Origin of the sequence: Methylobacterium sp. Leaf123, assembly GCF_001423405.1 — a bacterium.
In the GTDB taxonomy this organism is placed as follows: Bacteria; Pseudomonadota; Alphaproteobacteria; order Rhizobiales; family Beijerinckiaceae; genus Methylobacterium.
The window spans coordinates 1-57,529 of the sequence record NZ_LMNS01000007.1 but is presented as its reverse complement, the minus strand read 5'-3'; the positions used below and the strand labels follow the sequence as shown (position 1 = coordinate 57,529).

Genomic DNA, 57,529 nt, shown 5'->3' with positions numbered 1-57,529 from the left:
GGCGCTGATTACGGACGTGATTACGCCGGGCTGCGTCGATGGATACGAGCTCACGCGGATCGCCAGCATAGAGTTCCCGCACCTCGCCCTCCTCATCACCTCGGCGCAGAGCCAGCCCCGGCATGGGGATATCGCTCTGGGGGCTTGGTTTCTCGCAAAACCCGTCGATTTGAATATTTTGGGGGGTGTCGTCCGTGAATGCTTGGAGGCGGCTCATCGAAAGGCGTAGCGTTTTATACGGTATATCTTCAATGTTGCGCGACTGTCGAGAATTGCTTCTGCCGGGGCGGCGCATGTCGTGTCTAGAAGGTTGCCATCTTTTATTGCGCGGCATGCGCGGTTTCAATATTGGAATTATGCATGTCCAGTTGAGGTGAAATTACTCCAATGTGGATATTTATTGCAGTAAGTGTTTTCAGAGCGAGACCGGCCGGCGAAGCGGCCCAATCGAAGGGAACGTGATCACGTGCGCGAGTCTTCTTCTCTCATCCGCCCTGTGATCCTGTGCGGCGGATCGGGTACGCGGCTGTGGCCGGCATCGCGCGAGAGCATGCCCAAGCAGTTCGCCCGCCTTGTCGATCCGGAGCAATCCACCTTCCAAGCGACTGCGCGCCGCGTCGCCGAGCCCGGCCTGTTCGCCCGGCCCATCGTGATCGCGGCGGCCGAGTCCCGTTTCATCGTTGCCGAACAGCTCGCGCAGGCGGGGCTGTCTGCCGACATCATCCTCGAACCGCAGGGGCGCGACTCGGCCGCGGCCGTGGCGGTCGCGGCTCTCCACAGCGCCCGGACCGATCCGCAGGCGATTGTGCTCATCATGGCCGCCGATCACGTCATCGACGACGCCGAGGCATTCCGTCGGGCCGTCGAAACGGCGGCCCAGGGAGCACGCGCCGGCTACACCATGACACTGGGCATCGAACCGACCCGCGCTGCCACGGATTACGGCTACATCCGCCGCGGCACGCCCCTGCCAGAGGCGGAGGGGGGCGCCCGAGGTGCCTGCGCGGTCGAGCGCTTCGTCGAGAAGCCGGATGCCGACGGTGCCGAACGGCTCATCGCCGAGGGCGCGCTGTGGAACTCCGGCTACTTCCTGTTCCGAGCCGATGTGATGATCGCCGAACTCGACACCTTCGCCCCGGATGTGCTGGCGGGGGCCCGCGTGGCGCTCGAGACAGCGACGACCGATCTCGACTTCGTGCGCCTCAATTCGCAGGCCTTCGGGCAGGTCCCGAAGATTTCGATCGATTATGCGGTGATGGAGCGGACAGGCCGGGCCGGTGTGCTGCCCGTCTCCTTCGCTTGGTCGGATGTCGGCACCTGGGACGCGGTCTGGGGTGTTCTGGAACGCGACGCGGAGGGCAACGCGTTGCGAGGCCGAGTCGAGCTGATCGGCACGCGAAACAGCCTCGTGCACAGCGCGAGTGGGGGCCTGACCACGGTGGTCGGCCTTGAGGACGTGGTGGTGGTGACGACGCCCGACGCCGTGCTGGTCGCCTCCAAGGCGCAATCGGGTCGGGTGAAGGAACTGGTCGGGCAGTTGCGGGCGAAGGCGCATCCGGAGGCCGATGCGCATCTGCGGATGTATCGGCCCTGGGGCTGGTATCAGCGCATCGACATCGGCGAGCGCTTCCAGGTCAAGCGCATCATGGTCACGCCGGGCGGCCGGCTCTCGCTGCAGAAGCATTACCATCGGGCCGAGCACTGGGTGGTGGTGAAGGGCACCGCCGAGGTCACGGTCGATGAGCGCGTGGTGCTGGTCCACGAGAACGAGGCGGTCTACCTGCCGATCGGCTCGATGCACCGCCTGACCAATCCCGGAAAGATCCCACTGGAGCTGATCGAGGTGCAGGTCGGCTCCTATACCGGCGAGGACGACATCATCCGCGTCGAGGACATCTACGGGCGCTGAGACCCGCGCCCAGAGGCCCCAACGGAAACGCCACCGCTCGCGAGCGCCGGTCCCTGTCGATCAGGCCTGCGCCCGCCCCGGCCCCGGCTCGATCGCCGTGGGACGGGAGGCGCGCTGGCCCAGCGGTTGCCGTCGGATCGGCCGGGCCAGCGGGACCGGCGATTCTATGACAAATAGACGAACGCGTTCTCTCCGGAAAAACACACCTCGAAATCGTAAGCCGACACGGCCCTGAAGAAGTTCAGGCTGGTTTTGTCATAGGGCTGTAACGAGTCGTGCGTTTCGATGATGATGAGCGGCACGCGGCCGATCCATTCGGTGTTTTCGGAAAAAAGCTGCCTCTCACCGCCCTCGATATCGATCTTCACGAGCAGCAGGCTCTCCCAGGCGGCTTCCTCTTCCACGATCTCCGGAATCGTCACCGTGTTGGTGAGACCCGACGCAACCTCGGACGACGGGGTGCTCTGTTCCGAAAAGCGGAAGGCCCACATATCGTCGGCGGGATTGTCCAGTTTGACTGTCGTCTTATGGCTCCAGACGGCGGCATGAACACATTTGATCGCTGAATCGCCGCGCGTGTTTTTTTTGAGCGCCTCGAAATTGTCCGCGGCGGCTTCGATCGCAACGATCCGTGCGAGCGGGAACATCTTGCGCCACCACAGCGTAGCCATGCCGGAATTGGCGCCGCAATCGATAATCAATGGGCTTACGCCAAGGCTTACGAGATGGTTGTAACGCTCGAAAATTCCGGATGACTGAGCAAAACTGTCGAGGGCGTACTCGCCCATAGCAAATATCTGCATGAAAACATTGATATCGGTGGATTTTCTCCTGATGTGAATCGATTGGCTCAACCCAGGAACGCTGATTTCGTAATGGTTTTTCTTCGAAATACCGGAATATGCATCATACAAGAGCCGGGAAGCGGTCGGGAGACCTAAACACTCCACGGCACCGAGCCATCGAGACACGTTTCTGCCAACCTTGTAGGATCGCTCACCCATGAAGACTATTCTCCTATGAATCCTCGTTCATCCGCAGCAATTCCCGGACCAATCCAGTGTTTTCGCCAGAACGGCCCGTTTTCAGGCGGAGTTTCTGGTTGGGCGGGATGCCATTCAGCGTGAATTTTCTTTGCAGCGGAGGGGCGGATAGCCTCGATACGGCAGGCAAATCGTTGCGATTGGTCGTTGCCGGAATGTATTAGCCTGTCGAGGCGGGCGCCTCTGCGCATTGCCCAGAAAACGGGCTTCGCCATTCGATGCATCAAGGCGGCGCTCGGTCAGCCCCCTGGGATGCCATCGAGCGCAGATGCGGGCGCTTTTCCTCGGCCCGGCGCCGCGATGACCCGGCCGTTCGCCGGCGACGGCGTGCAGGGGCCGCCCGGGTCCGGCGCTGCTGTAGAGCCTGCTGCGGGCAGAACGAAATCATGATGTTTCGTTGATCTCTAAGAAACCATTCCCCGAAGCGCCGATCGTTTTCCGCACATTTCGCCCTCGAATCGGGGCGGATTCAGATTTTCTTATCAGCGAACCGCCAAGCCTCTGACGAATATATTGCACAAGACATCCGATCATTGAGGAGCGGACGATGCCGGCCCCGTCAGGATACGCTCTGGTTTACGCAGACGAGTTCAGTAACCTCAGCGTCTCCGCGAACCGGACGGCGGATGCGAACTGGTATAGCGGGCAAGCCTGGGGCGGCGCCTTCGGCGGGGCGCGCTTCGTGCCCGCCAATGCCAGCAACGCACCCTTCTCCATCGTCGAGAAGGGCGGCGAGACGGCTCTGCGCATCCACATGACCCGCGACGCGAACGGGCAGTTGCAGAGCGGTCTGATCTCCAACACCTTCCCGGACGGCACCAGCCGGACCGTGCGCGACGGCGACGCTTACGGCTACTACGAGGCCCGCCTCTGGCTCCCGGACGGGAAGGGCGTCTGGTCGGCCTTCTGGTCGCTCGAATCGGAGCGGCTGTCCGACACGCGCGACCATGTCGTCGAAGTGGACGTCATGGAGAACTACGGCACCGCGATGCCGACGCAGTATTCGAGTGTGGTGCACGACTGGGACTGGGCGGGCAAGACCCTGGAAGGCCATACCAGCGATTACGCCCGCGCCAATCCGGGGGCCGGCGTCGTGTCGTCGGGCTGGCACACCTACGGCGTGGAGATCACGCCTGAGCGGATGACGTTCTACTTCGATGATCATGCCTTCTGGACGAAGGCGACGCCGGCCACCCTCGATACCGATCCGATGTTCATGATCAACCTCGCGGCTGGCGGCGGCTGGGCGATCGATCCCGACCTGACGGACGCCTCACTCTACGTGGACTACTTTCGCGCCTACGAGGCCCGGCCGATAAGCACGCAGCCGCAGGGACCGCTGCTCAAGGGGACGGACGGCGACGACACCCATATCGTCACCGATGCGAACACCCGGATCGTCGAGAGCGCCAAGGGCGGCAACGACACGGTCCGCAGCAGCGTATCCTACGCGCTGCCCGACAACGTCGAGAAAATCGTTCTGCTGGGCAAGACCGACATCAGCGCGACCGGGAACGGGCTCGCCAACGAGCTCTACGGGAACGACGGCGCCAACGTGCTGTCGGGCCTGGGCGGCAACGACCGCATCTTCGGCGGGGCCGGCAACGATGTGCTGCTCGGCGGTGCCGGGGATGACCGGCTGGCCGGCCAGAACGGCGACGACGTCCTGATCGGCGGCGCCGGGGCCGACCGCCTCTACGGCGATGCCGGCGCCGACCGGTTCGTGTTCCAGACGGTCACCGACTCGCCGGTTTCGGGGCGCGACACCATCGTCGGTTTCTCTGCGGCGCAAGGCGACCGCATCGACCTCTCGCAGATCGACGCCAACGCGCTCTTGGCGGGTGAGCAGCATTTCGCCTTCATCGGGTCCGGGGCATTCAGCGCCCCCGGCCAGCTCCGCTTCGAGAAGGGGGTCCTCTCGGGCGACGTCAACGGGGACAAGCTGCCCGACTTCGCGATCGATCTCCTCGACGTGAAGATCCTCACGGCCGAGGGGCTGCTCCTGTAATCGCTCGGGGGCAGCGCCGGTTGGCACGACTCATGGTAAAGGAATCCTTTACGACGCGCGCAGTGACGGCGTCGGACGAGGAGCCTTTCCGTGCAGAATCGCGACCCGCTCTGGTACGACCGCGCCGAACCTGAGGAGGAGCCGGGGCTCCTGCTGACGACCGTGGCGATCCTGTTCGTGGGCGCCCTGGACCTCTACAGCCTGCCGTATCGCCTCTGCCAAGCTTTCACGGGCCGGTTCGTGCGCCGCGTCGTGCGTCCCGCTCACCGTCCCTGACCTTTCGCGCGCCGGCGGCCGAGGGCCGCCCTGCCATTTCCTGGCAACCCGCGACGCGTCGGGATCATCGTTCTCGACGTGATGCGCTTCCCGGCCCGGTGCGACCAAGCATTCCGGTGTGCCAGGTCGATTTGCGGCACGACAAATCCCCCATATCTGTTCTGATCACCCTCCGAAGAGCCGTCGCTTCGGAGCGGGAAAGATTTATTCATGGGTGGTCGTCATTATCGCGGCGCGATAGGGCCTAGTCATCGGACCGTCCGCGGGCGTGGGTCGGCATCGTGGCGTTGGGCCACGGCCGGGTTACGCCGGGAAACGGAGAGCAAGTGATGGGAACGATCACGATTTGGGCGCTCTTTGCCCTCTTTGGAGGCGTGTGCGCCCGCTACGTCTCCGTGATCGGCTTCGTCCTGACCGCCCTGGGGATCGTCGCTTTCCTCGCCCTGATGAATGCGCTGACCGGCAGCGACACCTTCGGCGCGGGGGTGCTGGCCGGCGGTTTCGTGGCCCTGCAGGTCGGCTATTTCGTCGGCCTGTTAGCGCTCGTGCTCGCCCGGCACCTTGCGCGCCTCCTGTTCAAGAAGGATCTGCGCCCGGTTGAGAAGGGCGATCTGCACATCAAACACGACTGACGGCCGCGCGGCGGGCACCCTCCGCCGGTCAGGGTGCGTCCGGCGCCTTGCGGGCGAAGGCCCACACCATGACGGGATAATCGGGCTCGTTGGCGAGCGAGCCGAAGAAGCCGCGCTTGCGCCATGTGCGGAGATTGCCCACGAGGCAGGCACGATTCCCCCAGGCCTGGGCGCGAATGTCCTCCGCCGCGAAGCCGCATTCCTGCAAGAGGTAGCTCAGCCCGTCCGGGGTCCAGCGCGAGCAGTCGATCGGCACCCGGTGGATGCGCACGAGGAAGGGCGTCGCGATGACGAGGTGCCCGCCGGGCTTGAGCATGGACCAGACGTTCCGGCCAGCTCGGTAGGGCCAGGGCAGATGTTCGAACACCTGATCGGCGATGATCAGGTCGAATTGGCGCGGCAGCGTCTCGGCGCAGATGTCGAAGCCCGGATACTCGGTGTTCTCGTAGCTCTTGAAGGCGAGATCGCGCGTCCACTGATTGCCGCCGGAGATTTCCAGCACGTCGAGCGTCTCCGGCCCGAGCGATTGGATGAAGGCGAAGCAGTCGCGGTACATCGCCGAGCGGACCCAGTCGGTGGTGTCGTAGCCCAGGCCGCGGATCGCCCCGCGCAGTTTCTCCCAAAGCGCGGGCCGCTGCCAGATGGCGTCGAGAAGGGGGGCGATGATCATCCTGGACGAATCCTTTTGACACGACGGGGCCGGTCGCGCCCGCCGCGGCGGAGCCAACCCCTGGATCCTTGCACGACGCCCGCGGCTTCCTGTCCGCGCGGCGAGCGATCCCGGCAGTGAGAGGCCCGGCTCCTCATCGGCGGATCAGGCGGCGCAGGCCGACGAGATCCTCCCGAAGGCGCGCGCCCTCGAGGAGGAACAGGACGACGAGGTAGCCGGCGAGACCGGCGACGAGCCCGAGGGCGACGCGCGGGATTTCGGTGGGAGCGCCCTGCACGATGAGGTGGCAGGCAAGACCGGCGGCGAGCCCTGCGAGTGTGGGCGCCAGTATCGCCCGCAGCAGCGGTCCGGTCGGCGACAGGCCGATCCGGCCGGGCGCCCGCAGCATCAACGCGGTGAAGAGAACCTGCGCGACGCCGATGCCCCAGGCGACGCCGAACGGCCCGAGCCACGGGCCGGGCAGCACCGCGGCCACCCGCGCGACGACGAGCAGAAGCGAGAGGCGAAACACCATCCAGCCCGCCCCCTTGGCGAGCAGGAGGGCGCCGCTCTGATGCGCCACCGCGTTCAGCGCGTAGAACGGGATCAGGATGCTCAGGATCGTGGCGGCGTCGTTCCAGTCGGGCCCGAGGATCCGCAGGATCAATCCGGGCACGACGGCGGCCGTGAGAAAGGCCACCGGCGCCAGGAGGAGGCTGAGGATGTGCACGAGCTTGGCATGCAGGCACGCGAGATGCGCGTCGTCCTCGCGCAGCGCATGGGCGTAGAGGGCGCCCCAGAGCGGGCCCGATGCCGCCTCGCAGACGAAGCGCGGCACTTGGTTGGCGAAGGTGAAGGTTCCGAGAGCCGCAGGCCCGAAGCTGCGACCGAAGATCAGGTTCTCCACCAGGCGGCCGGCGAAATCGACGAGACGGCTGCTGACCAGTGCGCTGCCGGTGGAGACATGCGCCTTGAGCATCGAGGGCCGGAAGATGAAGCTCGGCCGCACGAAGGCGATAAGGTTCAGGATGCAGCCGCGCACGAAATAAAGGGTGACGTACTGCGCGGCGAGGCTCATCGCGCCCGCGCCCTTTAGGGCGAGCACCACGGCGACCGCCGCGCCGAGCAGGTTGCCGGCGAGATCCGCCCCCGAGATCGCCGCGAGCCGGCGCTCCCGCGTCAGCCGGGCGTAGGGCAGCACCGAAACGGTGACGAAGAGGAAGCTGACCGAGAGCAGCGCCATCACATCCGCGACCCGCGGCTCGCGCGAGACCCGCGCCAGGATCAGCCCCGACCCGGCCACGGTGAGTGTGAGGCCGACCCCGACCATCAGGACCAGCCAGAAGGCGGTCGACCAGATCTCGTTCGAGCGCGTCGGCTCGCGGGCGAGGGAGGCGCCGAGGCCGCCATCGGCAAGGGTCATGAAGAACGCGATCGTGGGCAGCGCCAGGGCGTAGACGCCGAACTCGACGGGGCCGAGCAGATGCGCCATCAGCGGCAGCATCACCAGTTGCAGGCCGATCTTCACGAGGTTCACGCCGCCCCCGGCCAGCACGTTCACCGCGAGCGTGCGGGAGCCGCTGCCCGGCGGCGGCGCGGCCGCCAGCACCTGCGCCTGCTCCGCGATCAGGGCCGGATCCGGGACCGCCTGGGCGGCGGGCTCCGGAAGCGGGGCGAGGGCCTCCGACGGCAGGACCCGTTCCGGATCAGACGCCGTGCCGCGATTTGGGGGATGCTCGCTCTCGACCTTCATCCTGAAGCGCACCCTCTCGCTGAACCCGATTTCCGGATGCGCGGGATCGTTCGCAGTCGCACGATACTGCAAGCGACTCGACGAAGTTCAGTTCTGTTCGGCATCATGAAGCCTAGGCTTGCATAACAACCTGATTCTGTCCGCTTCTCGACAAGGGCCGGATACGCAGCGACTTGATCGATGATTGCTCATGCTGACGACATCTTGTCCGGCATGCCTTGCATCCTAGCGGCTTCCCGCCGATGATGCATTGCAAAATCCATGCACAAGTCCGGCCGCGGGCCGTCCGCGGGTGATTTTGCAGGCAGGCGTACCGTGCCGGGCGCCGCTGATCCACAAGGACCGTGCACATTCAGGCAGGTGTGCTGTTGCAGGCGGATGCGCAGGAGCCCCTCGTTGCCGAAGCGGACCGCACCGGGGGATCCTGTGCCGCCCGCCCGCTGCGCGTCTTCGTCCACTTGGCGGCCGACAAGGATGCGGTGGCCTGGCGCCGCGCCTGGCAGGCGGGCACCCTAGTCGGCGTCAACGAGGAGACGCCCTACGGCTACGGTCGCGCCGAGCGAATGGGCTGCACGCTCGCCTTCGCGCGGGCCCATCGCGAGAATCCGGCGGCGCGATTCCTGCGGCTCGGGCTTCGCGTCCTTCTGGGCTTCGACCTGCTGCACGCCCTGCGCCAGGGCCGGGCGCTCGCCGAGGCCGAGGTGGTCTGGACGCATACCGAATCGCAGTTCCTCGCGGTGGCCGCCGTCCACGCCGTCCGGGCCGAGCGGCCGAAACTGATCGGGCAGAGCGTGTGGCTGTTCGACCGGTGGGAGCGCCTCAATCCGTTCCACCGGATGCTCTATCGCCGCCTGATCCGGCATGTGGACGTGCTCACGGTCCATTCCACCGAGAACCTCGCGGTCGCCCGGGCGCTGTTTCCCGGCAAGCGGGTGATGCATGTGCCCTTCGGCATTCCCTCCGAGCGCGTCGCGGTGCCGGTTCGACGATCCGGCAGGCCGCTGCGCATCCTGGCGATCGGCAGCGACCGGCACCGCGACTGGGCCTGCCTCGTCGCGGCACTCGACCGTTTGCCGGAGGCCTCGGCGGTCATCCTGTCGGGCACGGCGCCGCGCCGGCTCGCGCGTGGGCGGCCGAACCTGCGTGTCACCCGCGCCCGCACCAATGCCGAGCTCGCCGCGCATCTCGCCGAGGCGAGCGTGGTCTGCGTGCCCTTGAAGCCCAATCGCCACGCCAGCGGCATCACGGTCATCCAGGAGGCGGTGCTCGCTGGCCTGCCCGTGGTGGCGACCGCCGCCGGAGGGCTCGAGGACTATTTCGGCGCCGATGCCGTCGGCTACGTGCCGCCGGGCGATCCGGCCGCCCTCGGGGCAGCGCTCCTGGAGGTCTCGGCCGATCCCGAGGCGGCCCACGCCCGCGCCCAACGGGCGCAGGCGCGCATGATCGAGGCCGGAATCGGGGCCGAAACCTACATCCGCCGCCACGTCGATATCAGCCGGGAGATGCTCAACCGATGAAGGCTCCGACCCTGCGCGCCGCGCGCGTCCTGATCGCCCTGGCCGCCACCCAACTCGGCCTCCGGCCGGCGGCGGCCGACGAGGCGCTCGACCTCTGCGCCTACAAGCCGGTCTTCACGGAGGAATTCGACCGCCTCAGCGTCAGCCCGCGGGTGCTGAACGGGACACGCTGGATCTCCCACACGCCCTGGAACGGCGATTTCGGCGATGCCCGCTTCGTCGACGACGCACCGGCCGGCCCCTTCTCGATCAAGGACGGCATCCTCCACATCACCGCGCGGCGGAACGAGGCGGGCCAATGGCGCTCCGGCCTGCTCGCCGCCTCGGACGGGACGGGGGCGGGGTTCGGCCTGCGCTACGGCTACTTCGAGGCGCGCATGCGTCTTCCGCCGGGGCCGGGCACTTGGCCCGCCTTCTGGCTCGGCACGCAGCGCCCGAACAGCGACAAGACCCCGAGCATCGAGATCGACGTGATCGAATATTACGGCCACTCGGATGCGGCCTACTCGGCGGCGCTGCATGTCTGGTACAAGGGCGAGGACAAGAAGCGCACCACCAACACGGTGCAGAAGATCCCGGTGCCGGCCGGCTCGCTCCTCGACGCCTTCCACACCTACGGCGTGCGGGTGACGCCCGAGACCATCACCTACTATCTCGACCGCAAGCCGGTCTGGCGGCGTGCCACGCCGCCCGAACTCGACAAGCCCCTGTTCCCCCTGGTCAACCTCGCCCTGGGTTCCGGCTTTCCGATCGACAGGACGCCCAATCCCTCGGTGCTCCTCGTCGATTATGTGCACGTCTACGCCCCGGACCCCGAGGGTCGGGCGGCACGTTGCCCGGCGCATTGACGGTGCGCGAGGGCCGCCGCGCGACGCGGTCCGGCACCCTGATCGGTGACGTGCGCCATACAGCTCAGAATTGTATGATGATTTCGGTGTCCTTGAGAAAGGCGACCTCGCCTTCTCAGCCGGCAAAGGAGGCGTACGGGGCGAAATCGGGCAATGTCTTGTTGGTTCTGGCTGGAACACCGCCGACCAAGACACACTCGGCAACATCTTTGGCGACGACGGCCCCCGCTGCCACGATGGAGTTCCGGCCGATCGTAACGCCCGGCAGTATGATACAGCCCGCGCCGATCCATACGTTGTCTTGGATGACAACTGGCTTGTGGTAAGAATTTCGTTTGTTGGCCTGGTGATTAAACCAGTGACCCGCTGTTTCGATCGAAACGTTTGGCCCGATGTTGCATCGATTTCCGATATGGATTGTCGCCTTCGATGCAAAGATCCTGCATTGATACCCAAAAAACAATCGTCACCGATCGTGATATGCTTGATCGCCGGCCTCCTCAGGCTGAATTCCAGTATGAGTTGGCCGGATATGCGGCTTACTGTGCCAACATTTAACCCGGCAATACGAAAAATGGACGTTCTTATATGATCAAAAGTATGAAATCCCGGAATTCTGTTTGCCAAACTGAATATGACATACCGGATCAGCTCTGTGACAAGAAGCATGTCTTAGTCTCGCCCTGGGCAGATTGCTCTCGGCTTCTGAGTGTGGCGTTTGCGCCGACCAACAGAATCGACGTCAGCTCTCAAGCAACCCCCGCGCTAGTCAATACGAAATTAGACTGAGTGCATCGACTGCAAAACGACCCCAAAAGTCCGATATTCAGGGAAACAACTAGAGATTTTAGTTCTTGATCATATACTTAAGATTTAGCTATGCGATGCATCAGCTATTTTTATCAGGTGGAAGGATTTTTATTTCATGATTGATATTGGTATGTATAATATCAGTTGGAACATAGCGACTAATATCGGGCATACAAAGTCTATGAATGATAAAGTGCGCTATAGAATTCAACAAATTTACTCACATCATCAAGCTCACGAACTTTTGCCCGAGCAGCAGACAGCTTTTTATGGAGCCGCGTCGAAGCCTGATCTGATCGTGCGCCCCCCGAGACGCTGGGCCTCATCCTCCCGTATCATGTCCCACGCCCACCTGCGTCCCGCTGCGCTCACGGTCCGATGACCGTGAACAGGGGAGCGCGGGCGGCGGGTCCGGCCCCGTAGGCCGAGGATCGGAAAGCGGGGGGCATCGGTGCGCGGCTCGCCTGCCGATGCAGCGCACCGGCTCGATCTGAGCCCGGATGGTCAGGGCGCCATCGATTGCCAGCGATCCGGACTACCCCGGACGCGCGAGGCCGTTCAGGCGGGCAGCGGCTCGCGCGCCTGGGCTGGCTCGGGCAGGACGGCGGCGTAGGCGTCGAGCAGGGCGTCGGTCCAGCCATCGGTGCTGTGGCCGAGATCGGCCGTGCGGGTGAAGGCGTTGCGGCTCATCCGCTCGGTGAGCGCGTCGTTGCCCGCCAGCCGCGCCATGGCCTCGGCGAGGGCGGCCTCGTCGCGCGGGTCGCAGGCGAGACCGGCCTCGCGGATCACGATGTCGGCGGCGAGCAGCGCCTGGTCGGTCAGGATCACCGGAAGGCCGCTCCACAGGGCTTCCCCGGCCACGAGGCCGTAGGGCTCCGGGTAGCGCGAGGGCATGACCAGGGCGCGGGCATCGCGGACGAGATGCGCCACCGTCTCGGCCGGCTGGCGGCCGGCGAACTGGACCTCGGGATGGTCGCGCCGCAGCGTTTCCAGAAGCGGCCCGTCGCCGATCACCAGCAGCGGCACCCCTGCGGCCTGCGCGGCCCGAGCGGCGAGATCGGGCCCCTTCTCCTCGTTCAGGCGGCCGACGAACACGAAGGCGCGGTTGCGCTCGGCGGCGATGCGGGTCGCGCTCCAGGGATGGATCGGGTTCGGGATCGTGGTGATCGCCGCGTCGGGAACGCCGCCGCGGACCAGCAGCGGCCGCATCGCGGCGTGGATGGCGAGGACACGCGGCGCCGCGTCCCGGTAGCGCAGGGTGCGGGTCTGCACCGCTTGGCGGGCCACCCGCCAGAGCTTGTGCGCGTAGCTGCGGCGGTCGCATTGCGTGGCGAGACAGGCGAGGCCGAGCGGAACGTGCGGGCAGGTCTGGCCCTGTTGGAACAGCGCGTAGGCCCCGTTCGGGCAGGTGAGGAAGAAGTCGTGGGCGCTCACGAACAGCCGGTCGCGCACCGGCTCGAGGGCCCGGAACACGGCGGGCGACAGGATCTGGCTCCACGTATGGATGTGGTAGATCGTGCCGGGATCGTCGTGGCGGCGGATCAGGTCGCCGACGAGATCGAGGGTTGCCGGGTTGTAGAGGCCGCGGCGCAGGCTCGCCAGCGCCCCCGCCTCGAGCAGCCGCTTGCCGCCGAGCGCATGGACCGGGATGCCGGCTTCCGCGAGGGCGGGATTCTCGCCCTCGTCGCCGGTGACATAGGTGACGGGGATGCCGCGCGCCTGCAGGAGGCGGGCGCTCAGCAGGGCGAGCCCGGTGGCGCCGCCGAAGGCGAGGGAGCGGTCGTTGATCACGACGACGCGGCTCGGCGCGGATCCTGGTAGGGCCTCGCGCCCGCGCGCCGGTGCTGCCGTTGCCGGAGAGCCGCTCATGTCCGAGCCTCGCAGGGGATCGCGGCCTCAGGCCCGACGCTTGTCTTCAGGGCCTCGGCGAGGACGGCCACGTCGGCACAGGCCTCGTCGAGGATTTTGCCATGGCGACGGCGGTCGAGACCCTCGCGCAAACCGCGCTCGGCCAGCGCCAGCACGACCTCGGGACTCTCGCGGCCCGCGGTGTGGACGTAGTCGCCGCGCCCGACGAGGTCGAAAAAGCTCACGAGCTTGAGATCCCAAGTGAAGCCGATCTGCGGGACGCCGTAGGAATAGGCCGCGATGTTGGCGTGCAGCCGGTGGGCCATCAGCAGGTCGAGCCCCGACACGAAGGTCGCGAGTTCGGTCGGGTTGCGGAAGCGCGGCGCGAAGGTGATGGCCGGCCCGCCGGGCGGCGCCGGGGCGGTTTCGGCCAGGATCGCGCGCAGGCGGCGCAGATAGGCCTCGTCCTCCGGACTGCCGTTCGTGAAGACATCGACGGTCCAGCCCCGCGCGAAGCAGCCGCGGACCAGCGCCGCGTACCACGCGTTCAGATCGCGCTCGCTCACCGCCGCCTCGTCGGAATGGTAGCGCAGCGTGGTCGGGTGGGTGAGGCCGAGGCCGATCCGCGGCGTCGTGCAGGGGCGGCGCACCTGCGGTACGTGCCGGGCGACCAAGAGGCCGGGATCGTGCACCACCCGCGCGCGGGGGGCGCCCGACGGGCCGAGCCGCCGGTTCCAGATCTCGGCCGAGCGCGCGTCGCGCACCGAGGCTTCGACGATGCGCGTACCCGCCAGTGCACGCCGAAACAGGGCGGCCCCGGTCTCGGACCAGTTATCGGCCACGCCGACGGCGAACACCGCGGTGGGGATGCCGGCCGCGCGCAGCTCGCCCCAGGCCGCGTCGATCTTGAGAGGAAAGTTGAGGTCGGCGTCGCTGAACAGGTTGCCGCCGCCGGTCACCGCCGCGTCGATGCCCGCGAGCCGTGAGCGCCAAACGGGGCGCTGACGGCTCAGGGAGCGGCCGAGCAGCGCGCGTGCGAGGCCGTGGCGCACGGGCGTCGGGCTGCTCTGGAGCAGACTCAGTGCGGTTCCGCGCAGGCGCCCCCCCGCGACGTAGTCCGTGCGGCCCGCAAGGTCGAAGGCCTCGACGGACAGGCCGGGCACGAGACGCTTGAGTTCGGCCTCGATGCATTCCGAGAGCAGGCCATCGCCGAGGTTCGGGCTATACTTGACGTTAAAGAGGCCGACACGCAGTTCGTCGGGCCGTCTGCTTCCCGCTCGCTTCGCCGCACTAGGCTGATGCACTGACTCGCCTCCTGGCTTTGGGGGACGGCACCGGATCGTTGAGGACGATCCCCAGAACGCGGCAATTGGCCGACCGGAGGGCGCGGATGGCGTCCGAGAGCTGGTCGAGCTTCGTCCGGTTCAGGCTGGCGACGAGGACGATGCCGGTGAGCATGTGCCCGATCGCCTGGGCGTCGGAGGAGGCATCGAGCGGCGGCAGGTCGAGGATGAGATCCCGCTTGCCGTTGACCCGCGCCAGCGCCGCCCGCATCCCGCGTGCGCCGAGAAAGGCGTTGGGATTGGCCGCCTGCCCGGCCGCCACGGCGGGCACGAAGCCGAACGTGGCGGAGAGTGCGATCTCAGGCAGGTCCGCGCCGATGCCGGGCGAGAGCACGAGGCTTTCGAGCCCGGTCGTCGCCCTCGGTGCGAAGCGGCGGGTGAGTTCGGGATCGCGCAAATCGGCATCCACGAGCACCACCCGGTCGCTCGATGTGGAGAGCAGGCAGGCCAGGTTGGCGCTGAGCATGCTGCAGCCCTCGTCCTTGTGGCAGGAGACGAGCCCGACCGAGAGGGAGCGGGACTCGCCCCCCGCGGCGAAGAGGACGGTGCGCAACTGGCGGAGGGCGAGCGCGAACTCGGAATCGGGCCGGTCGAGTGCGGTGGTCTCCGTCAGGCGTCCGCCCTTGAAGCGCGGGACGACAATGCCGTCGGTGCCGAGCGTCCGGCGAATCTGAGCCAGCGAGCGGACGGTACGGTCGAAGCTGTGCAGGACCGCGATGCACCCGATGCCGCTGACGAGGCCGAAGAGAGCGCCGAGCAGAAGGATCAGTTTGGTCTGCGGATAGGCGGCCGCGAGGGGCCGCAGCGCCGCGCCGACGATGCGCGCGTCCGAATCCGGAAACTGGAAATCGGTGATCACGCCCGTGGCGACCGCCTCGTCGGCGGCCTTCTTCTGAGCCTGGATCAGGGCGATCCGGCCCTGCAGGAACTCGGTGCCGCGCTGATCCGAAGCGGCGCGGACGAGCACTTGGTCGCGGATGTAAGCCGCCGCGATCGCGTTCGTCAGGCGGGCGGCATCCTGCGGTGTCAGGCCCCGGAACGACACTTCGAGGACGTAGGACTGCCCGAGCCGCTTGACCTGCACCCGATCGGAGAAGTTCTGGAAGGCGATTTCGCGGGCGCGCATCGCCTCCTCCTCGGGCGAGGGGGGAGGCGTGGACAGGAACGGAAGAAGGGCCGTGATCCCGTCGATGGTTCGTCTGATGAGGCCCGGCCCCTTGGCCGTATAGGCCGGATCCTTGTCGAGGCCGAGCGTGTCGAACACGTAGCGCAGGTTGCGTGCGGAGCGGATGATCTGCACCTGGCTCTCCGCCTGGGCGCTGTCGAGGGTCGGGGCCGTGGCGGAGGCGGCTGCCGCGGCGTCTGCGCCCGGCGGCAAGCGCACCCGCGGCTCCAGCGCGATCTGAGCCGCAGCCACGAATTCAGGCTGGGCCATCACCACATAGGCGACGCCGGCGGCCGTGCAGAGCAGGATCCATAGGGCGAGCGCCAGGGCATGCCGCCGGATCGCGGCGATCAGGTCGCCGATCAGCGTCGTCTCGGCCTCGTAACCGGGCTCGCCGAAGTCGATGCGGTCGAGCCCGGGAAGCGGGCCGTCATGCGGGTCGTCCGGGCGGACGATCTTGGAGGTGTAGTTCATAGGGAGGCGGCCCGTTCCGGAGTCAGGCGCAGGCGCAGCAGGTCGAGCGCGGCGATGAGGTTTCCGACGAGGCGCCCACGACGGTCGACATAGGGCTCGGGCCGGGCCGACTTCACGAGGTTGGCGGCGACGTTGCGGATGATCTGGCGGATCAGCTGCGCGGTGGTCATCGTGCTCTTCCGGTGCATGTAGACCGGGTTCATCACCTGGGAGTAGCCGAGCTTGCGTCCGGACACCCGGCCACCCTTGACGCCGAGATGCACGCCGGTGGCCGTGCCGAGCTTGATCAGCCGCCCGCCGCGCTGCTCGACGCGGGTTCCGAAGTCGCGATCCTCCAGCCATCCGTAGAGCACGAGCCGCTCGTCGAACCGCAGACCCGCGATGGTCTCGCAGCGGAAGGCCATGTTGCAGCCATAGGGGCTGTAGCCCTCGATCACCCAATCGTCCGTGGCCGGATCGTGGGCGGCAATGCACGCCAGCGCCTCCTCGCGGGTGAGGCCGGGCCCGAGAATGCCGTCGGCCAGCACATGGCCGGTGATGCAGGCCAGACCCGGCTCGGCCCGGAAGGCCCGCGACACGGTCTCGATCCAGCGCGGATCGGGATAGAAGTCGTCGTCGAAGAAGACGATCCAGTCCGTCCCGTCCGGGAGCGCGCGCAGAATGCCGTTGCGCTGCCGGGCGAGGCCCGGCTGTTCGTAGACCACCGTCACGTCCCCGCGCGCGGCGACCGCGCCGACATCCTCGGGGCCCGTGCAGCAGACGATGATCGTCTGCGGCTTCAGGGTCTGGCGGGCGAGGTTGTCGAGCATCGCCGCGAGCTGGTCCGGGCGACCGCGCGTCGCGATCCCGACGCAGACGCGCGCCGGGTCGATCGCGGCGGTGTCGAAGGGCCGAATGCTCATCACCGCTGGCCTCTCTCGCTGGCAGGGAAAAAACGGATGCGGCCTTCTCGCGAAGCAATCCGCGTGCGCGGCGGCGCCGCGCCGGCCGCAAATTCGGATCGAGGCGCGCGCCGACATGCGTCCCGGTCGGACGCGGCGGCTACGCTCTCGCAAAGGTGCCGGCGTCGCCGCGCCGGTATCCGGTTCGGAGGAGCGCGCTCTAAAGGCGTTGCAGCAGGTCGAGATAACTCTGGGCCGCGTTGCGCCAGGAGAAGGCCTTCGCGCGCTCCAGACCGCGTCCGCGCAGCTCGGCACGCAGATCCGGCGACGCGACCAGGGTGCGGACATGGGCCAGCCAAGCCGGCGCGTCGTCCGGACCCGCGAGAAGGGTCGCGTCGCCGCAGATCTCCGGCAGGCAGGACTGGTTCGAGGCAATCACCGGGCAACCGAGCGTCATCGCCTCGAGCAGGGGCAGGCCGAACCCTTCGGAGCGTGAGGGAAAGGCCAGGCAGAGAGCGTGCGCGTAGAGCCAGGCGAGGTCGTCGTCCGTGACGACGCCGAGGCCGTGAATGTTGCGGGCGCGCACAGATTCCGTCGGCGAGAAGATGGCCGCGTAGCCGCCCGCTACGATGAGGTCGATGCCCAGGGCGTCGAGCGCTTCCGCCTGCCGCAGGATGAAGGCGGCGTTCTTGTGCCGGGCGCGGCTTCCGAGCAGCAGAACGAAGGGCCGCACCCCGCGCAGGCGTGCAGACAGGTCGGACGCTGCGGCGTTCCAGCGGAAGACGTGCTCGCGCCCGTTGTACATGACCGTGATCGAGTGCGGTGCGATCCCGAGACGCTGGGCGAGTTGGTGGGCCGAGAAGCGCGAGACGGAGGTGATCACCGCCCCACGCTTGGCGAGGCCCGGCAGCAGCACCCGGTAGAGCGCGCGGAAGGAGGGGCTGTAGCTGCTCGGCTCGTCGAACACGTTCGTATCGTGCATGCACACGATCTGTCGACGCAGCGAGAGCGGCCCGGTGTTGCACAGGTTGAGCAGCGGCGCCCCGGCCCGGACGGGCAGGATCGCCTGCTCCCAGAGATGGCCCGAAGCCCTGCCCGCGCGGCACGGCTCGATCGTCGCGAAGGCCGGCAGTGCCGCAACCGTCGGCGGCAGGATCAGCTGGGCCCGCGCACCCTGACGACTCAACAGGCCGTCGAGTTCCGATACGATCTCCCGGGCGTAGCGCTGCACGCCGGTCACCGGTTGAGCGTAAAAGCGACCATTGATCGCGAAGGTCGCTGTCGGGCAGGGACCTCCCGAAGACGTCAGAGGCGGCTCGCGGGTGAGGAGACGCACATCGCCATGATCCATCGATCCCTCGCCGAGTGAACAAGGAAGCGGAGGCTCCGACGCGCGGGCAGGTGTCGGCGTGTTGCCTCTGGCTCGACTGTGTAGGCCGATTTGCCGGAGGAATACGATTGTTTCGCCTCGTTCGGTCCAGTCCGCTGACGAAAATGCAATTGTGTGTCCGATATCTCACGCCGGATACAAGGGCGTAGCCGATCGGATTGGGTGCCGATCGCGGTGTTGACCGGATTCGGCCTCCGCGAACACTGCGCAAGGCTTGCGTCGGGTCTGCCGCGCGGCCCGTGGCGGCGATCCTCACGTCTGGAACTCCGACGGGCCGCCCACCGACGCGGGCCGGCCCGCGAGCGATCGCAGGGGCATGGTCCGCTGGCCGCCGGGCCGTGCGTGGGTGGCCGCAATCATGCCGAGCGCTGCGGAGGCGGCGATCCCGATATCGGGAATGGTGCCGGAGAGCTGGTACATCACCAGGACCGGCAGGAGCGCGAGCTTCGTGACGGTGGCGAACAGGACGGCCTTGCGCGAAGCACCCCGCGGTGCGGACACGAGCTGCTGCGCGATGAAGCCGAACATCAGCAGCGCGCCGAAGAGGCCGGTGCTGCCGAGGATCGAGATCGCCCAGTTCGAGACGCGGATCGAGCCGAGCCCGACCCCGAGGCCGCCGGAATCCAGGAAGGCGTGCCAGCCGACCCTGTTCCACAGGCTGCGCTCGACATAGGAGGCCGAACTGGATTTCTGGAACACCATCTTGTCGACCATCGCGACGACCGGATCGAACAGCGTCGGCTTGATCACGAAGGTCGCGAAGACCGCGAAGACGGCGAGCACGATGAGGCCGACTTCCAGGCCGATCCCGTCGCGGCGCGGGTTGCCCGCGTCGAGCATGCGCACCAGCAGATCGCAGCCGTAGACCAGCCCGAACACCGCAAGGCCGACATAGGCCGTGGACGAGGTCGAGAGCATGGTCATCAGGACGAGCGCGCCGATTGCGACCATCACCAGACGCAGCTCGGTGCCGGGGCGGTAGAGAGGCCGGGTGAAGAGGAGCGCCGCCGCGAGGCCGACGCAGGCCGTGCCGTAGCTGGAGGCTTCCGGCATCAGGCCGACGACGCGCTTGGCCCCCTCGGCCTCGACATCCGTCAGGAGCGCGTAGGTGGCGGTGCGGAACGGTTCGAGGACGGCCCCGAGGTTGAGGCTGAAGGTGATCAGGTCGATGAGGCCGGTGGCGATGAGCGCATAGGCCCCGCAGAGCAGCGCGCGCCGGTAATGCGCGCGCGTCGTCTCGGTCTGGCCGATGACCGTGAAGGCCAGGGCCGTGGCGTAGGACAGCATCATGTAGCCGGACTGCGTGATGTTGCCCGCACCCGGCTTCAGGATGTCCGTGCCGAACCGGAAGGCGGAGACCGGCACCACCTCGATCATTCCCGAGAACACGCGCGGCAGCACCACGGCGCCGAAGAGGGCGTAGACGAGGAAGGCCGAGAACAGGGCCAAGCGCTGCGGATCGAGGGCGGCCTCGACCCCGCGCAGGACGTTGCCGCGCTGAATCAGAACCTTGCAGACGAAGACGGCGGCGCAGGCGGATTGAGGCAGCAGGTTCGCGCCGCCGCTGCCCGGCAGCATCTGCAGGGAGCCGAACGCGCCGCAGACCATCAGCAGGTAGAGCAGGCCCGGCCCGTTCGAGACGGCCGCCGCGAAAATCAGAACCCACAGGAGCGCGGCAGGCCAGCTCATCGGTGTGCCTCAGCCGTCATTGGCCGGTCCGGCCAGGGCGCGGGCCCGGCCTTCCGATGCGGAGGGACTCGAGGTGTTCATCCGCGGCAGCACGCGCACCACGTCGCCGGGTTGCAACAGGTCGTCTTCGTCGGCCGGAAGCGTCTCGGCCTTGGTCCCGCGGCGGCGGAGGATGAGATAGTCCGGCTTGGCGAAGGCCTCGGAATTGGCCAGCACCGCGGCGGGCGAGGTGATCTCCGCCTGCCGGAGGAGGGCGCTGGCCCCTTCGATCTTCGCTTCGGTCTCGTTGAGCTTGATCCGCGTCTCGGCCGATTCTTGCAGAGCGGTGTTGCGGCGCTGATCCTTCAGGTCGAGGATGTCGCGGTCGGCCTTCGAGATGTCCTGTCGCGCCCGGATCACGGCGATCTGGCTGTCGAGCCGATTGGATTCGAGCGTCGCGATGGTCTGCGAGGCCTCGATCTGCCGCGGCATCGCCGAGAGGCCCTTGGCCACGAGGCCGGTGATGCGGGCGAGTTCGTTCTTCATCAGTTCGAGCTGTTCGGCCGTTTTGGCATCCTTCGCCGTCAGGGAGCCGATCTGCTCGGTCAGGAAGTCCTTGTAATACTTCAGGTTGACGATCTGCGCCTCGAGAGCCGCCCGGCGCGTGTCGAGGGCGAGGCGCTCCTCGCGCAGGATGCGGGCGATCTCAGGCTCCTTGCTGCGGGCTTGGAGCTCGGCCGGGAACGTGATCGGAATCTCACGGATCTCCGCATCGAGCCGCGCTTGGCGCGCGATCAGGGCGAGGCGGGTCGCCGAGAGCTCCTGAATGTCGCTGCGCGCCTGCACCGCCTCGCGGGTGAAGCGCAGCAGGATGTCGGTGGGCACCCGCTGCATGCCGCCGGCGATGCTGACCGCCTGAAGGACGCTGAGCTGGGGCCGGTAATCGTACTCGCCCGGCTTCTCGACACTGCCAATGACGTAGAACGGGCGGAACTTCACGATCTGGACCGAGGCGTCAGGCTTCGCGGCAAGGCCGGCCTTGGCCTTCAATCGCTCCGCAAGGTCGGCGGCGACCTCCGTCGTCGTGCGCCCGCTGGCCTCGATCTCGCCGACGACCGGAAACGCCACCTGCCCGGAGGGGGCCACGGTGAACTCGCCGTTGAACGCCTGCCACTGATAGGCCTCGCCCGTTCCGGCGCGCAGATCCGAGACTTTGACCTGGAGCTGGTCCTGGGGCCCGAGCCGGTAGGGATCCTCGGCCCAGGCCATACCGGTCGTGGCGAGCAGGACAGCCATGGTCAGACAGGCTGCGGCACGTCGGGGGGCGGCAGGCGTCCTCATGCGATCCTCACGCGTTCAGGCGAGTTTCCGATGCGGTCCGTTCGGAGCGCCCGCGGCGGTGTGGTCCGCGGCAGCAGCACGATCAGCAGACCGCTCACCGCCCCGAGCCCGGCCATCATGGTGAGCAGCGGTCCCGGCTTCGGGAAGGAGCTGCGCAGCGGCAGCGTGGCGGGCCCGAGCAGGCGAACGTCGGCATCGGGCATGCCGCTCTCGGGGATGATGCCGGAGCGAAGGCCGGCATCGGCTGCCAGGAGCTGCGTGTGCAAGCTTTTCAGGCGGCTCTCGAGGTAGACACCGCCGCGCTGCTCGCGGGCGAGCACGCCGCGCAGGCGGTGCGCGGCGTAGGCCACGGCAATGGCGTTCACGACCCGCGCCGCCTGCTGGGGGGTCTGCGCGCGGTAGGAAATTTCGATCACGTAGGACAGACCGAGGCGGCGTGAGCGCACCCGGTTGGCGAAGGCATAGAAGGGCTGGACACCGTCGTCGGCGGGCCCGATCAGGCGCTCGAGCTTGTGGAGCGTGGCGTCGACATACGCCCACAGCCCGTCGGGACCCCGGCGGATCTCGGGCGCCTCAGACAGGTTCAGCATCTTGAACACGCGGTAGAGCAACTGCTCCGAGCGCAGGACGCGCAGCTCGGTCTCGCATTGCTCGCCGTCGATCATGAATTGATGGAAGTGCCGCTCGTCCTCGGGGCCATCGTTGATGACGATGCGCGGTTGCAGGAGCACCTGTGTCGTGGCGACGAAATCCGGCCGCAGCAGCTTCACGTAGATCGCGCCGGCCACGACGAAGGCCGCGACCCACAGCACCAGGAACGGCAGTTTTCGGCGCAGGAGCCCGAGGGTCGAGGCGATGCCCTCCGACGCCTCATTCGCCGCCCGCTCACCGCCCCAGATCGTCCGTGTCCCAGGCGCCGAGCCCATGGGAAGGCGGGCCGTCTTCATCGCCGCTGCGCCCGCACCGCTGACGGGAGGCTTACGCATAGGCAGGGCGTCTGCGGGTCAGGGGAATGGGCGCACCGGCCTCCGGCACCGTCGAGGGCGGCTGGCGGCCATAGGCTTCCACCCAGGCCGCTGCGACGGCGTCGCGCATCTGACGTTCGAACCGGGCAGGATTGAATTGGCGCGCGTGCAGAGCGATCTCGGCCGGATCGAGTTCGAGGCCTTCCAGCCGTGCGATGGCGTCGATCAGCGCATCCTCGCTCTGCTCGTCGAAGAACAGGCCGGTGCGGCCATCGATCACGGTTTCGGTGGCGCCGCCGCGTCCGTAGGCGATGACCGGACGACCGCTCGCCATCGCCTCCACCGGCACGATGCCGAAATCCTCCTCGCCGGGGAAGATGAGGCCGCGCGCCCGCGCGTAGTGGTGGCGCAGGGTGGCGAAGGGCTGCGATCCGAGGATCTCCACGGTGGGGCCGGCGAGCGCGCGCAACTCGGCCAGCATCTCGCCGCCCCCGATCACCACGAGGCGCCGCTTGAGGGCGTTGAAGGCACGCACCGCGATGTCCGGCCGCTTGTAGCGGACCAGCTCGCCGACCATCAGGTAGTAGTCGCTGACCTCCTCCGGTGCGACCGGCGCGAAGGCGCTGACGTCGACCGGTGGATGCACGACCTCGGCGTCCCGGCGGTAGTAACGGCGCACGCGACCGGCCACGGTGCTTGAATTGGCGACGAACCGATCGACCCGCGCGGCCGAACTCTCGTCCCAGGTTCGCAAGTAATGGGTCAGGAGCGGCATCGCAGCCCGCGCGACCGGCCCGGCGGTGCGCTTGTAATCGTGGTACATGTTCCAGATGTACCGCATCGGGGAGTGACAGTAGCAGAGGTGGACCGCACCCTCCGGCGGAATGATGCCCTTGGCGGGACCGGATTCGCTGCTGATGATCAGGTCATATCCACTAAGATCGAGCTGCTCCAGCGCCAGCGGCATCAGAGGAAGATAGGATTTGTACATCCGCGCCGCCCGCGGCAACTTCGCGATGAACGAAGTGTGGATCGTGTGGCGGCGCAGATCCTCCGACAGGGCCTCCGGTACGACCACATGCGTGAAGATGTCGGCTTCCGGATACATCCGGCAGAGCGCCTCGACCACCTTCTCGCCGCCGCGCATGCCCACGAGCCAGTAATGTATGATCGCAACGCGCATGACGCTTCTCCGAGGCTGGCATTCCGGAAAATGAGGCTCGCCGGGGAAGGGCCATATTCAATGGCCGCATTCCCTAGATCTCGGTGCAGCGAACGATAGAACCGGAGGAATGGTCCGCTGGCGTCGATCCGGCGGGGCCGATCCTTCGGATACGATGCTCGTGCGCTTGGGCACGCTCATATCCGGAAGTCACCGCGACCCGCCCCTGAGGCTAGTAGGAGCCCTTGACCATGAAGACGGCCGGGATCGTGCGAAGGATGATGAGAAGATCGCCGGTAAAATTCTGCGTCTCGACGTATTGGCGGTCGAGGCGCACCCGCTCCGCGTAGGTCGTGTCGGAACGCCCGCTGACCTGCCAAGCACCGGTGAGGCCCGGGCGCACGGCGAAGTAGGACGATGCAGCATCGCCGTACTTCTCGATCTCCGTCTCGACGATCGGCCGCGGTCCTACGAAACTCATCTCACCTTTGATGATATTGATGAGCTGCGGCAACTCGTCGAGGCTCGACTTGCGCAAGACGCGGCCGATCGGCGTGATGCGCGGATCGTCCTTCAGCTTGCAGGTCAGGTTCCACTCGGCGAGCGCGGCCGGATCTTCCGACAGATGACGTGCGAGCGCCTCCTGGCTGTCGGTACGCATGGTACGAAACTTCAGGCAGCCAAAGCTTTTCTGGCCCCGGCCGAGCCGGCGATGGCTATAGAATGGCGACCCGCCGTCGATGGCCCAAATCGCAAGAGCGAACAAGGCAAGCAAAGGCAGCAGAAGCATCAATGCGGTGACAGCGGCGCTCAGGTCGAAGCATCGCTTGAATGCTCGATCGAAGATTCGCTGCGAGCCGAACTGGCGCCCTGCCGCAACAAACGGCGCCCACTTCAGACGCGGGCCAGCAATGGACAGATTCTGATCCGACACTTGAGCCTCCGTTTTTACGGGATCCTCGAAAGACGCCGTTAACCTCGTTCCGTCATGTTTGCCTGCTGCAGCGCAGCATCGCAAGTCATCGCTTGTGCAATAACAGCTCAATTTATCGCCATTGCTGATATTTCATGGCGATTTTTAAGGCCGCACAAGGAATATGATCCTATTACAGCTTTTGATATGAATTCAATTGGCTGGCTTCTCAATTTTCAAGCTCTTCCTGCTCATTTGCTCATCGCAAGGGCGCTGCTTTAGACTGTCCAACGATCAGGAGTTGCGTCAGCCGGTCGGCTAGAGCGCTTTCCGACGAAGTGGGCGCCAGTCCGGCGAAAGAAAGCGCGTCAAAACAAAGATCTGGAGACGCCGGTCTGATGCAATCGGGTCGGATACGGATCTAGACCGCAACGGTCAGCTCGCTCGACTTGCCCCTCTCCGGCGTGAGCGTCGCCATCACGATCCATGAACGCACCGCCACGCTTGCCCGCACTGCCAAGGTTGCCGCGTTGTGCTGCGGTGCGGTTGTGGTGACCTGCTGGCTTTGGACCGGGGCTGATGGAGAGGATCAGACGGCCGCCGTTCTCAGGGCGGCAGGTGCCGGAGCGTGTCGGGCTCGAGAAGAATCGGAACGGCACGGATCGTTCAGCGCGGGGACGCGACGAGGGTCAGCGCCTCTCGTGCGATCCGCGCCAACGGCCCGGGGGCGAGGGATGATAACGGTTCCACGCGCGGCGGAACTGGCGGGCGGAGGCGAAGCCGGCGCGCTCGGCGACATGCTCCATGTCGAGCGTCGAATTCGCCACGAGGTCGAAGGCGAGGGCAACCCGCATCCGGTTGACGTAGTCGATCACGCTCATGCCGGTCGCTTCGTTGAAGAGGCGCGAGAGATGGCGAGGGCTCGTCGCCGCGATGCTGGCCAGCACCGGCACGGACCAGTTGCGCGCGGGATCGGCCGTCACCGCGTCCTGGGCACGATGGATTGCGGGATGGATGTGGTTGCGCCCTTCCAGCCAGGGCGACAGTTGCGGATCGTCGGCCCCACGCCGGACGTAGACGACGAGATCGCGTGCGATGGCGAGCGCCGCCCCGTGACCGAGTTCGCGCGCCATCAGATGGAGCATGAGATCGACGCCCGCCGTGACCCCGGCGCTGGTCAGCCTCTCGCCGCTTTCCACGAACAGCCGGTTTTCGAGCACGCGGGCGCGTGGCGCGAGCCGTGTCAGGTCGTCGATCACGGCATGATGGGTGGTGCAGTCGTGTCCGTCGAGCAGCCCTGCGCGGGCGGCGAGGAGCGCGCCCGAACAGATGCAGACGAGGCGGATGCCAGGGCGCACCACTTGGGCCAGCCAATGGACGATCCGGGCTTCCCGCACCGCGTCCTCTGCTCCCCGGTCCGGCCCGGATCCGAGCGGCCTGTCGACGGCCCCCGGTATGATCACGACTGCGCCCGGCGGCAACGTCTCGGGCAGCGGCGCGATGCCGGCGAGCGCAAGCCCGGCCGAAGTCCGCGCCGCTTCGTGCGGACCGACATAGGTGACCGCGAAGCGAAGGGTCGCCTGTCTCTCGTTGGCTTTGCGCAGAACCTCGGCGGGGCCGGCCACGTCCAGAAGAAGAAGGCGCGGCGGCACGACGACGAAGACCGCAATCGCGCGCGTATCCGCCGTCGCGGTCGTCACGCGGCGCGCGTCCGGGTCTGGTCCGCCAGCGCTTCCTCGACGCCCGCGATCCGCGCGAAGCGCCCGGCCAGGACGAGTTCCGTGCGGGCGCGGATTTCGTCCGGGCTCCAGAGGCGACCGCTCGCGTCCGTCATCGGGAAGGTCAACGTCGCCTCGCCCACGTAATCGACCGCGAAGCCGAGGTCCGAGGCGTGGCGGGTCGTGGTTTCGCAGCATTGCTCGGTGCGGATCCCTGAGACGATCACCCGACCGATCCGGTTGGAAACGAGCCAGACATCGAGGCCGGTGCCGACCAGCGCGCTGTGCCGGCGTTTCCTGAAGGTGACGGCAGGCGCGATCCGCAGCGGCGCGAAGCTCCGCACGAAGCCCGAGGCTTCCGAAAACGGACCCGTGTCGGCGAGGTGGAAGACCTGGACGACGGGAAGGCCGGCGGCGGCCGCGCCGTCGATCAGCGCCTGCTGGCGCTCGACATAGCGCGCGACGTCGTCGTCCCGGAAATAGGGCTGTCTGCGAAAGGATTCCTGCGCGTCGATCACGAGAAGGGCGGCGTCGGACATTTCATGTCTCCGTCGATGAGGATCGTCCCCGCAAACTACGCTCCTTGGAAGTGCCGATAAGGCCGGTTGCGGACGAAGATAGGACAGATCACGCCGTCGCAGGCGAAGCCTTCAGGCGTTGACCGCCCGACCTGGTGTCGTCTGCGGCGCCTTCAGGAGGTTCTCGGCCATGAAAGCGACGAAGGCGGCGACCTTCGGCGCGGGGTGGCGGCTGGCGGGCCAGAGGATGTGGAAGGCGGAGGCGACGCGCAGGTGCCCGTCGAGGACGCTCGTGAGCGTGCCGTGTTCGAGCTGGCGGCGGACGGCGAAGCGCGGCAGGCAGGCGAGGCCGAAGCCTGCCTCGGCCATGCAGATCTGCGGCTCCAGCGTGCTGGCCGTGGCCGTCACCGGCAGGGCGATGTCGAGGTCCGTGCCGTCCCGCACCAGGGGCCAGCACTCCAGCCGGCCCGTCGAGGGATATCGGTGGTGCAGGCAGGCATGGCCCGCGAGGTCCTCCGGCACGCTCGGCGTGCCCCGCTCGGCGAGGTAGCCGGGCGAGGCGACGATCACGTGCGGGAAGCTGCCGGCGCCGCGCATCATCAGCCGGGAGTCGCGCGCCTCGCCGGTGCGGATCACGGCGTCGAACCCCTCCTCGATCACGTCCACCACGCGATCGGTGAAGTCGAGGTCGAACTCGATCGCGGGAGCCGGTTCAGCGCAGAGCAGATCATCGGCCTCCTGAAGGAGCAGCAAGCCGGGCTGCCGGTGGCTGAGATCTGCCGCCGCCACGGCATCAGCGACGCGACGTTCTACACGTGGCGCTCGCGCTTCGGCGGCATGGAGGTCTCGGACGCGCGTCGCCTGAAGGCGCTCGACGAGGAGAACCGCAAGCTCAAGAAGCTCCTGGCCGAGGCGATGCTCGACGTGGCGACGCTGCGCGAGGCGCTGGGAAAAAACTTCTGACGCCCGGCGCACGGAGAGCAGCCGTGAGCTGGGCCGCCGAGGAGAAGGGCTATTCCCAGCGTCGCGCCTGCGGGGTGATCGGCCTGGAGCCGAAGACGTACCGCTACGCCTCGACCCGTGGTGACGATGCGGCTGTGCGGGTACGCCTGCGCAGCCTGGCCGGCGAGCGCCGCCGGTTCGGCTATCGGCGCCTCCTGATCCTGCTGCACCGGGAGGGTCTCACGCTGAACCACAAGAAGTTGTTCCGCCTCTACCGGGAGGAACGTCTGTTGGTGCGCAGGCGCGGTGGGCGCAAACGAGCCCTTGGCACGCGGGCACCGGTCGCCGCGCCGCAGGAGCCGAACCAGCGCTGGAGCCTCGACTTCGTCTCCGACACGCTCGACGACGGACGGCGCTTCCGCATCCTGGTCGTGGTCGACGACTGCACGCGGGAGTGTCTCGCGCTGGTGGTCGACACGTCGCTGTCCGGCCAGCGCGTCGCGCGCGAACTCGACCGGATCATCGCAGGCCGGGGCAAACCGCTGATGATCGTCTCGGACAACGGCACCGAGTTGACCTCGCACGCCATCCTGCGCTGGCAGGAGGAGCGTGCAGTCGCGTGGCACTACATCGCTCCCGGCAAGCCGCAGCAGAACGGTTTTGTCGAGAGCTTGAATGGGCGCTTGCGCGACGAATGCCTGAACGAGCATCTGTTCCGGAGCCTGCCGGCGGCCCGGACCCTCATCGAGGCGTGGCGGGTGGACTACAACACCTGCCGCCCTCACACGAGCCTTGGCGGGCTCACCCCGAACGCATTTGCAACCCGGTCCCGGCGGGACCAGAACCAGAACGGACTCTGGTTATGAACGGGGGCAAACAGGGGGCAAGGTCAGCGCTCACGGCCCCGCGGCGGCACTCTCACGTTCAGCGCCAGCCGCACAATCTCGCCGTCGCAGGAATTTGGCAGGCGGGCAGCGCGGCGATCGAGAAGCGGTCGCGCTCGACCGTGGGGGCGCCTTCGTGTCGGCTCGCGCATTTATGAAGGCGGCGATCATCTCCGCTGTGGCCGAGAGCATAGTCCGACCCGCTTCACGACACCAAGCCGAGAAAAGGTGGCTGTCGGCGGCGAGCGCACGGACCGTATTGCCGGTGAAGGCGTGGCGCTCCTCCACTCGCTCGACCAGGTCGAGGCCCGGCGACCGCGCGGCGACAAATCGGACCGGCAACGCCTACGCGTCGCAGGACGGCTCAGAGGTGAAATCAGTAGCGTCAAACTCCATAGCAAGCGCCTTGTAGCCCAAGACCAACGATCCACAAACTTCCAAAGAACTCCCATCATCGGATCTAATTAAGTATTTCGATGAATTATCCCCTTCGAATAGGCGGGATACTGGCAGCGAGACACGACTAGCAAAGTACGTCCGACAGGCTGACTGATTCGGCTTGTTGGAGCGGGGGAGGGGACTTCGGGCCGCGTCCTGTGCAATTCTTGGATACGCGAAACGGCGGACTCTCCGCTGCTCAGCGTCGATTCCATCTTCCGGCTTTTCGAACGTCCGAAGTGTCCGGGGCAGGAGACCTTGGCGATCAGTTAGAGACGGCGGCGTTGATCCCAGCGGGCAGGCTCGTTGACGCAGTCGCACGAACCGGATTTGCGACACGCCTTGTTTCTGTACCGCGATCGTCTGAGGCTTCAGCATGCTCGATGCGGCGCTTGCCCTCCATCCGCGCTGCCTTTCCAGCGCCTTCGGCCCAGGCCGAACCTCTCCATCGGCTCGGCCCCACCGTTCTTATCGCGCCCGAGGTCAATCCGAGGCCGCTGCAGTCACCTCGGCAATGATGCCGGTGAGAACCCCGATCTGCGGCGCCTGCTTCGTGAGAGAGCGCCCCTTGTCCGAGGCGGCGTCGAGGTAGCCCCACCAATCCCAGCAGCCGTTCGGGTTCGGCTCGATCCACGCCGCGTCCACGGCGCCATCGAGCGCCGGAAGCCGGCAGAGGGCGGCGGAGACGGGCACGCTCGGCGCAATCGCCGGGTAGACGATGATCGCCCGGTAATGCTCCGCCCATTCGTTGTAGCCCGCCTTCAGCGCGAAGGACCGCGCCTCCTGTTTGCAGCCGTGGAGCGCAACGTGCACCCGGCACGCGCTGCCGGCCGCACGGCAGGCGGGCGGCACGTAGAGGTAGCCCTTCGGGGCCATATCGAGGTTGCGCCGACGGGAACTCTTGTCCGGCCACCCGAGTCAGAGGGGATTGAAATGGTCGTTCGCCAGGGACGGATGGCGGGCGGTCACCCGGTCGATCAGGGGCTGTTGATCGAAGGCCCATAGCTCGGATTCGGGGATGGGCGGAGCCCGTCGGCTCGGATCGTACGGCGCGTCCGGATCGAACAACGCCTGGAACATTCGGCCCACATTGTCCTCCGCGCCGCAGCGCCGGACGAACTCTGCATCGCGATCGTCGGCGGCGCAGGCCTCGCTGCCATCGGGCGTGATGATGCCGTGCCCGGCGCGGTCGCTTCCATCGGTTGCGTTGCCTTCGTCGAGCCGCGTCGCAGCGCCGATGAACGCGGTCAGGAAGGCCGCCCCCGCCCGACCCGACTCGGGCGTGACAGTCTCGTCGGCCGGGCTCTGGAACACCCAGGACCGGTTCAGGGCCCGGGGTTTGCCGGATACGAGGGGGTCGATCGCACCCGCGGCGGCCAAGCGGCGCGCCGTCTCGACCGTGGGCGTGAGCGCGCTGCGGCCGCACAGGCAGGCATTGACCGCCCGGGACAGGCTGGCCTCGGCGCAGCCCCATTGCGGCCCGGCGACGGCGCCCACCGCCTCGACCGAACCGGAATGGGCCACCGCGTACTGAACGGCCATCACTGCGCCCGACGAGAGACCCGAGAGGCTGACCCGGCTCGGATCACCGCCGCGCCGCAGGCCGCGACCGTCATCGGCCGGGGTGGCGGTCGCGAGGGCGCACAGGACAGCCGCGAGGCCGACCTTTCGAGAGACGTGCTTCCCGATCGTGCTCATGTCGTTGCTCCTGCTCCGTTGGTTGGCTGCGATGGCTGGATCAGCGTTCCTTGGCGAGCGCGTCGAGCGCAGGAGCGAGGCCGCGGAAGGACATCGAAATTATGAAACCAATTCCCTGAGCCATGATTGGAGAACTGGCTGCGCATCGGCTGTCTGCCTCCAGACGCAAGACCCGGCCTCGGTCTCCCGGGGCAGGAAGCCGAACCGGCGCTTGAAGGCGCGGCTGAAGGTCTTCTCGTCGGAGAATCCGGTAGCGTAGGCCACCGCGGAGATGCGCGGGCGGCCCGTGGAGCCAGTCTGGGTCAGCAGTTTCATGGCGCGCAGCAGGCGCCGCTCGCGGATGAAGCGCTGTACGCCGCCCTCGGAGGTGAACTGCCGATAGAGGGTCGCGCGCGAAAGGCCGAAATGCGCCGACAGCGTCTCGGCATCCAGCGCGGCCGAGCCGAGTTCCCGCTCGATATATTGCCGGATGGCGATGCTCAGTTGGATCTCGCCCGGTTGGCGGTCGGCCTTCTGCCCGCGCAGGCAGGCGCTGCCGAGCATCGCGACCGCTTGGCTGACATGCGAGAGTTGGTGGACTTCCAGAGCCTCCGCGACCTCTACCAGTTCGCGCACGCAGGTAAAGAATAGCCGGCCGATGCGGTCGGACACATAGTCGAAGGCGTGGCCGTGCAGCGCATCGACATGGGGCACCCTTCCAGCCACGAGGGCGCGGGGCAGCAGGATGTGGGTGGCGTGAATCGGCTCGGCGACGATGGTCACGGGCTGTGCCAGATCGAACACGATGCAGCGATTCGGGCCGACATCGGCCTCGCCCCAGGCCACTTCGACCCGGCTCGTGCCGGAATGGTAGAACTGCAGCAGTAGATGATCGAGGCCCTGCTGCGCGACCATCCGAGGGGTCCGCTCCAGGATCTGGGCCGGAGCCCGGACCTCGCCGACGAGCAGTTCGCCGAGATGATAGTTCTCCATCGCGACAGGAGCGACGAGAGCAAGCTCGCCCGGCAGTGTGACTTGGAAGATCGGCGTCAGGGCGGCGATCCAGGCATCGCGTAGCGCGGCGGGATCCGCCGGCGCTTCGAAGCGGTCGTGAAGGATCGTCGACATCACCCATACGTCTCAGAGTGCGGTGGAAGAGATTGATCCGTGCCCTCAGGAGACGGTTGCGGGCGGCATCGACGCGAACGGCGAGCGCATCGACGCGGAGTCAACGAAGCAGGGGTGCGACACCACAAGGTCCTGAGTGTGCACTACCTCCCGCGGCTGAGCTGCCATGCGGGCGAGCCGCAGGTCATCCGGTCAGCGTTCCTTGGCGAGCGCGTCGAGCGCAGGAGCGAGGCCGCGGAAGGAGAGCGGGATCGCCACCTCCTGGCCGCCGGCATCCTTGAACATCAGCCGGCCCGGCGCCTCCGCCTCGCGCCAGCGCTTCAGCCCTCCTCCTTCACCGGCGCCGTCCGCCAGGCAGCCGCCGGACAGGCAGCGCTGCCACGCGAGATCGAGCACGGGGCCCTTGGCGTCCTTCTCCTCGAGGCCGATCCGGACGGTCGAGGGGAAGCTCACGGCGACCGGCAGCAGGGCCGTGACCCGCAGCTCCGTCTCGCCCGGCAGGCGCCTGATCGCGACCTGGTCGATCGGCGCGGCCTGTCCCTGCACCTGCATCGCTTGCGAGACCTCGCACAGGCGCGCGGGCTTCTCGGCCGTGCCGACGCGCTGGCAGCGCAGCACCCAGTCGCCATAGCTGGCGGTGGTGACACCAGGCTCGGACGGGACCGGCGGTGCGGCCGGTGCCGCGGATGACGCCTTGGCACCGGGCGCCTGCGCCAGGGCGGATCCAAGCGGGAGCACGCCGCCGATCAGGACGGCGCCCGAGGCGAGCGTGGCCACGGGGTGGGCGCGCAAAGGGCGCGAGGGGAGGGGGGGCTTCCACAGGGCGAGCGAGGTCATGCGGCGTTGTCCTGGGCCTGGGACGCGGTTGGGATCGGCCCCGGCGGGGCGAAGACGAGGGTGAAGTCGGCCAGCGTCTGCAGGCTGACGAGATGGGCATGGATCGCCGCCAGCCAGCCCTCGCGGTGCAGCTGGGCGAAGCCCTCGTCAGGCAGCGCGGCCAGTGCCGCCTCGTCGATGCCGAGCACGCCGTGCATCGCGTGGCGGGCCCCGGTCGCCGGATCCCGGCCCTGCACCGTCAGCGCCCGCAGCAGGCCGAGATCCTGGAGCGTGCGGCCGAGGGCGGCGGTGCGGCGGGCGGACTCCGCATACTCGGCAGTCAGCCGGATCCGCTCCTCCAGCAGCGGCGTGTCACGGCCGTCTTCATGGAACAGCGGTGCGGATTCGGACGGAGCCGCCTCGGTGGGCGCGCGGCGGATCGGCTCGCTGGTGTCGTCGAGGCAGACCAGCGGCGGGGCGTCGCGCCGTAGGCGGTGCCGCGGGTCATCGCCCGCTCCAGCACGATCACCATCGCGCAGGGGGGAACGAGGGCGGGGTGATCTGCGAGGCGGTCAGCGCCTGGGTGCATCCGGCGAGCGGCCCTCCGGCGGCGGACAGGGCCGCGAGCGCGAGGGTGACGAGACGTATAGCGGGCATGGGCGCAGCGTTCCCGTTCAACAGCCGTCCGGCCCGCACACGAGCTCGATCGAGAACAGGCCGCTCTCGAGGAGCCTTCCAATGCGACGACGCATGACCAAACCTTCCCGACACATATGAGCCATGATGCAGTAAAACTTCGAGATGAACGACATTCATCGCGATTTTCTTTCGATATATTGTCAGCGCTGATTGTGTTTTGCAGTTTAAATATCTTATTTGTCTTGTAAGCGGCGCACGCGGCGCGCCATCACCAGCGGCTCACCCATTGGGCGGAGTCACTATAGCCCTGCAATCGAGGGATGTGCGGACTCATGGCGCACGATGATTTGTCATCACGTCTCAACCGGGCCGATGCAGGCTTACGGCGAGGCGTTATCGTCGCGGCCAGCCGCTTGCCGGACCCCTCCTGCGGCGCCCGAGCCAAGCCTGGTGCGACGGCGATGACAGGCCGTGTCGATCCGGAGCGATGGGGGTGGGCCGCGATCCGGCCGGGGGAGGGCGCCGCCGAAGCGGCGGCCGAGCCAAGCCGAGACGCCGATCGCTTCGTCGCCTGGCGCAGCATGCGGGGGACGAGGCCGATCGGGCTGCGGAACCCCGGAGATTCAGGGCCGGCGGCCGGCTCTCTATCCCGGGTCCCATCGATCGGCAGCCGCGCCTGATGACCGAGGCGAATCCGACCCCAACCCTCCCGGTGCTGCGCTACAGCACCGCCGGCCAGCCGCAGGAGCAGGCGGTCGATACATGGCGTCAGTTGATGAGGCTGATGTACAGCATCGATCCGGCTGCCCGAAATGCGGACAATCAGGCACCGGGCGGCGGCATTGCCGTCTATCGCATCGGCTCGCTGCTGGCGAACCGGACCGTCTGGCACACGCAGCACGTCTCACGCGACCGTCGCCTGGTGGACGCGACGCCCGATCATATCGCGTTTCAGCTCTGTCGCAGCGGCAGCTATCACGGCGACATCTCGGGCCGGACCTCCTCCCTCCTGCCCGGCACGGTCGCCGTCGCCAATCGCCGACGCATGCTGACCGGTCGCCTCGCGGCCGACACGCTGGGCTTGGTGGTGCCGCGCCACCTCCTCGTCGGCCTCGATGCCGACGCGCTCGCCGTCCGTTTCGATGCGGCCCGCAACCAACTCCTGGCAGCGCGCGTCGATCTGCTCTACCGCAGCCTCACCTTCACGCCCCCGGAGGCGGCGCCCGCTCTCGAAGCCGAGTTGGTCGGGTTCCTGAGGCGCCTCCTCGATCCCTCACGGGCGGTCGATGTTCTGGAAGGGCCGGAACTCGACCGTGGCCTGTTCGCCCGAGCCGAGCGTTTCGTTCTCAGCCGGCTCGGCGATGCGAATCTTGGGGCCGATCACATCGCTGGCGCACTCGGCATCTCCCGAGCCACGCTCTACCGGCTGTTCGCATCCCGGGGCGGGGTGCGGTCCTACGTGCAGGACCAGCGCTTCCGGGCCCTGCGCGACGCGCTTGCCGACCCGCTGGAGGCGCGCAGCCTGGCACGCCTGGCCGACGTTCACGGCATCCCGAGCGGTTCCTCCCTCAGTCACGGCTTCCGCAGACGTTTCGGCAGCTCACCGCGCGCTTGGCGCGAGGAGCGATCCGCGGCGGCCCTGGCTGAGCAAGGGGACATCCTCGAGCCGGTGCGCGCTTGGTGGCGCGGCTTCAGGCCCCCCGACCGCTGAAACGGCTTGGCCATCTGCTGACGCGGCTGCCGTTCTGATCGTTTCCGACAGGCCTGAAGCATCCAGCAAAGGAGCGCATCACCAACCCTGAGGCGGTCTGGATCCAGCGGGGAAGCGTGCCGAGGGCTCGGTCGGAGCGGCTTGCGGAGCGCGGGACGAAACCTTGGCAGTGGGGCTCGAGGCCGGCACGGCGTCGGTGAGGAAGCGCAGGCGATCCGTTGCGCTGCCCGCAGCAATCGGCCGGGGTACCGTTGGAAGGGCCGGTCCCGCTGCGGCGGGGGCGGGCTGCGCCAGGTATTGGGGGGCGGCCGGACCCTGCGGAAGTATCACGAGGGTGCGGCTCCCGTTCACCGCAACCGGCGGAGCGGCCGGCTGAGGGCTCGCCGGAACCGCAGGTGCGGCCCTCTCGACGGACTTGGCCTGTTTCGGTTTCGGGCTCGCGATGCGGCGGCGCCGGACGGCTGTGGCCGGATCGGATGCCGGCCCGAGCCGCATCCGAACGAGGTCGGCCAAGAGCGCCTCCGCCCCCGTCGGCCGCCGATGGCAATGCTGCACGCGCAAGGAGACCGAGACGGGACCGCGCAGCGCGCCGCGGCCCAGTTCGACGCGATCGAGACCGTCGATCCACTGCCAAGCGTAGGCGCAGCGCTCGCTCACGGCGACGCCCAAGGGGCCGTAGGCGTTGTGCACGGGTCGGCGCACAATGCGGTAGGATCCGCCACCGTCGAGAGTCGCGAGTTCGGCGGCGATCCCGGCCCGGCTCGGCTTTGCCATGGCCGGATCGTCCCAGACGCGGCCCGACGCCATCGTCAGATCGATCCGGCCACCGGGCGGGCCGAAGACGATGCGCTGCCGGAGGCCGGCGCTCGACGGGGTCTCCGTCACGGAGGCCACGGGGCCACTGTTCGGCAGCGAGACGAGGGGCCGGCTGCCGGCCGAATTCAGGGCACTGAAGGCCGTCTCGAAGCGCGGCGTCGTCCGGCGCGCGGTCGAGGTCTGGCAGGCGCCGAGCAGCGTGATGCCGAGCAGGACGCCACCGATCCGGAACAGCGCCTGTCCGGCGGAGCGGTGCGGCCGTTCGAGGGAGAGCATCGGTCTGATCATCGATCCTGTCCTGCAATGCGCGGTTCGTTGCGGCCCGCACCGGCCGTATCGAATGGGCCGAACCGCTCCCCGTCCCGATATTGAGCGGGCCGCGACGAGCCGGCCTGTATCAAGGTGCCGGTTTCGGATTGGGCGAGCGTCCCCACCGGCGGGGTCGGCGGGCCGGTCAGGAAGCTGGCCCGATCCATGCCATTCCAGCTTGGCAGCAGCGCGAAGCCATAGCGCTCGTAGGGCATCGGCCCGACGCCGACGACGCGGCGTGCGATCAGGAGCGGGGCGCCGCGTACCTCGCGCAGGTACTCACCGTCGCGCAGACGCGTCGGACCGGCACCCCCATCGCCCGGACGCAGGGGATTCTCGGCAGCGACGGCGACGGGGAATTCGCCGCGCAGGACGGGGAGCGGCCGGATCGAAGCGGCGGTGGTCGGCTTCGGGACCTTCACCCAGGCGGGCGCGGCAGCCACCGGCTGCGCCGCCGCCGGGGCCGGTCCGCAGGGTCCGGTGTCACGCGATTGCGGGTCGGGCTCGGCGAAGACGAGGCCGACCACCTTCGGGAACAGGCCATCGTAGCGGTTGATGACCTCCAGGTAATCGCGGCTCCGCTTCAGGCGGGAGAGGCTGAGGGCGTAGCCGAGGACGGCGGATTCCCGTGGCTTCAACCCCACGGCCCGCTGGAACCAGTCGGCGGCGGCATCGAACTGGCAGGCGTTGTAAGCGTACCAGCCCAGGGCCTGCGCGCCCTCCGCCGAGCTGGTCGCGAGGACGACCTTGGCGAAGCGGTCGAGCCGCTCGGGCTCCACGGCGGTGCCCGAACTCTCGCTCAGGGTCCGCTCCATGATGTCGATGTAGAGGGCGAGATTCGTCACGGAGGAGGCACGCCACGCGAAGACGACATCCTCCGCCTCCCGGGTCTGACCCATCTCACGCAAGGACAGGGCGAAACCCGTCGCCACCGCAGCGTCGCCGCCACGGCTCTGGGCCAGCTTGAACCAATCGAGCGCCTCCCGGAACTGGCGGCGGTGATAGGCGTACCAGCCCAGCAGCGCGATCTGGGCCGGGTTCCCGAGCCGGCGGGCCTGCTCCCCGAGCGCGGCGAGTTCGGCCGGTTCGATCCGCCCGGCCTGCCCCCCGTGGAGGACCGCCACCATACGGGCCCGCGTCACATCGAGCCGGATCGCCCGGAACTCGTCCGCGCCGTCCGCGTCCCGGCTGCCGATGGCCAGGAGGGGTTCGACGGACGCGATCGGCATCGCGGCCATGGCCTTCTGAACCGTCGCGAGACGCAGGCCCGAATCGGTCTGCTCCGTGAGCAATGTACGGTAGACGGCGGAGGCCTGCGTGAGATCGCCCGATCGGGCATAGGCTTCCGCCAGCGTCCAGGCGATGTCGATGTCGAGGTTCTGCACGGGCTCCTGCGAGGCCTTCACACGGGCGATGATGTCGCTCCAGGCCCCGTCCCGAACGGCCGCGCGGGCGGCGCTCCGCAGGGTTCCCCGGTTCAATTTGCGCGCAAGATCCTCTGAGGGCTGCCAGCCGGGATCCGTTGACTGGCGCACGCTGATGGCGGTGCGCAGTTCCTCGAAGCGGCCCGCCGTGAAGAGATCCCACATCGGGGCCTCCTCGGGCGGGCTCGGCTTCAAGGTGTCGAGGTCGGCCGGAACGGTCCAGTTCGGGTGGCGGCGGCGCAGCCGCGCGATCTCGGCCTGGACGCGTTCGCCCTGGCGCTGGGCCGCGTAGAAGCGCAGCGCGCTCTCGTCGATGATCTCGGCACCCCCGGACATCTGGGGCGTGTCGAGGATCACGGCGCCCCGGCGCTCGTCGAGTTGGAGCACGCCGGTGCGGACGGGCGCGGGCTGCGCCGCCGCGGACGCGGACCAGCCGAGGCTCCCGACGACGGCGAGCAGGACCGGACCGGCGGCGCGCAGCGGGTTCAGCGGCCGAGGCATGGCTGATACCTCATGTTGGCGGCCGTCAAGGCCAGAAGATGGAGGGTGGCGGGATAGTAGTTCTCGTCGGCGGCCGGCTCCTGCAGGCCGGCCGGCAGCGGCGCACCGGCGACCGCGCAGGCGGCCAGGGCGGGGATGATCGCGTAACCCGGCTCGGCCATGCGTCCCGCGACCGAACCATTCGCCGTGTCGATGATCGGGAGACCGGCCGGGTCCGGCTCGCTCCAGAGGGCCAGCAGCGGCTCGTAGTAGCGACGGTCCCCGATGCCCGCCATGGCGAGGTAGAGCGGCAGCCGCACGGCGTTGTAGGAGAAGTGCGGGGGGAAGCCGGAGGCCGGCTGGGGCTGGCCATCCCGCATCGAGATCCACTCGGTGGGAAGTTTCGCCTGGCCGAAGCGCGCCCGCAGGACGAGATCCCGACCGGTGGTGCCGAGCCGGTCCCAATCGAATTCCGGCGCGACGGCGGCGAGCCGGGGGAAGGCCGGGAAAACCCAGTACGAGAGATTGATGACCGGCCCGTCCGGCCGATCCTCGGCGGAGAAGCCGCTCATCGCCGGCAGGAGGAGCGGGGGCCCCTCGGTCCGGAAGAGGACCGTCCGGCGGGCGATATCCACGGCGATGCGGCGGGCCGCCAAGCGGTAGCCCTCGTCCGCCCAGCCCTCGCCCGCCTCGACCAGCGCCCAGGCCACGAGAATGTCGCCGTCCGTGGCGTCGTTCACGTCGGCGATGGCGGGCCGCTTGTCCGGCTCCCAGCGCCACGCCAACAGCGCGTCGTCGCGCACCATCAGGTTGGCCCGCGTCCAGTTCCAGATCCGCTGGAAGGCATCGCGGTCGCCGGCCGCCACGGCGAGCAGCATGCCGTAGCCCTGGCTCTCGCTGTGACTGATCCGGCCATTGGCCGTGTCGACCACGCGTCCCTGATCGGTGACGAAGCGCGCCTTGTAGCTGCGCCATGCCCGCGCGTTCCCAAGGCTGTTCAGGAGGGGATGCGCCTCGGCGGTTCCGGCGGCACGCTCGGCATTCGCCCCGGCGGCCGGCTTCGCCTCGGCAGCGGCCGGCTCGGCCGGGACCTGCGCTTGCGCGAGGGCGAGCGTCAGGCCGAGGAGCAGCGAGGCTGTGAGGGCATGGGTGCGTCGGAACATCATCACTGGTCCTCCCGCCGGTCGTCGGCCCGCGGAGCGCCACCGGGGCTTCCGTTGGCGCGACCCACGTCGCGCAGCATCGCCGAGGTGCTGAGGCCGAGGCTGACCGCGGCGGCGAACAGGATCAGCACGAAGAGGCTCGGATTGGTCGAGAACCAGCCGGCGACGACGAGCCGAAGGTTTCCGATGGAGGCTGGACCGCTCTCGAGCAGGCGGACCTGTTTCGCGTCGTAGACGGCGAGCGTCCCCTCCTCGCCATCGAGTGTGGCGACGCGGCCCTCGATCCGGCTCCAGATCGACGGCGTCGTCAGGCAGAGGGCCGAGGCCTGGAGGCTGGCCGCGTTCGGAGCCGTGAAGACGGTCAGGAGCCCGCTCGGATCGCGGCCGGGCAAACCCTGGCCGACGATGAGGGATGCCTGCGGACCGACCTCGATCTCGGGCTCGCGCACCTGATCCTGAGCCCAGTTGACCGTCGCGGTCCAGCCTTCCCACGCTGCGGCGGTGAGCTTGGCCTTGAAGGTCGTCGCCCAGTCGGTGAGGCGCGGCTGCGCCGACAGCGTGCCGCTCCAATCCGCGACGAGATCGTGCTCATCCCTTCCGGAGGAGTCGAGCCGCGGACGCGACGGGACCGGATTGGCCGAACGGGGCGCTGCTGCGGGAAGAGCACAGGCCGGCGGCCGATCTTTGCGCAGCCGGTCGAGGCTTGCGCCCTCCATGACCGGCACGCGCCGCGTCGGCTCGCCGAGCGGTGCCGTGGCAGCCCGCCCCTCCCAGATTTCGCGGATCCGGTCCGGGTTCAACCCCACGGTCCGCAGGATATCGGGTTCGAGCGCGCGGGCGGGTGCGACGACGACGGTCGGGGTCCGCCCGTCGAGGGCGCGGTCATTGGCAAGCTCGAAATCGATCGGCTTCTCGGCGGAGAGGGCCATCTGCACGGCGAGCGTGGCGGCGGCCGACATCGTCTCCCGATCCGGCGTCGGCACGACCAAGCGCGGGCGGCGGTCGGCCGCCACCTCCGACAGGCCTCCGCCGAGCGTCGCGGCCAGATCCGGCAGGCGAAGAGCCTGGGCGAGGCGCGGCACCGTCATGCTCGAGCGGTCGAGCAGCATGAATCGCCGAGGCGCCGCCCCCTCTTCGCAGACACGGTCCGACGCCGTCGGGAGCAGGGCCCTGATCTCGACCCGGTTGCGTCCGGGCCGCCAGCGGCTCAGCGGCAGAGCGATCGCCTCATCCCGGAAGATGTCGCCGTCGGCGCGGGCCAGGGGGACACTCGCCACGTTGCGCCCGTTGACGTCGACGATGATCTGCGAGCCGACGTCCAGGCCGGCGGCGTATCCTCCGGCGAGGTCGAGCATGACCTTGTCGTAGTCGGCCGGCACGAAGTCCGTCGGCAGGGTTACGTCGAAGCCGGTACGGAACAGGCGGCCGGCGAAGTCCCGGCTCTGGAGCCCGAAGGCGGCCAGACTGAGCGTCTCGCCGCTGCGGGCCGGCACGCCGCGCGCCAGGGCGAGCGCTTTGAGGCCCTGTGGGCTGCCGAGCGGATCGCGCGTCGTCGTCCCGCTCACGATCCGCTGCGCGGCGACGATCTCCGCAGGCGTGTCGCCGGGCAGGGTGATCCGTGCGGCCCGCTCGCCCTGGGCGGGCTCGAAAAACACCGTCTGGCGGGTCGGCTCGGTGCTGTCGCCGTCAGATTTGCCGACGATGATGTCGAGACCCGCCGGCCCGCCCGGCTCGGCGGCGAACTCCACCGCCGCCTGCGAGAACCCGCCCGCGAGCGCGACCCGTTGAGCGAGCCCGATCAGGCGCTCGAAGGTGGCGAAGCCCGGCCGGGTGCGCAGGACGATGCGGATCGGGACCACCCCCCTTCCGTCGGGCGCGATGGCGGCAAGGTCGCGCAGGGAAGCCGCGCCCACGGCGCCGGGCGGTGCGACGAGACCGGTCCAGGCCGGGTCGATCTGCGTCCAGAGTTCGTAGGTGGAATCGAGGGAGCAATCGACCCGGTGCCTCTGGGTGCCGGCGACCGCCACGGCGTTGTAGCCCGGTTTCAGCAGGTCGGCGGGAATGTCGAACTCGATGATCCGGATCGCGCCCGGCGCCTTGATCTCGCTCCGGCCGACGGCGACCCCGTTGATCGTCGCGGTGAGGAAGGACGCATCGGGCACCACCGAGATCGCGGCGAGATAGCCGATGCGCAGGCGCAGGCGCTCGCGGGCCTGCGTCTCCGTGAGGTAGACGGGCCATTGCAGGCTGCTCTCCTCACCCGCCAGCCGCAGCCCCGTCGAGAGGGCCGGGAACGGGCGTTGCGGCAGCGCCACCGCCGGGGCCGGCGCGATGGGGCCCGTCTCCGCCGCCACCGGACCCGGGCGACGGACGACGGGTTGAGCGTCGGGAAGGCTGAGAACCTGCGGCGCCCCGCGGCCGAGGAAGCTTTGTGCCGATGCCGGCTGGGCGGCCGCGACGAGCAGCGCCGCGAGCGTCAGCCGGGAGAGATGGTGCGGTGCAAGGCAGTGCCGGTGTGTGACGGGCATCGTCGGGCTCGATTTCGGCTTCGAGGACTGGGCTCTCATGCGGGGGGCTCAGCCGGCGCGCGTGGGCGTAAGGGCGGTGTCGGTCAGGTCCGCGGACCGGCGACCGCGCTCCGATCCGCCCGCCGCGCCGTCGGGCTCTGCCATGCGTTGAAGCCAGTTCGGGGAAGCCTCAGACGGCGGGGCAGCGGCGGCGCGGCTCTCCGCCGCTCGCGGGGCCGGCGCATCGGCCGGCCAGACCTGATCGGCGGCGCGCTGCCGCTCGGTGGTGCGCGGGCGGGCGGCGGGCTCCTCGACCTCGGGGCTGGCCGTGGGCGTCATCAGGCAGGCGAAGGCGCGGATCGGGCCGGTGATGCCCCAGCGGATGAATTGCAGCGTCCCGGACAGGATGTCCTTGTGGCCGCGGCGGCGCTGCTGGAAGCGGACCATCGCGTCCGCATCGCCGTACATCAGATCGGCAAGCGCGAAGTAGCTGCCGGGCGTCATCGTGTCGAAGATGAGATCGCAGACCGATTCCTCGCCGGCCGCGGTGATGCCGGCCAGCCGAACCGGGATCGTCCGGGCGTGGCTGAGGAGCGGCAGGTTCGCCTGCGGGAGGGCCGAGAGCGTTCCCATGGAGCCGTCCCCGGCCCGACGCATCGGGAGAACGGCGTCCAGACGGATCCGGCACTGTGCGCTGGAGATGCGCTCGACGGTGACGTCGAGGGCCATGCCGTTCAGGTTCAGCACCGCCGGCCGATCGACGGTCAGGGACGGCGCCTTCTCGGTCTGGCGCCGCTCGGCCGCCACGCCCAAGGCGGCGCCCGCGGTGATGAGGTTGAACAAGTTCCACAGGCCGACCACCAGCATCAGGTTGGTGATGCCGAGCTCGAAGGCGTAGCGATAGGCCGAGACCACGCCCCCGCAGAAGAGCAGCGCGAAGACGAGGAAGTAGGGGAGCGCCAGGGGCGAAAGCTGATCGTGATCGAGGCTGACGTTCTTGGCCGTCACCTTGAAGGTCGGCTTGCGCGGCGACATGATGACGGAAGCTGTCGCCTTGATCAGGAACAGGCCCTGGACGTACTCGTACAACTCCGAGACGAAGGGCCAGCGCACCCGTCCGTAGAGGAAATTCTGCATCATCAGATTTACGATGATGTAGGTCGCCGTATAGGCGATCGCCTCGTCGACGTTGGCCACGACGATCTTCATGTTGAAGAAGATGTACAGCAACGGGGCTGCCATGAAGATCAGCCGCGGCAGCGGGAAGAACCAGAACGTCATGCTCGACAAGTAGCAGAGCCGCTGAATCGGCTTCAGGCCGCTCTTGAGGACGGGGTTCTTCAAAAGCATGATCTGCAGCATGCCCTGGCACCAGCGCGAGCGCTGGCCGATGAAGTCGGACAAGGTTTCCGGCTGCAGTCCGGCGATCAGGGGCTTGTCGACGTAGAGGCTGGTCCAGCCGCGGGAATGCAGCTCGAAGGCGGTCTCGCAATCCTCGGTGATGGTGATGCCCGAGAACCCGCCGGCCTCGTCAAGCGCTCGACGGCGCAGGAGGGCGGCGGAGCCGCAGAAGAACGAGCCGTTCCACTTGTCGAGACCGCACTGGCCCACCGCGTAGAACATCTCGTTCTCCGACGGCATCCGATCGAAGGTTTTCAGGTTCCGCTCGATCGGATCGGGATTGAGGAAGGCGTGCGGGGTCTGGACGAGGAAGAGCTTCGGATCGGTGCTGAAATGGCCGATCGTATCGCGCAGAAACGAGCGGAACGGGACGTGGTCGGCATCAAGGACCACGATGATTTCGCCGACCGAGTTCTGCAGGCCGTTATTGAGGTTGCCCGCCTTGGCGTGCACGTTGCGGCGGCGGGTCAGGTAGGACACGCCGAGATCGGCGCAGAGGGCCTGAAGGATCCGGCGGCGGGCCCGCGCCTCCTCGGCCTTGCGGGGATCGGCATCGGCGCATTTCTGGTCCGTCCCGCCATCGTCGAGGAGCCACACCGTGACCTTCTCGGCGGGATAATCGAGGGACTTGGCCGCCGCGAGCGTGGTCGCGAGGATGTGCTGGTCCTCGTTGTAGCTCGGCACGAAGATGTCGACGGTGGGCAGGTCGTCGTCATCCTCCTGCGGCGCCGGCCCACGCGATAGAGGGGCGGCGTTGATCACGAGGCTGATCGCCAGAATGTAGAAGCAGTAGAGTTCCGCCCCGAGCAGGATCACACCGGCGCCGAAGTTGATCGGATCGTCGACCGGCGGCAGCGTGCTCGACAGACGCCAGTAGATGTAGCGCAGCACGACGAGGCTACCGATGGCGAGAAAGGTCAGCCGGCCGGCGCGCCCCTTGGCGAAGAACCACAGCAGGACCATCAGCACGATCGCGCCGATGCTCATTTCAAGCTGAGCGGTCGTGCCCAGGGGCTGCGAAAGCAGCAGCAGAGTCAGCGCGGCGCTGGCCAGCCAGATGGTTCGGGCAAGGAAGGGTGGCATCAGGCCAATCCCAATCAATCGATGCGGATAGGGAGAAGCGGTCCATCGCGGTCCGCCCGTTCGATCTCAGAAGGCGATCCGGCCATCGATGCTGGTGTAGTATCCGCCCTTGCGGATACGGTCGAAGGCGTAGCCCGCACCGAGCGAGAACTTCATCGGGCCGATGGCGAAGCCGGTTACGTGTCCGCCTGCTCGCCAGCCATTGAAAAAGCTGTCGCCGAGGAAGGTGACCTCAGGACCGATGAACACCCCGGGCGCCACGGCGAAGCCGGCCCGGGCGCGGGCATAGTAGGCATCGAACAGCGTCGAGTAGGACGCGTTCACCGCCAGCAGCGTGTTGTCGGTCGGATTGACGTACAGGTCGCCCGCGACCTTCATGCCGAGACCCGTGCCGACCACCGGATTGTTCGGGTCGAGGATCGACAGCTCGTTGCTGCGCACGTTCATCCCGATGTAGCCGGCCAGCGCGGCCTGCTGCCAGATCCATTCGTAGCCGAGCAGAACCGTGCCTTCCTGCTGCACGCCCTTGACCGTCTGCCCCACGGCGCCGCCGGGATAGGAGTATGTGCCAGCGACGCCCTGGATGCGCACGCGCAGCCCACTATCGAGCAGGGTGGCGACGGGGGCGATCGTCGCCGTGATCGTCCCGAAGGCCGAGTTGTTCGTGGTCACGGTCGCGCTGGCATCGACCGCCACGATCCACTCCTCACCCGCGACCTCTCGCTCGGTGCCCGTGTACCAGTCGGCGCCGACCGCTCCGCTCGACGCGAGCGTGAGCCAGCCCAGCACGGCTGGCAATTTCTTCAGGTGGTTGAACACGCTGCGTACCCCCAAAGCCCGCGCGAGTTCAGCTCACGTCGCGCAGCGCCAAGAAGCATCGGCATGGTTAACATAATCTTAAAACGGAATGCTTTGTCGGTGACTATGCTGATTTTCTTCCTCTTCTCGGATTCATTGACTGCCTAAATTTCGCATCTATTTGATCTGATTCGATGCGATGGACGTCGTCGCACAAGGTATCTGCCGATTAATCAGATGTCACATCGGCGATTTTTGAGGCAGGCATCAAGCCGAAGAGGCTGAACAGAACATTCGCAACAGCCGGCCCTGCAGAGCTGTTGTCGGCAACACTCAACAGAACAATGCGAAGTCGCAGATGAGGCCGGGCGATGCTCGACACGGGTTGCCTGAGATCGCTCCCCAGGGATTTCGCACCGCAACACGCCGAGGCCGGGTTCGGTTTTCAGCGGGAGCGTCGACCGAATCCGCTTCAACCCGAACGATCGAGGCCGCGGTGCCGCGGCGAAGGCGGGCCGGTTGCGCCGTATCACGTGCCGGGAACCCGAGCGGCACCGTGGAACCATGCGGTCGCCGGCCGAGAGCGATCCAGACCCCGCGTCACCCGTCGGGCGCACGCGCCTCGACCCGCAATATCGGGGTCGCGTCTTGGATCATGCGGCCTTCGACATCGCCGACGAGAGTGAGAGGAGCTGATTCCAGCTTTTCCAGACCGCACCGGATGAGCGGCCGATCGCTGTCTCGGGAGACCGCGAGGTTCAGTGCGGCGACATCCGTGCTCATCGACGGGTCGGCCAAGAACCGGTCCTGTCGGCGCCGGCGCGCCGCGCAGAGAAGTGGCTGCGCGGTGTCGGCTCCGGTCTCCCGCGTCCGTGGCCTCGCCAAGGGAAGCGCCGAGAGCCGTCCTCGCGGCGGTCGCGGCACTGTCGAGATCACGGACGGCCGTCTCAACCTGCGGAGACGTGCTCTCCATCGAGGCGCGCGGTGCGGCGGAGAGCGATACGGGCCGGCTCGCTGTATTCACGGCTGAGGGCGTAGAGCCGCGTCGAACCGGCCCTGTCGCCGGCAATCCGGAGCGCCAAGCGGCGACCGGAGATGCGGTCGGTCCCCGCCCGAGTCCGTACGACCACGTCGCGCACCGTGCCGGGCGCGGCTTGGATCGCATCGAGGGCGTTGCCGAGTGTCGCGCGATCCTCGGGTACGAGATAGGCGAGAACGTCGCCGAGGGCGCAGACCCGCTCCGGCGCCGCGCCGTTCTCGGCTTCCTCCCCATCGGTCCAGACCACCTGTTCGGTGGCGCGATCGATCTCCCAACAGCTCGAACCGGACAGGACGCGGATGGCGCGAATGCGGTCGCGGCTGCGGGCAAGCGCGGCGCGTTTCTCTTGAAGCAGGCGTTCCCGCGTGAGGCTCCTGTCGACGGCGGAACGGATCTGCGCCGTCAAATTGTGCAGGTCACGCGTCAAGAACCAGGACGGTCCCTGCTGCTGCGTTTCCTGCCGACACAGCGCCTCGGCATGGGCGAGGTTGCGCCTGAGGTGACCGCCCATGAGCCAGCCGAAGCTGGCCACGAGCCCAACGGTGCCGAGCAGGGTCAGAACCGGGGCTCCCGATGGGCGCACGTCCGGCACCCGCACGCTCACCAGCCAGCCGACGCCGCCCTGGCGCACGTCGCCGACCGTGGCGCTGACGTCCGGGCCGTGAACCTCCGGGCCGGATCGGTGGAGCATGCGTCCCGATCCGTTGAGCATCTGGATCGACAGGCCGCGGCCCGCATCCGGCAGCGACCGCCTGGCCGCGGCGATGACCGCGTCGGTCCAACTCGGCGTCAGCTGAACCGCAAGGACGCCACGAATATCGTCGCCGCTGCCCACGGGCGCCGCCACGATCAGGTTGCGCGGCACCGCAGCGCCCGCCCGGCTCGCCTCCGCGGCCTCCCCGACCACGATGCCGGCCAGGGATTTCGCGAACCAGGGACTGCCGGAGACTTCGGCACCGACGATGCTCTGCCGCGACGTGGCGAGAACGCGACCCGCCCGATCCGCCAACAGGACGTCGGCATAGTCCGGGTAAAGCCTGCGCCACGCGGCAAACAGGCGTTCGGCCGCCTCTCCGACCGCTTGCGGGTCTTGAAGGGCCAAGCTCTCACCGATCAGGGCGAGATCTCGTCCGACCGCGAGGAGAGCGTCTTCCACTCTCTCCGCGATCAGGGCCGCGCCTTCGCGCCCTTTGCCATTGTCGTGGGACGCGGCGCCGATCCCGATGTCGGCGGTCCCCAACACGGCAAGGCCGCCGAGCCCGGCTGCCAGTGCCAGCAGCAGCGCGAGCAAGCTGCGGAGTGAGGAGAAAAGCCCGTGTTTCACGAGAGAGCCGGACGAGAAGCGAGAAATGAACGCGGCGGCAACACAGATTCGATGAACGCGATAGATTCATGAAAATGGTTAACGACATGTTAATCTCAATATAATTCCCTGGAATTGGTCGTCAGCCTGTCTATCGCGCGCTCGTATCTGAAATTTTGATTATATAATCCGCCTCGATCGGCAGGTGGCGGCAGGCGGGGCCGAACTCGTCGACCACCGCCGGGACGAGGTGGCTGCCGCGGGCGAAGCCGAAACGCTGCGGGTGGGCGAGGTGCCAGGTGCGGTGGACCGCGCGGTAGAACAGGGGCAGGGTGGTCATCGCAGGGTGGTCATCGCAGGGTGGTCATCGCAGGGTGGTCATCGCAGGGTGGTCATCGCAGGGTGGTCATCGGTGGCGTGGCGGTCCGGTTCTGGGTCAGCGGGCGGTCGCTGGCAGACTCGCCTGCGGCTTGGGGGAGGGGATGGAGACCGGCGGGAGCGGCGTGAGGAAGCAGCCGCCCTGCTGACCCGCACAGGTGAGGATGGCGTCAAAACGCGGATCGGCGACGACGAGCGGACCGCCGGGGGCGGCGCCAAGGCGCAGCGGCAGCTCCGGCGCGGCCGGGCGGCCGTCGCGGCGAGCGGCGCGCTCGGCGGTGCTGGCGAGGCGGCTGGCGTCGAGGCCCAAGAGCAGCGGCGGGGGCAGGGGCTCGGGCTGGGGCGGCAGCACGGTGAGATCCGCACCGACGAAGCCGAGCCGGTAGTTGGCCGAAGCGGTCAGGCTGCCCTGGGTGATGCGGTACGGGCCGGGCGCGCTCTCCAAGTCCGCCGTGGTGGCGAGAGCCCCGGTCAGGTGCTCGCCCGCGACGAGGCCGCGCCCGCCGATCCGGTAGGTCAGGCTCGGATTGGCCGTGCCGGCGGAGCGTGTCTGCGGGTCGGCGCGCACGAGGATCGGCCGCGGGGTGACGGTGAGGTCGGCGCCGCGATAGGTCAGGGCATAATCGGCCGAGGCCGCCAGCGTGCCCTGGCTGATGGCGTAGGCGCCGACCTCACTGCGCCCATCGGCGGCGCTCGCCAGGGCACCGGTGAGGCGGTCGCCGTTGACGAGGCCGTGTCCGCCCACCGTGTAGCTCAGCACCGGGTTGGCATCGCCGTACAGGCGCGAGCGCGCATCTGCCATCACCGTCACCGGACGCGGGCTCACCGTGAGATCCGCGCCGACATAGCTCACCGCGTAGTTGGCCGTGGCCGCCAGCGTGCCCTGATCGATCGCGTAGGCCGCCACGGGGCTGGTGGCCTCGGCCGCGGTGGTCAGCTTCCCTATTTAAAGCGCCTAACAGAACCGTTCACAGACTAAACCCTGGGATGTGAAGTCCGCTTTACTCGATCCAGCGCCAGCGCCGGGCCAGAGGACTGTTTGGACCCCGATTCCTTTCCTCGCGGGCCTGATCCTCGTCGTAGGCCGCGAGCAGATACGCCCGCTGACGCTCGTTGGGCCCGATCGCGAGCGCTTCGAGAGCCGCAGCGCCCGCCATCGGTTCAGCGCACCAGCTCGACCTTCACGCCGACGGCTCCATCCAGATCAGTCCAGGCCTGATCTGCCGTCAGGGCGACCAGGCCGCGCGCCTTCGCCAACGCGAGGCAGCTCCGGTCCCCGAACGAGAGCCCGGCCGAGCGCGTGACCTGCCATAGCGCGCCGGCCTCGACGGCCGACGCGCGATCGAACTCGACCACTGCGAGGTGCAGATGCTCCAGAGCCCGGCTCACCGCCGCAACCGCTCCCCCACGCTCCACAAGCTTGGCGATCACCTCCGAGTAGTTGACGGCCGAGATGACCGACTCGGCCAGCGCGGCACGCACGCGCTCCTGTCCCTCTTCCTGATTGATTAGGCACAGCAGGGCTGATGCGTCCAAGGCGTATCTTGCGGTCACGACCTCACTCCTTGGCCGCTTCGGTGCGCCTGTCGGCAATCAACTCATCGACCACACTGACCCCTTCGGGGATGAAGCTGCGAGCGAGCTTCTGAATCTCGGCGATAGCCGCATCCCTAGATCGTACCCGAAGCTCCCCTTCGATCACTTCCATGATGACGGTGTCGCCGACCTCAAGCCCTAGTTCACGACGGAATCCCGCCGGAATGACAAGCTTGCCACCATCAACGATCTTGGTTGCGCGTGATTCCATGGCAATCCTCGTCAAAAATGTAACAAATTGCCTTTTAGACCAAGATCACGCGTGATGCCAGAAAATCGCTGCCTCCAACCGACAGGCCGTGCAAAAAGGGTATACCCTTTTGCGACGGATCATTGGCCCTGATAACAGGAGCTATCGCGGGAAATTTGTGGATCATTAGGATTTGAACGGCTACGCTCCCGCCATGGAGCTTGACGCCGCCGATCCCGCCTCCGAGCCGACCCGCGACGCGTTCGCCGCGCCGGTCCCATTCGCCGACGCGCTTCCGCCCGGCCTCGACCTCCTGATCGAGCGGCTGGAGCAGCACGCCCGCGCTGCGCGCGGCGCGTTCGCCGACAACACGCTCCGCGCGCTCGCCGCCGACAGCCGCATCTTCGCCGCTTGGTGCCGGGAGGGGGGGAGGGCGATGCTGCCGGCGACACCGGAGACGGTCGCGGCCTTCATCGATGCGCAAGGCGAGGTGAAAGCGCGCGCCACGGTCGAGCGCTACCGTTCGTCGATCGCGGCGCTCCACCGCGCCGCCGATCTGCCGAATCCCTGCGCCGACGAGATCGTGCGGCTGGCGGTGAAGCGGATGACCCGGGCCAAGGGCCGGCGCCAGAAGCAGGCCGAGCCGCTCAATCGGGGCAGCATCGAGCGCATGCTGGAGGTGAAGACCCCCGGCCGGCTGCACCGGCGCGTGACGGAGGCGAAACGCGAGATGCCGCTGATCGCGCTACGCAACGCGGCGCTGGTTGCGGTCGCCTACGACACGCTGCTGCGCCGCTCCGAACTCGTCTCTTTGTATATAGGGGATCTGCACAAGGGCGCGGACGGCTCCGGCACCGTGCTGGTGCGCCGCTCCAAGGCCGACCAGGAAGGGGAGGGGGCAATCAAATACCTCGCCCCCGACACCATGGCGCACATCGAGGCCTGGCTGTCGGCCGCGCACCTCGAGAGCGGGCCGCTGTTCCGGCCGCTGACGAAGGGCGGGCAGGTCGGCGCGGCCGCGCTCGGGGGAGGGGAGGTGGCGCGGGTGTTTCGCGATCTCGCCACCGCGGCCGGGCTGAAGCTGGCGCGGCTGCCCTCCGGACATTCGACCCGGGTCGGGGCGACGCAGGACATGTTTGCAGCGGGCTTCGAACTGCTCGAGGTGATGCAGGCCGGCTCGTGGAAGACCCCGGCGATGCCGGCCCGCTACGGTGAGCGCCTGCGTGCTCAACGTGGTGCAGCACGGAAGCTCGCAACTTTGCAGAACAGGGCGTAGTCCAAGGAACCCACGCGATCTGGAGGTAAAGATTCGAATCTTGTCAGGGTGCGCCAAAATCTCATGCCATTTGGAATAGTACTGCGAGCGGTAGGCGTCTGAGATCGACAAGGGACGGGCAGCGGCCCAGGGAAACCGATAGTGGCGTATTCGCCTTACACCCATTTCAGCCTCTCGGCCAACTATCGCGCCTTGTGCGAGGCGAACACTAGAAAATCCCAGTTTTCGGCCTGAGCTTCTTTATTGTTGGGCAGTCGCACATCAGCCCGAAGGCCCTTTCTCGGTATCGATCTGAAGCAGACAGAGATGGCATCAGGTGCCATTCGGTGAAAGTCGGCCTCGTAGCTCTTCGACGCCGCACCAGCGCCCAGCCAGTTACTTCCCCAGCCGGGATGGAGAAACTTGGCCCGGACCGTGCCTCAAATCAGATCACCGCATGTTCGATTGGAACGACCTCACCTTCTTCCTAGAGCTTGCCCGGCATGGCCGGCTGATGCCGGCCGCGCGTCGGCTTAAGGTCGACAATACGACGGTCAGCCGTCGTATTGCGGAGTTAGAGCGCGGGCTCGATACAAAACTCTTCCAGCGCTGCTCCGACGGCTTCCTGTTGACCGAGGCCGGCCACAAGCTTTTCGTGATCGCGGAGACGATCGAACAAAAGATGCTGTCCGTGCCGGAAGAGCTCGGCCTCTCGGAGGGCGCCGAGCCCGCAGGGCGCGTACGGGTTGCCAGCATGGAAGGCATCGCCGCGTTCTACCTTTCGGCCAAGTTCGCCGAGTTCGCTGCAGTCATGCCCGGCATCGTCGTCGAACTCGTCACCGAGCGGCACCTCATCAACCTGACCAAGCGCGAGGCCGACATCTCGGTATCCTTCGTGCCGCCCCAGGGCCCGCGCCTGAAGGTGTGGCGGGTCGGCGAGTTCCGCTTGGCCCTGTTCGGGGCGGAACGCTACCTGTCCAGGCACGGCCGACCGAAGACGCGCGCGGACCTTCAGGACCATGATTTCGTGGACTACATCGATGATCTTGTGGCGATCGAGCCGGTGCATTGGCTGCTCGAGGTCCTGAAGCCGACGAACGTGGTTTTCCGCTCCACCAGCATGGCCGCCCAGCAGACGGCCGTTGCAGCAGGGGCAGGGCTCGGCCTGCTGCCGCTTTTTTCAGCCAAAACCAACCCAGCGCTCGTCCCCATCTTAGCGGATGACGTGGTGGTGCAGCGCGAACTCTATCTCGGTGTTCACGAGGACATCGAGCATGCCGGCCGGATCCGCGCCGTGACCCGCTTCCTGACCGAGCTGTTCGCCAAAGAGGCAGAGTACTTGAACCGATTTTAGGCAGGTCACGGCAAGAATGCAGCGGGCGTTGCGGATTTTCTACCTTCGCGACGCGGACGGTCTCTGTTGCAAATGCGGCATCCCGTTCCAGGAGCCGTGTCGATGCCCCTCCAATACCCGAAATTCAAGGCGGCCGCCTGCCACGTCGCCTCGGTCTTCCTCGACAGCACCGCCTCTGCCGAGAAGGCCGTTGCGCTGATCGGCGAGACCGCCCGCGCAGGCGCCGACCTCGTGGTCTTTCCCGAGGGCTACATGCCGGGCTTCCCCCTCTGGGCCGCCCTGCGGGCGCCGATCCACAATCACGATCTGTTCAAGCGCCTCGCGGCCCAGTCCGTGCATCTGGATGGCCCGGAGATCGGCGCGGTCCGCGCCGCCGCCCGGCGCCACGGTGTGCTCGTCTCGCTCGGGTTCAGCGAGATCGCCGAGGCCAGCGTCGGCTGCCTGTGGAACGCGAACGTGCTGATCGGGCGCGACGGGGCGATCCTCAATCACCATCGCAAGCTCGTGCCGACCTTCTACGAAAAGCTCATCTGGGCGAACGGCGACGCGCGGGGCTTGCGCGTGACGCGCACCGACATCGGCCGCGTCGGCATGCTGATCTGCGGTGAGAACACCAATCCTTTAGCCCGGTACACGTTGATGGCGCAGGGTGAGCAGGTCCACATCTCGACCTACCCACCGGCTTGGCCGACCCGCCCGCCGGGACAGAGCGCCGCCTACGACCTGAAACGGGCCATCGAGATCCGTGCCGGGGCGCATGCCTTCGAGGCCAAGGTGTTCAACATCGTCTGCTCCGCCGTCCTCGACGCGGCCGCCATGGCCACCCTGTGCGACGGGGACGTCGCCCTTGCCGAGATCGTCGAGCGGACCCCCGCGGGCGTGTCCATGGTCCTCGACCCCACCGGCTCCCATGTCGTCGAGCCGCACCAAGGAGACGAGACGATCGTCTATGCTGACATCGATGTCGAGGCCTGCGTCGAGCCCAAGCAATTTCACGACGTCGTCGGCTATTACAACCGCTTCGACATCTTCCGCCTCCATGTCGACCGCACGCCACGCGAGCCGATCAGTTTCGACGCGGCCGTCCAGCCGTCGGGTTATGCCGCCGACGGCGTCGACGGGCTTGAGGCCCTCGATCCGGATGGCGCGCGCGCCCAGTCCGGGGTTGGTGAGCGGGCGCCGGTCCAGCCGCTTCGCCGCGCAGGCCACTGAGACAGTTCGGGCGCGACCGGACCGCGAAGCGACGCCGCGCCGGCTCCGGGGGCTTCGGTCTCCCGATGGTGTTTGCCAGATCCCGCACGAATCGACGGAGGTGCAGTATGCTTTCACCTGATAGAGTGGCCCCTCACGAAGAGGCCGAGGCAATCGCAAACTTGTCGCGAACGCGATCGCGCGTTGCGATCATCCTGAGCCTTGTGATGATCACGATGTATTTCGGATTCATGACGATGTTCGCCTTCGCCAAGACTGCGATGGGCACGATCCTGACGCCCGGCTTGTCGCTCTGTATCTTGCTTGGCGCGGGGGTCATCGTCGGGTCGTTTATTCTTTGTCTGATCTACGTCGCCTGGGCGAACCGCTTCTACGACCCGGCCGTGCGCCGCATCATGAGTTGAGGAGCGAACCATGCAGGCCGCCAACAACCCCCTCGCCGTCACGTTCTTCTTCATCTTTATGGCGCTCACGCTCGGCATCACCTACTGGGCCGCGCGACGAACGCGCACCACGGAACAGTTCTTCGCCGCTGGAGGACAGATCACCGCTTGGCAGAACGGCTGGGCGCTCGCGGGTGATTTTCTCAGCGCGGCTGCGCTGCTGGGCATTGCCGGCATCATCACGTCGAATGGCTTCGACGGCCTGATCTACTCCATCGGCTTCCTGGTCGGTTGGCCGATCATCTCGTTCCTGATCGTCGAGCCGCTGCGCAACCTGGGCAAGTTCACCTTTGCCGACGTCGTCGCCTACCGCTTGCGGCAGCGCCCGGTGCGAATGGCCGCCGCCATCGGGACCTTGACCGTCATCCTGCTCTACCTGATCGCCCAGATGGTCGCGACGGGCTCTCTGATCAAACTCCTCTTCGGCCTGCCTTACACCGCCTCGGTCATCGTGGTCGGGACGGCGATGCTCATCTACGTGATCTTTGGCGGCATGCTGGCCACCACCTGGGTTCAGGTGATCAAGGCGGTACTCCTGTCCCTCGGCGGTCTCGTTCTGGCGCTCCTCGTGCTCGCCCATTTCGAGATGAACCCGCTGCGCCTGTTCGCGGCCGCCGCCGACAAGTACGGCGAGCGCGTGCTTCAGCCGGGCTCCAAGGTCGCGGGAAGCGGATGGGACGCAATCTCGCTGGGCGTCGGGCTGATGTTCGGTACGGCCGCACTGCCACACATCCTGATGCGTGCCTTCACGGTGCCGGACGTGAAAGAGGCCCGGATGTCGATCCTCTACGCCACCGGCATCATCGGCTCGTTCCACCTCCTCGTCTTCGTCATCGGCTTTGGTGCGATGGTCCTCGTCGGGCCCGAGGCCGTCACGAAGGCGGGCGGCGGCGGCAACATGGCGGCACCGTTGCTTGCCCTCACGGTCGGCGGCAACGGGTTCTTCGGCTTCATCTGCGCCGTCGCCTTCGCGACCATGCTGGCGGTCGTCGCGGGCCTGACGCTCTCCGGGGTGGCTACGGTCTGCCATGATCTCTGGGTCAACGTCGTCCGCAACGGCCATGCCCCGGAGCGTGAGCAGCTCGCCGTCGTCCGAATCGCGACGGTCGCCATCGCGGTCCTGGCGGCCTTTCTCGGAATCATCTTCGAGGGTCAGAACGTCGCGTTCATGGCAGGGCTGGCCTTCGCCGTCGCTGCGGCCGCCAACTTCCCGGCCCTGCTGCTGTCCATCACGTGGAAGCGGTTCACGACAGCGGGAGCGGTCGCCAGCATCCTGATCGGGACGTTCTCCTCGCTACTGCTGATCAGCCTCTCCCCCACGATCCAGGTCGATGTCCTGGGGCGGAGTCTGACGGAGATCTCGCAGGCTTGGTGGCTCGTCCCGATGAAGAACCCGGCCCTCATCAGCATGCCGCTGTCCTTCCTCGTGGCGATTGGCGTCTCGCTCGTCACCAAGGAGGACGCGGCCGACAGCACCTTCCGGGAGATGCGCCGGAGGATCATGTTCGGTGCGCCGCGGGCGGCCTACGCCGGCCGTTGAACCCTCGGCCCGGGACTACACATGGACGGGGCGTCGAAGGATGCCTCGTCTATGGGCGTTCGGGTATCGGCCGCTCAAGGCTGCACACCGAGCCGGGCGGCGACGCGCCGGGCGGTGGCCGTGCGGCGTTCCGTGATCGCCGCCACCGCGGCGCGGGCCTGTTCGAGAATGGCCGGCGGCACCCTCTCCGGGGTGCCGCTGTCGAAAGGCGGCTCGGGCGCGTAGGCCATGTAGAGCTGGATCGCCTTGGCGGCGTCCTCGCCGCGCAGCTCCGCGGCCAGCCGGAGGGCGCCATCGATCCCGGCCGTGACGCCCGCCGCAAATACCCATGTGCCGTCGACGATCACCCGCTGGTCGACAGGGATCGCACCGAAGTAGGGCAGCAGATCAAACGAGGCCCAGTGGGTTGTGGCGCGGCGGCCTTTCAGGAGGCCAGCGGCCCCGCAGAGCAGGGCGCCGGTGCAGACCGAGAAGACGCTTCGCGCGCCGCTCGCCTGGCGGCGGAGCCAAGCGAGGACGGCCTCGTCCTCCATCAGATCCTCCTGGCCGAAACCGCCGGGGACGTGCAGCACGTCGAGTTGCGGCGCGTCTTCGATCGCCGCGTCCGGCGTCAGCCTCAGGCCGCGAACGTCCCGAACCGTCTCGGCCGTCTTGCCGTAGACGCGGTAGGTCGCGTTCGGGATGCGCGACAAGACCTCGAACGGGCCGGTGAGATCGATCTGGTCGATGCCCTCGAACAGGAGGGAGCCGATTTCCAGGTGAGTGTCGGGCGGGATCATGTCTGCCTCCGGTGGACAGCCGAAGGGTACTCGGGCAGGCTCTGGCGCGGATGCCAAAGAACCCTCGTTTCCCGCCAAAACCGGTGCGGTCCGTGGAGGTGCTCGCCTTTCCGGGCGTGCAGGTGCTCGACGTCACCGGTCCGCTTCAGGTCTTCGCCTCCGCCAACGAGCATGTCGCCCGCAACGGAGACGGGCCAGCCTATCGGCTCCGGGTGGTCGCGAAGGGGGGGCGATTCCGTCGCGTCCTCCGCCGGCCTCGCGCTTGCGGTCGAGCCGCTGACGTCAGTGCCGGATACGGTCGATACCCTGATCGTTGCCGGCGGGCCCGGCGTCGATGCGGCAGCCGGCGATGCCGAATTGGTCGAATGGCTGCGTCGGCGCAGCCTGCAGGCGCGACGGGTCGCCTCCGTCTGCACCGGCGCCTTCCTCCTGGCGGCTTCGGGCATCCTCGATGGCCGGCAGGCCGTCACTCATTGGTCGTACTGCGACGCCTTTGCCCGGCGTTTCCCGGCCGTTCGCGTGGAAGCCGATCCGATCTTCGTGCGCGATGGCCCCGTCTGGACCTCGGCGGGCGTGACGGCCGGCATCGACCTCGCTCTGGCGCTCGTCGAGGCGGATCTTGGCCGAGAAACGGCCCTGGCCGTGGCACGCTACCTCGTCGTCTTTCTCAAGCGTCCAGGCGGTCAGGCGCAATTCAGCGCGGCGTTGTCGCTGCAGACGAAGGGGGACCGCTTCGACGCACTGCACCGTTGGATGCGGGCGAATCTCGGCGCAGACCTATCGCTCTCGGCCCTGGCTGCGGAGTCGGGAATGAGTGAGCGCAGCTTCAGCCGGCATTACCTCAAAGAGACCGGCCTTACGCCGGCCAGAGCCGTCGAACGGCTGAGGGTCGAGGCCGCCCGCCAGATGCTGGCGGAGACCCATCGGCCGATCAAGCGGATCGCGCGCCATTGTGGCTTCGCGTCCGAGGAGACGATGCGCCGAAGCTTCCTGCGTCTGCTCGCGAGCACGCCGCAGGACTACCGCTCTCGCTTTGGCATCGATCCGCAGATGAAGGCCTTCGCGTGAGCCGCGCCGAACGTCCTCTCAGCCAAGCCCGAGCCTCGTAGCGGACGGGCGGCCCTGGCTCCTAGCGGCTCCTTGGAGTTGGCGGAGCAAGGTCAGGAATGGATCAGGCGTTCGCACTCTTCTTGATCGGCCGCGCACTCCACGTTTCCGGACAGTCGATTCACGCTTAAATCCCGAATCGGCCTCGGATCAGAGCGCATTGCCCTATCGAGATGGGCTCAGAGTGGCCTGCTGCCGGTTTCACGGACACCCAGTTTAGGTGTGATGATGAAGCCGGAGGTGCTCCATGCAGCGTCGCAAGTTCGGACGTGAGTTCAAGATCGAG

50 protein-coding genes and 1 pseudogene (1 of these 51 cut by a window edge) are annotated in these 57,529 nt (G+C 67.6%); 16 read left to right on the top strand and 35 right to left on the bottom strand.

The genetic code is table 11. The features are described 5' to 3' along the window. Both ASF53_RS24795 and ASF53_RS07685 read left to right on the top strand, forming a co-directional pair. Positions 1-229, top strand: partial view of a response regulator gene (locus tag ASF53_RS24795; protein ID WP_082482556.1) — the 3' portion only. 203 nt of this gene lie to the left of the window's left edge; only the last 229 of its 432 coding nucleotides appear in the window; its start codon lies off the left edge, out of view; the stop codon is at positions 227-229. Positions 230-466: 237 nt separating this feature from the next. Beyond that, a complete protein-coding gene (locus tag ASF53_RS07685) occupies positions 467-1,909 on the top strand; it encodes a mannose-1-phosphate guanylyltransferase/mannose-6-phosphate isomerase (RefSeq protein WP_056196484.1) in 1,443 nt (480 codons plus the stop codon). Between the two features lie 164 nt (positions 1,910-2,073). Here ASF53_RS07685 and ASF53_RS24790 read toward each other — a convergent pair whose 3' ends face one another. Beyond that, positions 2,074-2,913: an FkbM family methyltransferase gene (locus ASF53_RS24790; protein WP_082482554.1), complete on the bottom strand. Its 840-nt coding sequence runs from the start codon at positions 2,911-2,913 to the stop codon at positions 2,074-2,076. Positions 2,914-3,499: 586 nt separating this feature from the next. Here ASF53_RS24790 and ASF53_RS07675 point away from each other — a divergent pair. The 3 genes from ASF53_RS07675 (at position 3,500) to ASF53_RS07665 (ending at position 5,868) form a co-directional block, all read left to right on the top strand. Then, positions 3,500-4,960, top strand: coding sequence for a family 16 glycosylhydrolase (locus ASF53_RS07675; RefSeq protein ID WP_056196478.1), 1,461 nt, complete (start codon positions 3,500-3,502; stop codon positions 4,958-4,960). A gap of 90 nt (positions 4,961-5,050) precedes the next feature. Next, positions 5,051-5,236 (top strand): hypothetical protein, encoded by a 186-nt coding sequence (locus ASF53_RS07670; RefSeq protein WP_056196474.1) that lies wholly within the window; start codon positions 5,051-5,053, stop codon positions 5,234-5,236. 329 nt (positions 5,237-5,565) lie between these two features. Continuing rightward, positions 5,566-5,868 carry a hypothetical protein gene (locus ASF53_RS07665; protein ID WP_056196471.1) on the top strand — a complete coding sequence of 101 codons (303 nt, stop codon included), beginning with the start codon at positions 5,566-5,568 and terminating at the stop codon, positions 5,866-5,868. A gap of 28 nt (positions 5,869-5,896) precedes the next feature. On the opposite strand, the gene ASF53_RS07660 is transcribed toward ASF53_RS07665, so the two are convergent. Beyond that, the gene (locus ASF53_RS07660) at positions 5,897-6,538 is read right to left on the bottom strand and encodes a class I SAM-dependent methyltransferase (protein ID WP_056196468.1); all 642 of its coding nucleotides are present in this window, start codon (positions 6,536-6,538) and stop codon (positions 5,897-5,899) included. Between the two features lie 133 nt (positions 6,539-6,671). Continuing rightward, positions 6,672-8,270, bottom strand: coding sequence for an oligosaccharide flippase family protein (locus ASF53_RS07655; RefSeq protein ID WP_056196465.1), 1,599 nt, complete (start codon positions 8,268-8,270; stop codon positions 6,672-6,674). A gap of 344 nt (positions 8,271-8,614) precedes the next feature. Here ASF53_RS07655 and ASF53_RS07650 point away from each other — a divergent pair, with 344 nt between their 5' ends. The 3 genes from ASF53_RS07650 to ASF53_RS27070 all read left to right on the top strand — a co-directional run bounded on the left by ASF53_RS07650 (position 8,615) and on the right by ASF53_RS27070 (position 11,227). Then, complete coding sequence (locus ASF53_RS07650) at positions 8,615-9,787, top strand: glycosyltransferase (protein ID WP_286134209.1); 1,173 nt, start codon at positions 8,615-8,617, stop codon at positions 9,785-9,787. Continuing rightward, positions 9,784-10,635 carry a glycoside hydrolase family 16 protein gene (locus tag ASF53_RS07645; protein WP_056196461.1) on the top strand — a complete coding sequence of 284 codons (852 nt, stop codon included), beginning with the start codon at positions 9,784-9,786 and terminating at the stop codon, positions 10,633-10,635. Before ASF53_RS07650 ends, ASF53_RS07645 begins: the two co-directional genes overlap by 4 nt. A gap of 70 nt (positions 10,636-10,705) precedes the next feature. Continuing rightward, entirely contained in the window at positions 10,706-11,227 is a 522-nt protein-coding gene (locus ASF53_RS27070) for a hypothetical protein (RefSeq protein WP_502690565.1), read from the top strand. 776 nt (positions 11,228-12,003) lie between these two features. Here the strand turns inward: ASF53_RS27070 and ASF53_RS07640 are convergent. The 13 genes from ASF53_RS07640 to ASF53_RS07580 form a co-directional block, all read right to left on the bottom strand. Beyond that, positions 12,004-13,314, bottom strand: a complete 1,311-nt coding sequence (locus ASF53_RS07640) for a glycosyltransferase family 4 protein (RefSeq protein ID WP_056196458.1) — start codon at positions 13,312-13,314, stop codon at positions 12,004-12,006. After that, positions 13,311-14,597, bottom strand: coding sequence for a polysaccharide pyruvyl transferase family protein (locus ASF53_RS07635; RefSeq protein WP_056196453.1), 1,287 nt, complete (start codon positions 14,595-14,597; stop codon positions 13,311-13,313). Before ASF53_RS07635 ends, ASF53_RS07640 begins: the two co-directional genes overlap by 4 nt. Next, positions 14,584-16,275 (bottom strand): tyrosine-protein kinase domain-containing protein, encoded by a 1,692-nt coding sequence (locus ASF53_RS07630; RefSeq protein WP_056196451.1) that lies wholly within the window; start codon positions 16,273-16,275, stop codon positions 14,584-14,586. Before ASF53_RS07630 ends, ASF53_RS07635 begins: the two co-directional genes overlap by 14 nt. Continuing rightward, entirely contained in the window at positions 16,272-17,177 is a 906-nt protein-coding gene (locus ASF53_RS07625) for a glycosyltransferase family 2 protein (RefSeq protein ID WP_056196448.1), read from the bottom strand. The genes ASF53_RS07630 and ASF53_RS07625 overlap by 4 nt, the downstream gene beginning before the upstream one ends. Before the next feature lie 199 nt (positions 17,178-17,376). After that, positions 17,377-18,387: a glycosyltransferase family 4 protein gene (locus ASF53_RS07620; protein WP_162242218.1), complete on the bottom strand. Its 1,011-nt coding sequence runs from the start codon at positions 18,385-18,387 to the stop codon at positions 17,377-17,379. Positions 18,388-18,798: 411 nt separating this feature from the next. Then, a complete protein-coding gene (locus tag ASF53_RS07615; protein WP_056196442.1) occupies positions 18,799-20,235 on the bottom strand; it encodes a hypothetical protein in 1,437 nt (478 codons plus the stop codon). 9 nt (positions 20,236-20,244) lie between these two features. Then, positions 20,245-21,510 carry a polysaccharide biosynthesis/export family protein gene (locus ASF53_RS07610; protein WP_210168530.1) on the bottom strand — a complete coding sequence of 422 codons (1,266 nt, stop codon included), beginning with the start codon at positions 21,508-21,510 and terminating at the stop codon, positions 20,245-20,247. Between the two features lie 41 nt (positions 21,511-21,551). Continuing rightward, complete coding sequence (locus ASF53_RS07605; RefSeq protein ID WP_082482546.1) at positions 21,552-22,541, bottom strand: GumC domain-containing protein; 990 nt, start codon at positions 22,539-22,541, stop codon at positions 21,552-21,554. Continuing rightward, positions 22,534-23,703, bottom strand: a complete 1,170-nt coding sequence (locus tag ASF53_RS07600) for a glycosyltransferase (protein ID WP_056196431.1) — start codon at positions 23,701-23,703, stop codon at positions 22,534-22,536. The genes ASF53_RS07605 and ASF53_RS07600 overlap by 8 nt, the downstream gene beginning before the upstream one ends. A 211-nt stretch (positions 23,704-23,914) precedes the next feature. Continuing rightward, on the bottom strand, positions 23,915-24,616 hold the full coding sequence (locus ASF53_RS07595; RefSeq protein WP_082482544.1) for a sugar transferase: 702 nt from the start codon (positions 24,614-24,616) through the stop codon (positions 23,915-23,917). Between the two features lie 668 nt (positions 24,617-25,284). Then, positions 25,285-26,295, bottom strand: a complete 1,011-nt coding sequence (locus ASF53_RS07590; protein ID WP_056196424.1) for a GlxA family transcriptional regulator — start codon at positions 26,293-26,295, stop codon at positions 25,285-25,287. After that, positions 26,292-26,852 carry an isochorismatase family protein gene (locus ASF53_RS07585; protein WP_056196421.1) on the bottom strand — a complete coding sequence of 187 codons (561 nt, stop codon included), beginning with the start codon at positions 26,850-26,852 and terminating at the stop codon, positions 26,292-26,294. Before ASF53_RS07585 ends, ASF53_RS07590 begins: the two co-directional genes overlap by 4 nt. Positions 26,853-26,963: 111 nt before the next feature. After that, a complete protein-coding gene (locus tag ASF53_RS07580; protein WP_082482570.1) occupies positions 26,964-27,584 on the bottom strand; it encodes a LysR substrate-binding domain-containing protein in 621 nt (206 codons plus the stop codon). On the opposite strand from ASF53_RS07580, the gene ASF53_RS07570 reads away from it, so the two are divergent. After that, positions 27,504-28,639, top strand: a protein-coding gene (locus ASF53_RS07570) for an IS3 family transposase (protein WP_286134216.1) whose coding sequence is annotated in 2 segments (ribosomal slippage) — positions 27,504-27,777 and positions 27,777-28,639 — 1,137 coding nt in all. Because the reading frame shifts where the segments join, the coding sequence is not laid out codon by codon here. The two genes, ASF53_RS07580 and ASF53_RS07570, sit on opposite strands and share 81 nt — an antisense overlap. Before the next feature lie 939 nt (positions 28,640-29,578). Here ASF53_RS07570 and ASF53_RS26565 read toward each other — a convergent pair. From ASF53_RS26565 to ASF53_RS26555, 6 genes are all read right to left on the bottom strand, one after another. Beyond that, positions 29,579-29,971 carry an alpha/beta hydrolase family protein gene (locus ASF53_RS26565; protein ID WP_286134208.1) on the bottom strand — a complete coding sequence of 131 codons (393 nt, stop codon included), beginning with the start codon at positions 29,969-29,971 and terminating at the stop codon, positions 29,579-29,581. Between the two features lie 42 nt (positions 29,972-30,013). Continuing rightward, the gene (locus tag ASF53_RS26560; protein WP_286134207.1) at positions 30,014-30,793 is read right to left on the bottom strand and encodes a hypothetical protein; all 780 of its coding nucleotides are present in this window, start codon (positions 30,791-30,793) and stop codon (positions 30,014-30,016) included. A gap of 99 nt (positions 30,794-30,892) precedes the next feature. Then, a complete protein-coding gene (locus ASF53_RS07560; protein ID WP_056196415.1) occupies positions 30,893-31,900 on the bottom strand; it encodes a helix-turn-helix transcriptional regulator in 1,008 nt (335 codons plus the stop codon). 192 nt (positions 31,901-32,092) lie between these two features. Continuing rightward, on the bottom strand, positions 32,093-32,737 hold the full coding sequence (locus ASF53_RS07555; protein ID WP_056196410.1) for an invasion associated locus B family protein: 645 nt from the start codon (positions 32,735-32,737) through the stop codon (positions 32,093-32,095). Then, complete coding sequence (locus tag ASF53_RS24780; protein WP_286134215.1) at positions 32,734-33,186, bottom strand: SapC family protein; 453 nt, start codon at positions 33,184-33,186, stop codon at positions 32,734-32,736. The genes ASF53_RS07555 and ASF53_RS24780 overlap by 4 nt, the downstream gene beginning before the upstream one ends. Positions 33,187-33,241: 55 nt before the next feature. Continuing rightward, positions 33,242-33,373, bottom strand: coding sequence for a hypothetical protein (locus ASF53_RS26555; RefSeq protein WP_286134206.1), 132 nt, complete (start codon positions 33,371-33,373; stop codon positions 33,242-33,244). 661 nt (positions 33,374-34,034) lie between these two features. Here ASF53_RS26555 and ASF53_RS07540 point away from each other — a divergent pair. Further along, a complete protein-coding gene (locus ASF53_RS07540) occupies positions 34,035-35,066 on the top strand; it encodes a helix-turn-helix domain-containing protein (protein ID WP_056196401.1) in 1,032 nt (343 codons plus the stop codon). A 78-nt stretch (positions 35,067-35,144) separates the two neighbouring features. On the opposite strand, the gene bcsN is transcribed toward ASF53_RS07540, so the two are convergent. From bcsN to ASF53_RS07480, 12 genes are all read right to left on the bottom strand, one after another. Continuing rightward, complete coding sequence (bcsN, locus tag ASF53_RS07535) at positions 35,145-36,170, bottom strand: cellulose biosynthesis protein BcsN (protein WP_156635426.1); 1,026 nt, start codon at positions 36,168-36,170, stop codon at positions 35,145-35,147. Continuing rightward, on the bottom strand, positions 36,167-38,116 hold the full coding sequence (locus ASF53_RS07530; RefSeq protein WP_056196393.1) for a tetratricopeptide repeat protein: 1,950 nt from the start codon (positions 38,114-38,116) through the stop codon (positions 36,167-36,169). The genes bcsN and ASF53_RS07530 overlap by 4 nt, the downstream gene beginning before the upstream one ends. Next, positions 38,101-39,258, bottom strand: a complete 1,158-nt coding sequence (locus tag ASF53_RS07525) for a family 8 glycosyl hydrolase (RefSeq protein WP_502690566.1) — start codon at positions 39,256-39,258, stop codon at positions 38,101-38,103. Before ASF53_RS07525 ends, ASF53_RS07530 begins: the two co-directional genes overlap by 16 nt. Before the next feature lie 2 nt (positions 39,259-39,260). After that, the gene (locus tag ASF53_RS07520; RefSeq protein WP_056196376.1) at positions 39,261-41,786 is read right to left on the bottom strand and encodes a cellulose biosynthesis cyclic di-GMP-binding regulatory protein BcsB; all 2,526 of its coding nucleotides are present in this window, start codon (positions 41,784-41,786) and stop codon (positions 39,261-39,263) included. A gap of 48 nt (positions 41,787-41,834) precedes the next feature. Beyond that, entirely contained in the window at positions 41,835-44,249 is a 2,415-nt protein-coding gene (bcsA, locus tag ASF53_RS07515; protein WP_056196373.1) for a UDP-forming cellulose synthase catalytic subunit, read from the bottom strand. A gap of 66 nt (positions 44,250-44,315) precedes the next feature. Continuing rightward, complete coding sequence (bcsS, locus tag ASF53_RS07510) at positions 44,316-45,068, bottom strand: cellulose biosynthesis protein BcsS (RefSeq protein ID WP_286134205.1); 753 nt, start codon at positions 45,066-45,068, stop codon at positions 44,316-44,318. Between the two features lie 579 nt (positions 45,069-45,647). Then, positions 45,648-45,845, bottom strand: a complete 198-nt coding sequence (locus ASF53_RS07505; protein WP_156635424.1) for a hypothetical protein — start codon at positions 45,843-45,845, stop codon at positions 45,648-45,650. Positions 45,846-45,994: 149 nt separating this feature from the next. After that, positions 45,995-47,410: a hypothetical protein gene (locus ASF53_RS07500; protein ID WP_156635422.1), complete on the bottom strand. Its 1,416-nt coding sequence runs from the start codon at positions 47,408-47,410 to the stop codon at positions 45,995-45,997. 130 nt (positions 47,411-47,540) lie between these two features. Then, positions 47,541-47,729 (bottom strand): hypothetical protein, encoded by a 189-nt coding sequence (locus ASF53_RS07495; RefSeq protein WP_056196352.1) that lies wholly within the window; start codon positions 47,727-47,729, stop codon positions 47,541-47,543. 96 nt (positions 47,730-47,825) lie between these two features. Further along, positions 47,826-48,704: an MBG domain-containing protein gene (locus ASF53_RS26550; protein WP_353652171.1), complete on the bottom strand. Its 879-nt coding sequence runs from the start codon at positions 48,702-48,704 to the stop codon at positions 47,826-47,828. Positions 48,705-48,928: 224 nt separating this feature from the next. Then, positions 48,929-49,303, bottom strand: coding sequence for a type II toxin-antitoxin system VapC family toxin (locus tag ASF53_RS07485; RefSeq protein ID WP_286134204.1), 375 nt, complete (start codon positions 49,301-49,303; stop codon positions 48,929-48,931). Positions 49,304-49,325: 22 nt separating this feature from the next. Then, positions 49,326-49,574 (bottom strand): AbrB/MazE/SpoVT family DNA-binding domain-containing protein, encoded by a 249-nt coding sequence (locus ASF53_RS07480; protein WP_056196342.1) that lies wholly within the window; start codon positions 49,572-49,574, stop codon positions 49,326-49,328. A gap of 172 nt (positions 49,575-49,746) precedes the next feature. Here ASF53_RS07480 and ASF53_RS07475 point away from each other — a divergent pair, with 172 nt between their 5' ends. The 5 genes from ASF53_RS07475 (at position 49,747) to ASF53_RS07455 (ending at position 55,357) form a co-directional block, all read left to right on the top strand. Next, positions 49,747-50,829 carry a site-specific integrase gene (locus ASF53_RS07475; protein ID WP_286134201.1) on the top strand — a complete coding sequence of 361 codons (1,083 nt, stop codon included), beginning with the start codon at positions 49,747-49,749 and terminating at the stop codon, positions 50,827-50,829. Between the two features lie 436 nt (positions 50,830-51,265). Continuing rightward, positions 51,266-52,162, top strand: a complete 897-nt coding sequence (locus ASF53_RS07470; protein WP_056196336.1) for a LysR family transcriptional regulator — start codon at positions 51,266-51,268, stop codon at positions 52,160-52,162. A 102-nt stretch (positions 52,163-52,264) separates the two neighbouring features. Continuing rightward, positions 52,265-53,374 (top strand): carbon-nitrogen hydrolase family protein, encoded by a 1,110-nt coding sequence (locus tag ASF53_RS07465; RefSeq protein WP_056196332.1) that lies wholly within the window; start codon positions 52,265-52,267, stop codon positions 53,372-53,374. 107 nt (positions 53,375-53,481) lie between these two features. Further along, entirely contained in the window at positions 53,482-53,778 is a 297-nt protein-coding gene (locus tag ASF53_RS07460) for a DUF485 domain-containing protein (RefSeq protein ID WP_056196331.1), read from the top strand. A 10-nt stretch (positions 53,779-53,788) separates the two neighbouring features. Beyond that, positions 53,789-55,357: a solute symporter family protein gene (locus ASF53_RS07455; protein WP_056196328.1), complete on the top strand. Its 1,569-nt coding sequence runs from the start codon at positions 53,789-53,791 to the stop codon at positions 55,355-55,357. 74 nt (positions 55,358-55,431) lie between these two features. On the opposite strand, the gene ASF53_RS07450 is transcribed toward ASF53_RS07455, so the two are convergent. Then, positions 55,432-56,136, bottom strand: a complete 705-nt coding sequence (locus ASF53_RS07450) for a DJ-1/PfpI family protein (RefSeq protein ID WP_056196324.1) — start codon at positions 56,134-56,136, stop codon at positions 55,432-55,434. A 50-nt stretch (positions 56,137-56,186) separates the two neighbouring features. Here ASF53_RS07450 and ASF53_RS07445 point away from each other — a divergent pair. Next, a pseudogene (locus ASF53_RS07445) lies at positions 56,187-57,204 on the top strand (GlxA family transcriptional regulator). The last annotated feature ends 325 nt before the right edge of the window (positions 57,205-57,529 follow it).

Excerpts from the sequence above, each read along its gene's own strand:
- ASF53_RS07585 (WP_056196421.1), bottom strand. The coding sequence starts at position 26,852 with ATGTCCGACGCCGCCCTTCTCGTGATCGACGCGCAGGAATCCTTTCGC.
- ASF53_RS07460 (WP_056196331.1), top strand. The coding sequence starts at position 53,482 with ATGCTTTCACCTGATAGAGTGGCCCCTCACGAAGAGGCCGAGGCAATC.
- ASF53_RS26565 (WP_286134208.1), bottom strand. The coding sequence starts at position 29,971 with ATGGCCCCGAAGGGCTACCTCTACGTGCCGCCCGCCTGCCGTGCGGCC.
- ASF53_RS07450 (WP_056196324.1), bottom strand. The coding sequence starts at position 56,136 with ATGATCCCGCCCGACACTCACCTGGAAATCGGCTCCCTCCTGTTCGAG.
- ASF53_RS07520 (WP_056196376.1), bottom strand. The coding sequence starts at position 41,786 with ATGCCCGTCACACACCGGCACTGCCTTGCACCGCACCATCTCTCCCGG.
- ASF53_RS07555 (WP_056196410.1), bottom strand. The coding sequence starts at position 32,737 with ATGACCTCGCTCGCCCTGTGGAAGCCCCCCCTCCCCTCGCGCCCTTTG.
- ASF53_RS07630 (WP_056196451.1), bottom strand. The coding sequence starts at position 16,275 with ATGAACTACACCTCCAAGATCGTCCGCCCGGACGACCCGCATGACGGC.
- ASF53_RS07605 (WP_082482546.1), bottom strand. The coding sequence starts at position 22,541 with ATGCGTAAGCCTCCCGTCAGCGGTGCGGGCGCAGCGGCGATGAAGACG.
- ASF53_RS07655 (WP_056196465.1), bottom strand. The coding sequence starts at position 8,270 with ATGAAGGTCGAGAGCGAGCATCCCCCAAATCGCGGCACGGCGTCTGAT.
- bcsA (WP_056196373.1), bottom strand. The coding sequence starts at position 44,249 with ATGCCACCCTTCCTTGCCCGAACCATCTGGCTGGCCAGCGCCGCGCTG.
- ASF53_RS07600 (WP_056196431.1), bottom strand. The coding sequence starts at position 23,703 with ATGCGCGTTGCGATCATACATTACTGGCTCGTGGGCATGCGCGGCGGC.
- ASF53_RS07660 (WP_056196468.1), bottom strand. The coding sequence starts at position 6,538 with ATGATCATCGCCCCCCTTCTCGACGCCATCTGGCAGCGGCCCGCGCTT.
- ASF53_RS07465 (WP_056196332.1), top strand. The coding sequence starts at position 52,265 with ATGCCCCTCCAATACCCGAAATTCAAGGCGGCCGCCTGCCACGTCGCC.
- ASF53_RS24790 (WP_082482554.1), bottom strand. The coding sequence starts at position 2,913 with ATGGGTGAGCGATCCTACAAGGTTGGCAGAAACGTGTCTCGATGGCTC.
- ASF53_RS07480 (WP_056196342.1), bottom strand. The coding sequence starts at position 49,574 with ATGGAATCACGCGCAACCAAGATCGTTGATGGTGGCAAGCTTGTCATT.
- ASF53_RS07540 (WP_056196401.1), top strand. The coding sequence starts at position 34,035 with ATGACCGAGGCGAATCCGACCCCAACCCTCCCGGTGCTGCGCTACAGC.
- ASF53_RS07645 (WP_056196461.1), top strand. The coding sequence starts at position 9,784 with ATGAAGGCTCCGACCCTGCGCGCCGCGCGCGTCCTGATCGCCCTGGCC.
- ASF53_RS07495 (WP_056196352.1), bottom strand. The coding sequence starts at position 47,729 with ATGACCACCCTGCCCCTGTTCTACCGCGCGGTCCACCGCACCTGGCAC.
- ASF53_RS07675 (WP_056196478.1), top strand. The coding sequence starts at position 3,500 with ATGCCGGCCCCGTCAGGATACGCTCTGGTTTACGCAGACGAGTTCAGT.
- ASF53_RS26560 (WP_286134207.1), bottom strand. The coding sequence starts at position 30,793 with ATGAGCACGATCGGGAAGCACGTCTCTCGAAAGGTCGGCCTCGCGGCT.
- ASF53_RS07525 (WP_502690566.1), bottom strand. The coding sequence starts at position 39,258 with ATGTTCCGACGCACCCATGCCCTCACAGCCTCGCTGCTCCTCGGCCTG.
- ASF53_RS07625 (WP_056196448.1), bottom strand. The coding sequence starts at position 17,177 with ATGAGCATTCGGCCCTTCGACACCGCCGCGATCGACCCGGCGCGCGTC.
- ASF53_RS07470 (WP_056196336.1), top strand. The coding sequence starts at position 51,266 with ATGTTCGATTGGAACGACCTCACCTTCTTCCTAGAGCTTGCCCGGCAT.
- ASF53_RS07560 (WP_056196415.1), bottom strand. The coding sequence starts at position 31,900 with ATGTCGACGATCCTTCACGACCGCTTCGAAGCGCCGGCGGATCCCGCC.
- ASF53_RS07640 (WP_056196458.1), bottom strand. The coding sequence starts at position 13,314 with ATGAGCGGCTCTCCGGCAACGGCAGCACCGGCGCGCGGGCGCGAGGCC.
- ASF53_RS07455 (WP_056196328.1), top strand. The coding sequence starts at position 53,789 with ATGCAGGCCGCCAACAACCCCCTCGCCGTCACGTTCTTCTTCATCTTT.
- ASF53_RS07530 (WP_056196393.1), bottom strand. The coding sequence starts at position 38,116 with ATGCCTCGGCCGCTGAACCCGCTGCGCGCCGCCGGTCCGGTCCTGCTC.
- ASF53_RS07665 (WP_056196471.1), top strand. The coding sequence starts at position 5,566 with ATGGGAACGATCACGATTTGGGCGCTCTTTGCCCTCTTTGGAGGCGTG.
- ASF53_RS07615 (WP_056196442.1), bottom strand. The coding sequence starts at position 20,235 with ATGAGCTGGCCTGCCGCGCTCCTGTGGGTTCTGATTTTCGCGGCGGCC.
- bcsN (WP_156635426.1), bottom strand. The coding sequence starts at position 36,170 with ATGATCAGACCGATGCTCTCCCTCGAACGGCCGCACCGCTCCGCCGGA.
- ASF53_RS26555 (WP_286134206.1), bottom strand. The coding sequence starts at position 33,373 with ATGCCCGCTATACGTCTCGTCACCCTCGCGCTCGCGGCCCTGTCCGCC.
- ASF53_RS07610 (WP_210168530.1), bottom strand. The coding sequence starts at position 21,510 with ATGGCTGTCCTGCTCGCCACGACCGGTATGGCCTGGGCCGAGGATCCC.